This is a genomic window from Flagellimonas onchidii (assembly GCF_004804315.1).
Lineage (GTDB): Bacteria > Bacteroidota > Bacteroidia > Flavobacteriales > Flavobacteriaceae > Flagellimonas > Flagellimonas onchidii.
Window position 1 is genome coordinate 1 of the sequence record NZ_SRXX01000007.1, and the last position, 57,335, is coordinate 57,335.

Below are 57,335 nucleotides of genomic sequence, written 5' to 3' on the forward strand. Positions count from 1 at the left end.
CTTTGCAGACTTTTGAGGATTCCATACTTTTAGCAAAAGAAAAGCTCATCGAATACAATGAGCTTAAAGGTTCTTTTCAAGTGTCAGATTAACCACAACTGTCAGGTTAAGTAGTGGCTAGTACAGTTCAACCTCTTTTTGGTTTCTAAAGATTTTAAGGTTTAGACCTCCCTTCCAGTTATGTTCTTGGTATACTTTCATAAGATCCTTTATGTTGTTGATTTGAACACCTTCTCCTCCAATAATGACATCGCCAACTTCCAATTCAGAGGTGGACAGGACACTTTCTGGATCTATTTTAGTGATAAGCACGCCAGCGGTCTCGCTAAGTCCGGATGCTGATCTTTCTGCAAGGGTCTCTATGTTTTTCAGATGGCCTCCAAGCCAATTCAGCGTAATGCTTTTAGACTTTTTTGAGCCGGATATAGACCAAAGCACCGGCAGATCTGGTGTTTTGGCGAGTTTTCGTAAAGCAGGAATCTTCACCCCAAAACTATCCATAGAAAAATTGGTAAACCCAAGCTTTAAAGCAGGAGAATCTTCTGAAACAGTATAATTGCCATTTTCGGGATCCACAAAAAGAGGATCTCCGTAGAGACTGTGCTCATCAACACCATCTTTTTGTGCGTCGGCAAGTGCCTCTTGATCCGGGAATAGATTGTAGTCTATCTCTTTCCCCCAATCTTGTAACCGGATGTCTTTATGGTCTGTCAGCACAATATTTCTTCGGAATATATCTCCGCTGTTCTTAAACCATACATGGGGGTGAAAGCCATTGTTCACCATAATGTTGTTTTCAACGGTCCTATGAAATCCTTCACGAAGCTTTAATCCTCCGTTCAAACAAAGATTGTTATAGATTTTATAGTTAGAAGAACCATCATCAAGATCAATGTCCCAACCGTGGTCACACCTAAATCTGTTGTTCTTTATTACGGTAGTATTTATAGCATCCCATAGGGGCATATTTGGGTTTTCGGCAGCCATTTGATCCATGACACCTCGGTTGGGGTGCCAGAAACGATCTCTTCCCCAAGAATTGAAAGATCCGTGGTCCCCGGATTCCAAAACGGTGTTAAAGACATCATTATAGGCAATCATATGCCCTCCCCAGGTTCCTTCACTGATATTGATTCCGGCTCGGGGCACATCGTAAATACTGTTATTGCTCACGGTAATATCCATAGCCATCGAAATTTGGACTCCTGCGGTTTGCTTTTCCAACCTTCCCGTGCGATAAATCAAATTGTTATCGACCAAACCACCTTTGGGATAAAGGTCATTCGCAGGTCCTTTAATGGTATCCATTTCTTCAAGAGTCACAAACTCTCCATATTGAAATGCCGGCGAACGTACTGCTGATGAATTACCGACAAAACTAACGGCCGATGCCGCGGTATTATGGATATGATTTCCAACAATTTTAGTGTCTCTATTGTAATCACTCACAAAAATTACATTTCCACCTAAATTGGTGAACTCGCAGTCTTTTATGGTAATATGTTCTGTACCTTCAATAAATAACGCACCCCCTCGATAAATGGTCCAATCACTCCTCAGCAAGGGCTCGTATGATTCCATTATGGTTCTTTGAGCATGTTCAAACGTTATTCCCTCAATTAAAATATCTCTTACAGGATTGTCCATACTTCCTTTTATATCAATCAAATGTTTTAAGTGAACACCTTCAAAAAGCGCATTTTGTATATCGAGATTCTTTTCTGGCCAGTAATAGAGTGTATGGGTGTCATCGTCGAGATACCATTCACCGGGTGAATCAAGTTCTTCGAACACATTTTCCACCATCCGATATCTTTGATGTATTCCGGCACTTGGACGGTTATTTTGATGCCCTCCTTTTAAAATGGCTTCACCATTTTCATCAATTCCGGAGATTTCGTAATGAAAATCACCCCACTCTCCGGCATGCATGGCATGTACTATGGCGCCAATGGGTTTGGACCAGTTTTTTATACGTTCGGGAGCAAAGGCATCCTCAGCATGACCTTGCCAATGACCCCCGTTTTCGTCATAATTGGGGTATCTGGCCAAAACTTGTCTTTTACCATTCACAAATAATTGGTCAAATACTACATCTGATGGAACTTTTGTCATCCACAAAGTATCAGAATGTTTTTCCCAGTTCAATGCCAACTCATGTGAACCCTTTACCACTGCCGAACCGTCTTCCGTTCCTACAATACTCAGCCCATTGAGCTCAGGAGTAATTGATAAAGAGGATTCCAAATAATGATTTCCTTTCATTAGGTGAATGGTTACTTCAGAGTTTTCATTCTCTGCATAAAGCTGTTCTGCCTTTTTTAGAGCATCCTGAATTTTATCAAAGGTCATTTCAGTAGATTCCGATGGGCTATCACCAACATATAGATGAAATTCTTTTGTTTGGCAACTTATTAAAAGGAAGGCCCATAAAACGGTGAGGGTTAAAAAAATTGGTTTCATTTGACTTGGTATTGAAGGCTTATACGTTGATTCATAATCATTTATATGCGATAGCGGCAAAATATGATACCAAATTAGGGGGACGGTCGACATTTGGCAAGAAGTTATTTTGCCCATGCCAGTATTATTCTTGCTAAGCTTTGATTTAGAGGTGAGGAATTATCTAACCCACATATTTCTTTTTACATTTATAAAAATGGATTGGATATGAAATTGGAAAACAAAGTGGCCTACATCACCGGAGGGAGCAAAGGAATTGGCTTTGGAGTTGCAAAATGTTTGTTGCAACAGGGAATGAAGGTGGCTATTAGCGGTAGAAGCCAAGAAAGTATTAAAAAAGCGATTCAGGAATTAGGTTCGAATGAAAACACTATTGGACTTTGTTCCGATGTGACTGTTCTTGAAGATGAGAGAAATGCTGTGGAACAAATCATGGATAAATGGGGTAGGTTGGATTTGGTTCTGGCAAACGCAGGTGTGGGACATTTTGCTCCAATTGATGAAATGGGGGAGCATGAATGGCACCAGATGGTCAATACCAATCTAAATGGTGTTTTTCATACGTTGAAGGCTTCTGTTGATGCATTAAAGGCTTCGGAAGGATACTATATGACCTTGGCCAGCTTGGCAGGAACCAATTTTTTTGCCCAAGGAGCGGGTTATAACGCTACTAAGTTTGGAGTGGTAGGTTTTACCCAAGCGGCAATGTTGGATTTACGCAAATACAACATTAAGGTCACAATCATTATGCCGGGTTCTGTAGCTACACATTTTAATGGTAACGAGCCTTCAGAAAAAGATGCGTGGAAAATTCAATCTGAGGACATTGGGAAACTTGTGGTTGATTTATTGCAAATGCACCCGCGTACCTTACCGAGTAAGATTGAGGTCCGTCCGTCTCGTCCTGATTTAAAGTAATCATACTTGCTTCTCCAAAAAGGGAATTTGTGGATTGTAAATTTCCAGTATCAATTTTTCTAGATACGTTTTGAAGGTGTTTAATGTTTCTTGGTTAATTAAAGGGTTTCCGGAATTAAAGGATAAAAAGCCTTGTCTAAGGTTTTTAAAGGAATAAATGCCTGCCTGTATAGTGTGGGAATCATTACATTGATTATACAAATAGGCGTAGCACAATAATTGAAATGCCTTACTCTTTTCATAATCGGAAATCAAATCGTCCCAGTCAATTACTTTTACGTTTTTGGGTTCGACTTTTCCGGTTTTGTAGTCAACTACCCTTACAACTCCATCAAATTCATCAATTCTATCTAGCGTTCCCTTTAAAACAATAGGGAAATCCAAATCTGGAATATTGAATTCGGTTTCCAATTTTTGTTCCAATCCTAGAATCCTTATTTGATGTTTTTTCAGCAATTTTTTTTCTAACTCGATAAAATTCTTCAAGTATTTGACAATGACATTATAAACGAGCAAAAACCTCCCTTTTTTTATGCTTACTCCGGGTAGAAGTCTCTCAAAATGTTGCTCAACAACGCTTGGAAGAATGGAAATGGCCTCCGAAAGACTGGTTTCGGTCAAAAACATACCAAGCATTGGAGTGTATAATTGCTCTAGGCTATCGTGAACAATGGTTCCAAAGGTGTTGGCGGCTATGGATTCTTCGACTTCGTCATGTTCGTTTATTTTAAGGATGCTTTTTTTATAAAAATCTATCGGATTTCGTACATAGTTGGTCAAAGAGGTAGGGGAATACCCTTTTTTAGCCAAGCTGTCTAACTCTCTTAGTAGTAATGGGGTTTTGGATATTTGGACGGGCTCAGTGGGTGAAATCCTAACTTTTGGGGATGCAATTTCATGTGAAATAAATGGCGATATGTTTTCATCTGTCAATAATTGGGAAATGAGCCTACTTTTTTCACCGCCTTCAAGTACATCAGGTTCGGTATTATAGATAATGTGGACGTTTTTCGCTCTTTGTATAAGACGATAAAAGTGATAGGTATAGATGGCATCTTTTTCTTTATAAGTGGGCAATCCGTACTCCCGTTTTACATCGAAAGGAATAAACGAACTGTTCGATTTTCCAGCGGGCAGAATACCCTCATTTATAGAGGTAAGGATAACAGTTTCAAAGTCGAGGTTTCTACTTTCGAGCATTCCCATAATTTGCAGACCTGTCAAAGGTTCTCCTATAAAATCCAATGTTTCCGTTGAAGCGAGTTGTGTGAAGAAGCTTTTGAGTGATTTTAAATTAGTGATAAAATCTTCATAGGCGACATGCGTATTCAGTTGATTGAATAACGTGTAAAAGCGATAAAGATATTCAAGCTCCAGGTTATTCCCTGTTTTTTGGAAATGCTCTTTTAAATTTTGGATAAGCTCTAGACAGTGGCTTATCCATTGAGAGGGTATAAGGGCATTTTCTGGAAATATTAGTTGTAAATGATGTTCTGGAAGTGATTGTTTAAACAGTAGGGATTGATTGAGATAAATCCAATTGTTTTTCTTGATTTCTCTTGAAAGAGTTGCCAAAAAGGAGAAATTGGGCACACTTGAAATATGTTGGGAATATGGGTTTGCCAAAAAGGTTAAAACATCATTATAAAACCAGCCTTTATTTGATTTGGCGATATGGAGATCCAAAAATGATAGAAAAAACGAGTATAGAATTGTTTTGTTGAGTGGAAGTCCCATGGTAATGTTCGCCTCTCCAATATCGGAAGGAACCGCTTTTAGGATAGGGTCTAGTAGGGATTCGTCAGCAAGAACAACGGCTGTATTGTGGAGTTTTTGGCTTGCCTCAGGAGTAATCTGTTCGAGTAAGCTCCCGACATATTTTGCTTGGGATATGTTTTTTGGAACTCCGGTTACAGTTATGTTTTTTGGATTAAGGAAGCTGCTATGGATACCTGGAAATTCATTTCTTTGGTAATAATGCCAATTCTTTTTGTAATCCCTGATAAAAAGCCCAGCATCATGCAAAGGGTCATCAAGAAAATAAGAGTCAATGTCCCAATACGCTGAACAGTCCGAGGTTTCTAAAAAATGCTGGATAATTTTAGATTCCGCAGTATTTAGAGCATTAAACCCTATAAAAACAATATGTTGGACCTTGTTTTTTTCGGAATAACTGGGTAAGTTTTCTACAGCCGTTTTATATATAAGACCCTGATAGCCTTTTTTTTCTTGAAGTAAGGCATTAGTAAAACGGTTATAAAAAAATTCAAGATTGGTCCATAACTGCAAGTAATTTTGAATTAATGCCGTTTTTTCTTTTTTGAGGGACCAATGAGTTACGTCTTTGATTACAGACAGATAGTTTAAAATATCGTCGGCTGGGATGAGATAGCGGTCTATTTCGTTAAAATCTTGAAGTAAGGTTTGCCCCCATTTTAAAAAGGAGTCAAAGTCATCATGATTTTCCAAATCAGCGTGCTGATAAGTCTTAAAAAGAACTAACAGTAATTCTATGGAAGAAGTCCTAGATAAGCCTGCAATGTCCTCAATGAACTCTTCAATAGATAATATGGGAGGGGCGAATATGTTTCTGGAAAGCTTTTCTGATAGATATTTTTTTAGAAAAGTTCCAGACCGTTTACTGGGAAGAACAAAGGTACATTCTTCAAAAGCGATTTTCTTTTGTTCTAAATCATCCAGTACATATTCCAGAAAGCTTTGGTGCATGCATTAAAAATAAAAAAGGCTCTGCATTTGCAGAGCCTTTTTCTAAAAGAAAACGTTGTTTCCTTATTATTTTACCAAGTTGATTTCAACTCTTCTGTTTTCTTTTCTACCAGCTCTTGTGTTGTTGGTAGCGATAGGCTTGTCTTCACCATAACCGATTGCAGTCAATCTACTAGCAGAAATTCCTTCTTTGATTAAGAAATCTCTAACTGAGTTAGCTCTCTTTTCAGAAAGGGATTGATTCAATTTAGCACTACCTACACTATCGGTGTGACCTTCAACAGTAAATTTAGCTGTTGGGTACTCACCTAGGATTTTGATGATGTCAACAAAAACAGGTACTGATTCAGACTTAAGAGAAGCTTTACCTGTGTCAAACAAGATAGTTTTAGCATAGTCGTTCAATTTCTTTTGAACCTCTATAGTTACTTCAGGACATCCGTTGTTAGCAACAGTACCAGCTACTTGAGGACACTGATCGTCTTTGTCTAGAACGCTGTCACCATCGCTATCTGGCCATGGGCATCCGTTGTTTTCAGCAGGACCAGCTTCGTTAGGACACTGATCATCTTTGTCAGCAACACCGTCACCGTCAGCATCAGGACAACCATTCAAAGCAGCAAGACCAGCTTCGCTAGGACAAGCATCATCTTTATCGGCAATTCCGTCACCGTCAGCATCAGGACAACCGTTCAATTCTTTAGAACCAGCTTCGTTAGGGCAGCTATCTTTACTATCCTCAATTCCATCACCGTCAGCGTCAGGACAACCATTGAAAGCTTCCAATCCAGCAACTTCTGGACAAGCATCGTCTTTATCGTAAATACCATCACCGTCAGTATCAGTTCCACCAAATTTGATGCTAATACCCGCTAAGTGCTGGAAGTGTTGAGCTAAATAATCTTCGAATGCATGCTTGTACTGAGTTTGTAGCGTAAGGCCGATGTTTTCGGAAAACCAAATGTTAAGACCGACACCTCCATTTACTGTACCAGCACCGATTTCATCAACCCAAGTATAACCACCACCAATTTCAACAAATGGATCAAGTGTAGTGTTTTTTACAAAGTTGTACTTGATAGTACCATCTACAGCGTAGTGCGAAAGATCATCAACTGAAAGATCACCGTTGTTTTCGATTCTGTTCAAAGAACCTCTTGCTCCAATTGAGAAGCCATCGCCAATGTATTTAGATACACCAACGTAAGAAACAGATGGCAAGATGTTCCAGTGGTCAGAAACATTGAAGTACTCATCAAATAGAGTAGTACTAGAGGCAATATTGTCAGCATCGTTTGTTGGGTAAAAATCAATTGCGTTTACCCCGAAACTAATTTGCCATGGATTATTCTCGTCTTGCGCTTGTATATTGTTAGCCCCTAAAAATACTAGGGCAACAATCAATAATTTGCTAAGATGTTTCATGCTCAAAATTTTAAGTTTAAGTGTTTATCAGCAGCAAATGTAAGTTGTTAAGACTTATTAACAAAATCAAATTTTCTTTTTTTTTGGTGCATTACGTAGAAGATTTACTGCATTTCAACGATTTTAAGCGCTTTTCCCACCTTGATAAATGCATTAATGGCTTTATCCAAATGATGTTTTTCATGAGCTGCGGACAACTGCACCCTTATTCTTGCTTTGCCCTTAGGAACTACGGGATAGAAGAAACCAATAACATATATGCCTTCCTGCAGTAGCAAATCTGCCATTTGTTGGGAAAGTTTGGCATCATACAACATTACGGGAACAATGGCAGAATCTCCATCAATAATATCAAACCCGGCTTTTTTCATCCCTGCCTTAAAATATGTTGTGTTCTTTTGAAGTTTGTCGCGCAAAGAGGTATCATTTTCCAACATATCAAAAACCTTGATGGATGCTCCTACGATAGCAGGAGCCAAAGAGTTCGAGAACAGATAAGGCCGGGATCTTTGACGTAATATTTCAACAATCTCCTTTTTTCCTGTGGTATATCCGCCCATGGCCCCGCCAAGAGCTTTTCCGAGAGTGCCCGTAATGATATCAATGCGGTCCATCACACCTTTTTCTTCCAAAGTGCCTCTTCCGGTCTCACCGATAAACCCTGCAGAATGACACTCATCAATCATTACCAGCGCTTCGTATTTGTCGGCCAAATCACAGATTTTGTCCAAAGGGGCTAGTAGTCCATCCATTGAGAAGACACCGTCGGTTACAATAATGGTAAATCGAGCGCCATCCTTTTGACTTTGTTTTAATTGGGCCTCAAGGTCGTTCATATCATTGTTTGCATAACGATATCTTTTTGCTTTGCACAAACGAACACCATCTATTATTGAGGCATGATTTAAAGAGTCGGAGATTATGGCATCTTCAGCGGTCAACAAAGGTTCAAAAACTCCTCCATTGGCATCGAAAGCCGCGGCATATAGAATGGTATCCTCTGTGCCATAGAAAGTGGCAATTTTTTGCTCAAGCTCTTTGTGAATATCTTGAGTTCCACAGATGAATCGAACTGAGGACATTCCAAAACCGTGAGAATCCAATGTTTCTTTGGCTGCTTGGATTACATCTGGATGTGATGAAAGGCCCAAATAATTATTGGCGCAAAAATTTACGACTTCTTGCCCGGTTGAAGTTTTTATTACGGCATCCTGCGGAGAGGTGATGATGCGTTCTTTTTTAAACAAACCAGCCTCTTGAATGGACTGTAGTTCGTTGGTTAGGTGTTCCTTGATTTTTCCGTACATAGTTTTCGTTTATAGAAAAAGAGGTTTTATTTCGGGGCCAATGTAGACAATTATAGCGTCTTTTATAACAAAATCCATAGTCTTCAAGAGTTGGGCGTATGTTAAAATTTGCTCTTGGTGCGATGGTGCAGGTTTTCCCGTTTTATAGTCGATAATGGATACCTCGTTATTTGAAACCATCAACCTATCTGGTCTAAAAGAAATGCCTTCAGGGGTTAAAACTTCCTGCTCGTTGAATACCTTATATATATTGGTATAATACTTTTTCAGGCTAGGATGGTTGACCACTGCGCTCACCACTTCTTGAACTTCATCTGAATTATCATCATTTAGGTGTCCTTGTGATTTAAGGTTTTTGATAACATTCGAAACATCATCTGCAACGTGTACAAGACTTAGGGCATAATGAATTAGATTACCTGTTTCAATAGCTGTTCTTGTTTCTTCGTCCCATAATCTGCTGGATTTTGTAGAAATTGTAAAGGGTGTTCCCTTTTTCTGTCTTGTGATATAGGGAATGGTCCGATTTTCAGATGCTGGACTTTCGGCTCGTAAATTTTCGGTCAACTCGCCAAGAGCGTATTTTCCTGAACTACATGGCTCAAGTTTTTGTGCCTGCAAATAATATTGAAACAAATCGGAATAAGAAGAAACTGATTCCAAAGTGCCGGCTTCTTTAGGGTTTTCTGAAACAACATATAGCGCCTTTTCGGCCCTGGTCAGTGCTACATAAAGAACGTTTAGGGCATCCAATTCGGTTTTCTGGGCTTCATCATTAAAAACTGCCGCCGACAATTCATTATAATATTGCATATCCTTGTTCCTGTTGACCAAAAATTCTTCCATATGCAAATCTTTTTCTGCGTCTGTTCTACCAACCCAAGATTTTTTTCGTAAACCCCCGCCGTTAATGGACATGTTGGCAAATGGAAATATGACTATTGGAAATTCAAGCCCCTTAGCCTTGTGAATGGTCATGATTTTTATGGCATTAATACCATCTGGAGCGGTCAACGAGAGGCTTTCTTTTTTTGATTCCCAGTATTTGAGAAAGGAATGAACATCCGGCCCCATTCTTTTTTCTACGTCCAGAACCTCATCCATTAAAAAAGTGATATGGGCTGAAGTCGAAGTGTCCAAATCAAACTTGATAATGGCCTTTTCCAGAATTGTAGATGTGGATTGGTTTTTTAATTCGTTAAGATGGATACCATAGGTTTCGGAAAACAATCCGCTTAGATTGTTGATATATGAATGAATAAAATCATGCAAAAGATTATTATCTGGACTTAAAAAAGAAAGCACTTCGTAAATTGCTTCGTTGTTATTCTCATTTTCAACCAGCTTCAACAATGAAATAAGGAAGACAACGGCGGTATCGTTTTTCAGCAAAAGCGCTTCAGAAGAAACAATTGGGAAATTCTTTTCGGAAAGGAAATTGGCCAAGACGGTTCCCTCATTATTTTTTCGGACCAGAATACTGATGTCAGAATACGAATACCCTTTCGATGTTACTTCGGCTAGAATGTCCAAAACCTGAAAGCAGTGTGCTTCTGTCTTATTTTCAACTGATTGGTCAATAAAATTCAGCTGTACATAGCCTCCGGATTTATCGGTAGTTTTTTGACTGCTTTCCAAGAACAGTTTTTGATAATCCGTATTCTTTAAGAAAGGGGCTATGGTTGTAAAAAACCCGTTGTTGAACTTTACAATCTCGTTATAACTTCTCCAATTCGTATCCAACGTCCTAACTGTAGGCTCAATTACGAAGGGATTCGATTTTAGGGTTAAAAGGTTCAAGAATTGTTCAGCTCTTCCTCCACGCCATCGATAAATCGCCTGCTTCACATCACCGACAAGAAAAAGGGTGCCTCGCTCATTCTTTTCGTTTTCACTTTCCAGTGCATTGCCAATCAGAGGGACGAGATTTTGCCATTGCATTTGGGAAGTATCCTGGAACTCATCAATAAAATAATGACGGTATTTTTCACCTAGACGCTCATAGATGAACGGAACGGGTTGATTCCTGATTTCTTTTGACAATAGTGTGTTTAAATGTGAAATGGGGATGGTATCCTGTTCAATTTCTATGTTTTTGACCTCTTTGGCAATTTCATTCAGCACCGTTAAAGGAACAATATTGGTATAAATGTTCTGGAGATAGCTTCTTCGATAAAGCATTTTTTTGATGTGCAAATAGTGCTCAAGAATACTTTGGGAAAGTTGGGAGGCATCTCTCTTGTCATTTGCTTTCAAAATCTTATTCTCATTAAGGTTTTGTTCAAGTTTGTTACTGTACAATACCTTAATGCTAAATTCTTTTTCGATGATTTTTTTAAAATGATTGGGTAAGGTTTGCCTTGGAAAATCAATGTGCTCAAAACCTTTATCAAGAATTTCTTTTAAAACCTTTTGCGCTTCATCAACAGCATTGTCTTCAACTTTCTTGATATGGGAAGCAATACTGCCTTTGATTTTTTCAAATTCTGAAACTGATTTTGAACGAAGTTTTTCTAAATGAGCGGCATGATTCTCCTGAAAAAGGAGCTTGCCAATTTCCATTAGATCATAGGTTATGTCCCAACTTTTGTTGTCATCTATTTTTGATAAAGAGTAGGCAACCAGTACATCGGTAAGCTCTTTGTCAGAGCCAGCCCTTTCCAACAACGCCCCTACGGCTTGCTCCAATAACAAGTCTGTATCCAATTCTACCTCAAAATTTTGCGCCAATTGAAGATCGCGGGCAAAAGTTTTGATGACTTTATGGTTGAATTTGTCAATGGTTGAGATTTCAAAAAAAGAGTAATTATGCAGAATCCTTTTTAAAACTAGTTTGGAACGTTGTTGTAGCTGTACTGGATTTAATGAAAGCTCTTTGCAGAGATCTCTGAACAACCCTCTTTCATTATGGTGGTTTGATAGGGCAAAAGAAGCAAGATTTTCCAGGATGCGATTTTTCATTTCCGCCACCGCTTTATTGGTAAAGGTGATGGCTAAAATTTGTCTGAACTTTAATTGGGAGTCACTGGACAATAATAATTTAAGATATTCCTTGGTCAAGATATAGGTCTTTCCTGAACCTGCTGATGCACCATAAATTTCAAAACCAGAAGTTTTCAAAAAGTTTTTATGGCAAATTACATATTACAACGCTGAACTTGGCAAGAATTTGAAGGAATTATATATCTTAAAGCTGTATTTTTACAAGACAATTAATAACTAAAAATAAATACGATTATGGCTTTTGAATTACCAAAATTACCCTATGCATATGATGCCTTGGAGCCACATATAGATGCTAGAACCATGGAAATACACCACACCAAGCATCATAATGGATATACCACTAAGTTAAACGGAGCTATCGCTGGAACTGATTTGGAAGGAAAAGAGATTTCGGACATCCTTTCCAATTTGGATATGAACAATGGAGCGGTTAGAAACAATGGAGGAGGGTTTTATAACCATTCCTTATTTTGGGAAGTAATGTCACCAAATGGAGGAGGAACTCCAAGTGGAGATTTGGCGACTGCCATTGAAGATGCTTTTGGTTCGTTTGACGCATTCAAGGAGAAATTCAGTGCTGCTGCCGGAACCAGATTTGGATCCGGATGGGCATGGCTTTGTGTTCATAAAGGAGGGAAGCTTGAGATTTGCTCAACGCCAAACCAAGACAACCCAATAATGCCCGATGTGGGATGTGAGGGACATCCTATTTTGGGATTGGATGTTTGGGAACATGCTTATTATTTAAACTATCAGAACAGAAGACCAGACTATGTTTCTGCGTTTTTTAATGTGATTAATTGGGACAAAGTGGCTGAAAATTACGCAGCTGGCAAATAAGAGTAAGAGTACTCAATAATAAAAGGGCCCGGCATCTTTACATGCTGGGCCCTTTTATTTTATAAAGTATATGTAATAGAAAAGGGCGGGGAAGCCCCCACCCTTTTCGTCCCAAATCTTACCATAAACTTAACCTACTTATGCTATGGCAAAACTAAATTACTGGTATTGTGAGAAATAACAAAGGTTTTTGAGGAAATTTTTGATTTTGGCGATAAAAACTTGAAGAGTTTTTACAGTGGATTTTGGTAATTCGTTGGTGTTCAAACATAAAGAAGGCGGAGTTAACTCCGCCTTCTTTCCCCAAATCTTACCATGAACTTAACCTACTTATGCTATGGTCCTCCAAATGTAAGCCAAGGCGGTACTTGTGCGAAAAGCTTTTAGATGAAACCCCTGTTATTTGGTTGAATTACCAAACTTGTTAGCTGGGAGTACTATTGTTAAAGAAAAGGATTACGATGAAGAGAAGTAGGACTACCTGCAAATAAAAAAGGTGGAATAGCTTCCACCTTTTTTGCCCCAAATCTTACCATGAACTTAACCTACTTATGCTATGGCAATACTAAAGTAGGCGGGACACGTACCCATTGTACAAAAACACGATAATCTACATATTTCATCGACGAAATGCACGTATCGTTTTTACAAAAAATGGGATAAATCAATATGCCCTTTGGTTTTTACCTTCATAAAAGTTGATAAAAGCTCTGTTGACAACCCTATTACCACCTGGTGTTGGATAATTACCAGTAAAATACCAATCTCCAAGATTATGAGGGCATGCAGCGTGTAAGCTTTCAACACTTTGATAAATAATGTCAACCTCTGCTTTAATTCCTTTTGGACTTAGTATTTCGGCGATTTTTTTTGAAATCTGTTCAGCAGTAAAGGGTTTATAAAATTCTTTGACGTAATTGACAACTTCACCGTCGGCCGTATCAGTCTGGGTCAAGCACTTTTCGTAGATTTCCTTTATAAGGTGAGTTGAACCATGATCTTCATGAAGTGCTTGAGTTGCTTTAAAAGCAACGAAATCCTCCAATTTGGCCATATCTATTCCGTAGCAATCGGGATATCTAATTTGTGGGGCTGATGATACCACAATGATTTTTTTAGGTGATAGCCTATCAAGTATTTTTAGAATACTCTTTTTTAAGGTTGTTCCCCTTACAATACTATCATCAATGATGACGAGGTTGTCACCTTTTTTTACAGAACCATATGAAATGTCGTAGACGTGGGCCACTAAATCATCTCTGCTACTGTCCTGAGTAATGAAGGTTCGTAGTTTGGCGTCTTTGATTGCAACTTTTTCAATTCGAGGCCGGACATCCAAAATCTTGTGGAGTTCTTCCCCAGTAATGTTTGGCCCCATCGCTAAGATTTGTTCTTCCTTTAGCTTATTAAGGTAATTTTGGGCCTCCTTGACCATACCAAAGAACGAAGTTTCTGCAGTGTTGGGAATATAAGAGAATACCGTATTGCTCAAATTGCCGTCGATAGCCTTCAAAATTTGAGGGAATGCCAACTTACCCAATTGTTTTCGTTCTTGATAGATTTCCTTGTCACTTCCTCTTGAAAAATAGATGCGCTCAAAAGAACATGCTTTTCTTTCGGTAGGTTCCTTAATTTCTTCAAGATGAACAGTTCCTTTTTTCTTTATAATAATGGCATTGCCAGGATCAAGTTCTTTGATTTCTTCAAAAGGAACATTGAAAACAGTCTGGATGACGGGGCGCTCTGAAGCAATTACCACCACTTCATCATCCTTATAAAAATATGCCGGGCGTATACCTGCGGGATCCCTTACTACAAAAGCATCACCATGACCTAGTAATCCTCCCATGGTGTAACCTCCATCCCAGTTTTTGGAAGATTTTCTAAGAATTTTGGCAACGTTCAAACGTTCAGCAATCAGGGGCGAAGCCTCCCTCTTATTGTAGCCTTCCTTTTTGATCTGTTTGTAGAGCTTGGCCACAGCATCATCCAAAAAGTGGCCTATTTTTTCCATTACGGTAACGGTATCTGCCAATTCCTTTGGATGTTGTCCAAGGTTTATCAAGTTGTCAAAGAGTTCGTGTACATTGGTTAGGTTAAAATTGCCCGCGACAATCAAATTCCGATGCATCCAATTGTTTTGCCTTAAAAACGGGTGTACACTTTCGATACTATTCTTTCCGAATGTACCGTAACGAACGTGCCCCATTAACAATTCCCCAATGTATGGGATATTCTTTTTTTGAAGTGCCACATTGTTTTCGTACTCCGGATTTTCAGCTAGTGCCGTGTTGATACGTTCATTGATCTGGGCAAAAATATCTTGAATAGGCTGCTGTTGGGCGGAACGTACTCTGCTCATGTAGCGTTCTCCTGGATTCATGTCCAGTTTTATACTTGCAAAACCGGCACCATCTTGACCTCGGTTATGCTGCTTCTCCATCATCAGGTACATTTTATTTACCCCATAAAAAGCTGTACCATACTTTTCTTTGTAGTATTCTAGAGGTTTAAGCAAACGGATCATCGATATTCCGCATTCGTGCTTAATCGCATCACTCATAACAAACCAAAATAAAAAAGCCCCGAATTTTTTCAGGGCGTGTGTCTATGTTAACTCTATATTGAATTGTGTCAATTCTTTAAACTGCAATAAGCGGTCCTCCACTTCATGCTTTTCTAACGTCAGCATACGTTCCGTGCCAAATTTTTCAACACAGAACGAAGCCAAATTAGAACCGTGTATAATTGCATTTTTCATGCTCTCGAACGATATGTTCTTGGTTTCTGCCAAATAACCGGCAAACCCACCAGCAAATGTGTCTCCGGCACCTGTTGGGTCAAAAACCTCTTCCAATGGTAAGGCTGGAGCAAAGAAAATCTGTTCTTTATGAAACAATAGTGCTCCATGTTCGCCCTTTTTAATGACCACATATTTTGGTCCCATTTCCTGAATTTTAGCAGCAGCCTTGAGCAAAGAGTATTCGTTTGTCAATTGTCTTGCCTCTTCGTCATTTATGGTTATCACATCAATCCGTTCAATCATCTTCATCAACTCATCCCAAGTGTTGTCCATCCAAAAATTCATAGTGTCCGCTATGATTAATTTTGGTCGTTTTTTCATTTGATTGATTACACTGGTCTGTGTATCAGGATGCAGGTTGCCCAACATAACCACATCGGCATCCTTGAAATCTTCGGGAACAATGGGATTAAACTCTCCTAAGGTATTCAATTCAGTGATTAAGGTATCCCTAGAGTTGAGGTCATTGTGGTACTTGCCTTTCCAATAGAAGGTTTTTCCACCATTTACAATCTCGATTCCGGAAACATCAATATCGCGTTCTTTAAGAAGGTCGATATAACTTTGAGGAAAATCATCACCGACTACTGAGACAACCGCCGATTTTACATTAAACTGTGAAGCTGCCAAGCCAATAAAAGTACCGGCTCCTCCTAAAATCTTATCGCTCTTGCCAAAAGGAGTTTCGATATCATCAAAGGCCACACTTCCAACAATCAACAATTTACCCATTCATTCAAATTTGCTGCAAATATACGCTTTCACAATTCCTTTTGTGGCAAGTATTGTATTTTTAAAATCAAAGCATTAAAAATACGTTGTTTATAAGCTATTTTCGTCCAAAATCAGCAGGAATTTCACCCCAAGCTCCAGTCTCCCATTTTACAATTGGAGTGTTGTATCGGTTTTTTCGTAACCAATCTTCCGCTCTCTCAATAAGTTCAAATAACTGAGCATTTTTTGCATTTTTTTGCAATTTAGTGCCGCACTTCTTTTTTCGAACCCAGCCAATTGCAATTCTTGAATCGGAATAAATGATTCGGTTACTTCTTTTCTGTTTTAAAAAGGCTAATCCATGAACTAGGGCCAAAAACTCACCTACATTGCTGGTTCCCTGTTCAAAAGGACCCTGCTTAAAAAGAACTTTCATTGATTTTGTATCTACGCCTTGATATTCCATTCTTCCTGGGTTTCCACTGGATGCGGCATCCACAGAAATGGAATCGTAATTGGGGTTGCCTATTTTTAAAAGTTCTTCGGGAGAAAGCTCTTTCTTCTTTTTAGACTTGCCTTTGTACTCCTCATAATTACTGTTGAAGGCTTTTTTGGCTTCGCTGAATTCAGAAAACGATTTGTATTGCGCTCCTTTGAAACCTTCGATTTGAGATTTACAGTCTGCCCAGGTTTCATAAATTCCTGGACGCTTTCCCTTCCAAACTACATAAAACTTTTTCTTGGCGGCCATTTTATAAAAGCAATTTTTCTATCTCCTTAGGGAAATACTCGTACTCCAACTGGTGTACCTTTTTGGCGATATCTTCAACACTGTCAGAAGGCTCAATAGCTGTTTTGGCTTGAAAGATAATGGCACCTTCATCGTAGTTTTCATTTACATAATGTATGGTTATCCCCGTTTCTACATCAGAATTGTCCTTTACGGCCTTGTGTACTTTTGCTCCATACATTCCTTTTCCACCATATTTAGGCAACAGTGCAGGGTGTATGTTGATGATTTTATCAGGAAAGGCCAAAATAAGTTGAGAGGGGATTTTCCATAGAAAACCTGCTAGGACGATAAGGTCTGGGTTGAATCCTTTCAGCATGTCAAGGAAGGCTTCAGAACCAGAGAATGCTTCCCTATTAAAGTAAAAAGCCGGGACTCCAAGTCTTTCACACCTTTGCAATACCGCGGCATTTTGCTTATTGGTCAATACAGCAGTCACTTTAATGGTGCCATTTTTTTTAAACTGGGAGATAATATTTTCCGCATTCGAACCACTTCCAGAAGCAAGAATTACAATGCTTTTCATTTAAAATAACAGATTAGATTTGGATTTGGGTTTACAGGGCTAAAGTAAGGTACAGAGGGTTAAGATGCTTAATTTAAAACACATTTTATCGACAAATGGTGTATTTAATCCAAAGTTTTATATTTTTGCCAACGATTAAATTTTTAAAACCGATATAATTATGTCAGACATTGCATCAAGAGTAAAGGCTATCATCGTTGATAAACTAGGTGTTGATGAGAATGAAGTTGTAGCTGAGGCGAGCTTTACCAACGATTTAGGGGCGGATTCCTTGGATACTGTTGAGCTTATCATGGAGTTTGAAAAAGAATTCGATATTCAAATCCCTGATGATCAAGCAGAGAACATTGCAACTGTTGGTCAGGCCATTAGCTATATAGAAGAAGCGAAGTAATATTTATGATATTTTACTAAAGAGTTTAAATTATCCATGTGATGATCATCACATGGATAATTTTTTTTTAATTTAGGTTCTAAAGGGTAAAAAATAGTTCAATGCAGTTAAAGCGAGTAGTAGTTACCGGAATGGGCGCGCTTACACCCATTGGTAACAATTTAGAGGCTTATTGGGAAGGACTTAAGAATGGAAAGAGCGGTTGTGCTCCCATTACTTACTTCGATACCGAAAAGTTCAAGACCAAGTTTGCTTGTGAGTTAAAAGGCTATAACGCCCAGGACTTTTTTGATAGAAAAGAAGCTCGAAAACTTGACCCCTTTGCTCAATACGCCTTGGTTTCTTCGGATGAAGCAATTAAAAATTCAGGACTTGACTTGGAAAAAGTTGATAAGTTCAGGGTTGGTGTTGTTTGGGGCGCTGGGATAGGAGGTCTCGAAACGTTCCAAAATGAAATGATAGGGTATGCCGGAGGTGACGGAACACCAAGGTTTAACCCTTTCTTTATCCCTAAAATGATTGCGGATATCGCTCCGGGCAATATTTCTATAAAACATGGATTTATGGGTCCCAACTATACCACGGTTTCTGCTTGTGCTTCATCTGCGAATGCAATGATTGACGCACTTAACTATATAAGACTGGGACATTGTGATGTTATTGTTACCGGAGGTAGCGAAGCAGCAGTAACAATTGCTGGGATGGGAGGTTTTAATGCTATGCATGCACTTTCTACACGTAACGATAGCCCTGAATCAGCTTCAAGACCTTTTGATGCCACTAGAGATGGTTTTGTTTTAGGAGAAGGAGCTGGAGCTTTGATTCTTGAAGAATATGAACATGCAAAAGCCAGGGGGGCAAAAATCTATGCTGAAGTTTTAGGAGGAGGCCTTTCTAGTGATGCACACCATATGACTGCACCACATCCTGAAGGAATAGGTGTTGTTAAGGTGATGGAAAACTGTTTGCAGAATGCGGGATTGAACCCTGAAGATGTTGACGCCATAAATACGCATGGAACATCCACTCCACTTGGAGATGTTGCAGAACTTAAGGCAATTTCGAAAGTATTTGGATTACATGCGCCCAACATCAATATCAATTCTACGAAATCCATGACTGGGCATTTATTGGGAGCAGCTGGTGCCATTGAAGCAATCGCATCGATTTTGGCGATGGAACACAGTTTGGTGCCTCCAACAATTAACCATAGCGTCGTGGACGAGAACATTGATCAATCACTTAACTTGACGCTAAACAAAGCCCAAGAACGTGAGGTCAATGTGGCAATGAGCAACACCTTTGGTTTTGGCGGACACAATGCTTGTATTTTGTTTCGTAAAATAAAATAGGATAGCTTTGTAAAACATGAAATTCCCCTCGAAAATATTCAATTCCCATCCGAAGACGGATGGGGATTTTTTTTGGGGTATCAAGAAGATTCTTGGTTTCAAACCCAAGGATATTGCCATTTACAAAAAAGCTTTTCTACATCGTTCAATGAATAAAAGGGATTCTGATGGCAATCCCTTGAACTATGAGCGATTGGAATTTCTGGGTGATGCCATGTTGGGGACCATTATATCAAAGCACCTGTACAAGGAAGTCCCAGAAGGAGATGAAGGCTATCTTACCAAAATGCGCTCAAAAGTTGTAAGTAGAAAACACTTGAACGAATTGGGAAAAGACCTGAACCTTCTTCGTTATGTTGAAAGCAGAATTCCTAAATCTCATTTTGGTGAAAACATTCATGGAAACGTGTTTGAGGCTCTTGTGGGAGCTATCTATTTGGACAGAGGGTACCTATATTGTGAAAAATTCATCAACGCCCGGGTAATAAAACCTTACGTGGACATTGAGCAATTGGAGGGTAAGGTAATCAGCTATAAAAGCCTGGTTATAGAGTGGTGCCAGAAACAAAAGAAAACTTTCCATTATGATGTTTACGAAGATACCGGCAATGATGAACTCAAACATTTTGCGGTCAAACTTACGATTGGAGAAAGAATGACGGCAAAAGCCAGGGCAACTTCAAAAAAGAAAGCAGAAGAAAAGGCATCAAAAAGAGCATACTTTGCTTTGCAGAACAAAATTGAAAATCGATAGCATTAAATAAGTGTAAATTCAAACGTTTTCGTTTAGTTTAAGACGGTATTGTTGCTTATCAACTAGGCTAGAATGCGTATTAAGAGTATATTTACGGTTCGCTTTTGAAACATGTTGACAACACACAAGATATCGGCTGACTTTTACGATGATAATTTTCAGCTTATAGCCATTCATAGCGGTCTGGAGGATTATGCAATCGGTTATGCAATAAATTCTAGATGTAGTTTACATCTTAAACGCATGAAAAGTGACCTTCAGTTTAGCCAAAACCTTTCGTTTTCCGTTTTTGAATGGGAAGATGGTTTGCAAGATAATTATTGGACCTTGTTAACCAATAAATGTTCAGTTATGGAGGTTATGCCTTCCAGTGGACTATTTGAAAACAATGTTTCCATCCGAACAGATTATTTGATCAAGGAAAAGAGAGAAGTAGATTATTTTTTGAAAGTTGATGCGGGAAATGGGTTGTCAATTAATCAATATGTTAAATCAATAAATAAGATTCCCAAGGTCGTAACGGCCTATGAGGTTCAAGTACAGACTTTAAAATCAAAAAGAAACCTAATCTTTTAGAAATGCCGACTAGAAAAAAGACCAAAATTGTAGCCACTTTAGGGCCTGCCACAAGTAGCAAGGACACACTTGAGAAACTGATTAAGGCAGGAGTGGATGTTTTCCGTATAAATTTCTCGCATGCATCTCATGATGATGTGGCCAAAAGAATTCAGATTATTCGAGAACTCAATGATGAAATGGAAGTCAACACTTCCATACTTGCCGATCTTCAAGGCCCGAAATTAAGGGTTGGCGTTATGGGAGGGGAAGCTGTTGTAGCCCCCGGAGATGAAATTACATTTGCAACAGGAGAGCCTTTTGAGGGTACGGCGAAGAAGGTTTATATGAACTACGCCAACTTCCCCAAAGATGTAAAACCGGGCGAAAGGATTTTGCTGGATGATGGTAAGTTGATTTTTGAAGTGAAGTCAACCAATGGAAAAGATGAAGTTCTGGCTAAGGTGATACAAGGAGGGCCACTAAAGTCAAAAAAAGGAGTTAACCTTCCAAATACAGCCATTTCATTGCCGGCCTTAACGGAAAAGGATGTTAAGGATGCCATATTCGCCATTGAACAAGAAGTTGATTGGATTGCGCTCTCGTTTGTGAGACATAGCCAAGACCTAATGGATCTTCAGAACCTTATAGGGCAACATTCTGAGCACAAGATTCCGATTATCGCAAAGATTGAAAAACCCGAAGCGGTAGATAACATTGATAAAATTGTTGCCTATTGTGATGGATTAATGGTTGCTAGGGGTGATCTTGGTGTTGAAGTGGCAGCACACGAGGTACCACTGATTCAAAAACAATTGGTACTTAGGGCCAAAAAAGCTAGAATTCCTGTAATCATAGCAACGCAAATGATGGAAACCATGATTACAAGCCTAACCCCAACTAGGGCTGAGGTAAATGATGTTGCTAATTCGGTCATGGACGGAGCCGACGCTGTGATGCTATCCGGAGAAACTTCAGTTGGAAATTATCCAGTCCAAGTAATTGAAAAAATGTCAAGCATTCTTGTTAGTGTGGAGGGGTCTAATCTAATAAGTGTACCACAAACACCGCCTCATATCCGAACCAAGCGATATATCACAAAATCAGTCTGCTATCATGCGGCTATCATGGCCAATGAGATTGAAGCAAAGGCGATTTCCACACTCACCAATAGTGGGTATACGGCCTTTCAGATTTCTGCATGGAGGCCAAGTGCCCATATTTTGGTATTTACTTCCAACAAAAGAATCCTAACACAGCTGAACCTGCTTTGGGGAGTGAAAGCTTTCTTTTATGATAGATATGTTTCTACTGACGAAACTATTGATGATGTAAACCAAATTGCCTGTAAGAAGGGATTTTTGGATGTGGGAGATATGTTGATAAGCCTTGCCGCTATGCCAATTAAGGATAAAGGGATGGTAAATACGCTTAGGGTAACAGAAATAGAGACCTGTAATTTTTAGGCCACCTCTTTTTCAAACGCGATAAAATTGACCAGCTTTCCAGTATTGTCGAAAACAGGAGATCCTTGAATGGCACATTTATAGGTAGAACCATCTTTTCGATAGTTTATCAACACCTCTTTAAAGGGTTTTCGTTGCTTAACGGCTAGAGAAACCCTTTTTTTGGTTTCTTCACTGGTTAGTTCTCCTTGAAACATTCGTGGAGTTTTCCCTAAGACTTCTTCAGCTTTGTAACCGTTCATTTGGGTCATGTTTTGACTGGCAAACGTAATGTTCAAATCAGGGTCTGTGACCACCACAACATTTTCCTTGTCCAAAATTTGATGACGAAGGTTAAACTTGTCCTGCCACTTTTCCTGTTTGGCAAGTTGGTAAAGTTGCTTGACATCATTTAAATTGTCGCAGAATTTGTCAAACTGTTCCGCATAGATGTCCAAGGAGCTTACAGGAAAACCTTTTATTTCGGAATTCTCATAAAAATTACTGACCGCTTCATCGTAATGTTTCAAACTTTTCATGCCCAATACTAAAAAAAGTTCTGTCGGCATTAAAATTTAAGGGCAGTATTAACATTCTTGTTTAGGATTATGCCCTAAATCTTGGTTGTTAGAGGGTGTAAGTATCAACAAAATATGAGGACTAAAAGCACAAAACTGCTCGTTTTAAAGCATTAATCAAGAAGACATAGTCTGATGAGATACGAATACAAAGACCCAAAATTAGGATCTATACTTGGCCTGACAGATGATATAAAAAACGATAACCAACGATTTACCTCCACTGCCAATACCATTAAATTTCTTTGGAATAGGAACCAGGAACCTTTGACCATTATAGTGGATGATTTGGAATTGGAACTCAATCCAAATCAATTGGTAACAGTTACCTATTTACAACATGTTTCATTCTCGAAAACAAAATTGCCCCTTGCGGCGATTCTTTTTAATAGGGAGTTTTATTGTATCTCTGACCATGATAGCGAGGTTTCGTGCAATGGGATTCTTTTCTTTGGAACCCAAGATTTACCCATAATCACTGTTCCAGATGAGCAAATGAACCGATTCAACCTATGGTTTGATGTTTTTGTGGAGGAATTTTCAACTCCTGATAACATCCAAGGAGATATGCTTCAAATGTTATTGAAGCGATTGATTATTATGAGCACACGTCTGGCGAAGGAACAGCTGATAGTAAAATCATTGAAAAACGACCAGGTAGATGTAATTAGAAAATTCAATTATTTGGTGGACATGCACTACAAGACCAAACGAAAGGTTAGTGATTATGCCGAAATGCTTTTCAAATCGCCCAAGACCCTTTCCAATTTGTTTTCTATTTACAATCAGAAGCCACCACAGCAGATTATTTTGGAACGACTTGCTTTGGAAGCGAAGCGCCTAATCCATTTTACTGATAAACAGAATCAAGAAATTGCCTTTGATCTCGGCTTCAACGACCCTGCCCATTTTAGTCGATTCTTCAAAAAAATGACGCAAATGACACCTTCGGAATACCGTGAAAACACGCTGGAAATGGCCTAAAGGAAATTTTGGCAAGCCATCGGGAAATTCCTGCTAACACCTCCCCTTCCTTTCACTGCATCTTTGTACTGTAATTAAAAACAAGATAAAGATGAAAGCTAAGGAAAAATCAATTTTTAATCTCATAGAGATTTTTAGAGCGGTCAAAAGACCGGCACCTCAACCCATCGTATCTGAAACACATTGCGAGCAAAAGCATCATCACGATTTCTATTGTGATGCAGAAAAACCCTTTGTAAAGAATTTTTAATCCATATAACAACACAATAAAATTTTTATAATTATGAGCACATTCAATGTACCTAAAAGAGAAGAAGTAAGCGAAGCCAATCAGGCTATATTCGATAATTTGGAGAAAGCCGTAGGTTTTGTGCCAAATTTGTATGCAACCTATGCGTATTCCGAAAATGCGTTGGGCAACTATTTGACCTTTGCAAACGCAAAAACTTCTTTAAAAGCAAAAGAAAAAGAAGCGGTAAACTTAGCCGTGAGTGAAGTAAATGGTTGTTTGTACTGTTTGTCCGCGCACACTGCTATAGGAAAGATGAATGGATATTCGGATGAACAAATTTTGGAATTAAGAGCAGGAAAAGCATCTTTCGACAACAAGTTGGATGCCTTGGCAAGATTGGCAAAGAATATTACCGAAAACAGAGGTGCTACGGATGAGGCCGTGGTGGAAAATTTCTTCACTGCAGGATGGACCAAGGAAAACCTGATCGACACAATAGTTTTGGTAGGTGACAAGACTATATCCAATTATATCAACAATACCACTGAAATTCCTGTTGATTTTCCCGTGGCACAACCTTTAGATGCTGTTGAAGCATAACAAAAATGATTAACCCAAATAATTTAATTTAAATAGAAATGAGAAAAGTAATTGCAGTTTTAGTATTGACCGTCGGAGTAATTTTTTCAACCAATGCGCAGGATAAAATGATGAAGGATGCTTCGATTAAGACCTTGGCATTGGAACAAACATCAGGTGAGTTTACACAAAAACAAATCACCGTTTCAGAAGGAACATATGTGTTTGATATTACCAATAACGGTGTTGGACATGATGTAGGTTTTGTTTTAGTGAAGAAAGGGAAAGACATCAGCAAGCCCGAAAATCACATTCAAACAGCCTATGTTACAAAACCGGTTAAAACAGGAGCATCGCAAACTTCAAAACCCACAAAGTTGGAAAAAGGAGAGTACGTGTACTTCTGTCCATTGAATCCAACATCAACTGATAATATTTTGGTTGTTAAGTAAGTAAAATAGTTTTGTGAAAAGAGCTCCTTTTGTTAGGGGCTCTTTTTGTTTTACACCAGCTCCGAATCGGCAAAAAGGGAAGGCGCAATACTTCTAGACATATAAATGGGCCAATCATTTTTAAAAAGATAACTCTCTGTAATGGCACTGTCATATAAAAGATAGAGTCCTCCCGAAATTTTTTCAGTTTCTGCTTTCGAGATGTTAATGATGTTTTCACCGACTACCTCTCCTAAATACAACAACAGATCTTTCTTTTGTTTTTGAATTACCCCGAGCAATCTTTTTTGTTTCGGAGAAAGTTCACCCAAGGTTTTGAGTGCCCAACATCCATAAAAATCTTCTTCCCGGTACATGTCCCTTAAGAAATCGAAGATGGCCAACAACTGATTTTTTCCTTTCTTCCTTTTTGAAACATAACCTTTAAGAGAGGTCAAAAAAACTTCATGTCGTTGTGTCAAATAAGCAATACAGATATCTTCTTTTGATTTAAAATGGCTGTAAAGAGTGGCTTTCGCAATACTACACTTATCAATGATTTCGTTAATGCCTGTGGAATTATATCCATTTGAGTAGAAAAGCTCACCAGCAGTACGGATGATTTTTTCGCGAAGTGTAATTTTTTCCATTGATCAAATATAAAAAAGACTGTTTTATCCCGAAGGGTTGTCTTAATACATACTTATAGGTTTAATGATTTTTTAACTGGTAGGAATGTTGTTTTAGTCTAATTTTGCAGATTTAGAAATTGCTATGTTGGATTTATTGACCTCAATGCTTTGGAGTTTGTCTCCATTTGGCGAAGCCAAAGTCGGGATACCGTATGGCATAATGAAAGGCCTTAACAGCTATGTGGTCTTTGTTGTCTGTTTTTTGGCAAATGTTGCAGTATTTCCATTAATGCTATTTTTTCTAGAACATGTTAATCGCTACCTAATAAAATGGCGGTTTTATAAGAAGTCTGCCATATATATTGCCAAAAGAGCCAAAACAGGATCTGGAAAGAAAATTGAAAAATTTGGGTTTTTTGGCCTAATGTTTTTTGTGATGATACCTTTACCGGGTACTGGGGTATATGCCGGTAGTATAGCCTCTTATTTGTTTAGGATTGAAAAAAAGAAGGCATTTTTAGCCAATACCATAGGTATTTTCATCTCATCAGTTTTTGTTTGGACGGTTGCCATTTCCATGAACAAAATATGATTGTTTCTTAAGAAGAGATGTTTGAGGTGTCTTTCAAAAATCGAACTTTAACTGCACCGATACGGACTCATCCTGTTCTTTTGTCTCTTTTTTCTCTGTGTTGAGGTTTGCCAATGAGATACCCAGCAAGCGAACAGAGTTTTCCAAGATGGATTGATACAATAATTCTTTTGCTGTTTCCAAGATTAGTTCCTTGTCAGCTATATAATAGGGGAGTGTCTTGCTCCTGGTCTGTAAGGTAAAATCGCTGTATTTGATTTTTAGAGTAATGGTTTTTCCTGCTATTTTGGATTTTTTGAGCCTTCTTTCGAGTTCGTTGGCGATGTTTTCAAGTTTTTCCAACATAAAGATTTCACTGCTTAAATTTTCGGAAAAAGTACGTTCGGCGCCCACAGATTTTGGGGTACGGTGCGGTTTTACCTCACTATTATGGATTCCGCGAACAACATAATAATAGTATTTTCCACTTTTCCCAAAATGGCCATCCAAAAACTCGATGGATTTTTGTTTTAGATCAATCCCGGTAAAAATGCCCAATTTGTACATTTTCTCGGCAGTGACTTTTCCCACACCATAAAATTTTCGAATATCTAAATTTTCCAAAAACTGAATTACCTCTTCAGGATTGACCGTTTTTTGACCATTGGGCTTGTTGTAATCACTCGCGACTTTTGCAATGAACTTGTTTATTGAAATACCCGCGGAAGCAGTTAAACCCGTAACATCCAATATTTTTTGACGGATTTCCTTGGCGACAAGGGTGGCGGAGGGATTTCCCTTTTTGTTTTCGGTAACATCTAAGTATGCCTCATCCAACGAAAGGGGTTCCACAAGGTCGGTATATTCAAAAAAGATACTTCGTACTTGTTGGGAAACCTCTTTATAACGATCAAATCGAGGTTTTACAAAAATGAGGTCAGGGCAGTTTTTTCTAGCGATATATCCAGCCATGGCGCTTCGTACCCCAAACTTTCGAGCTTCGTAACTCGCTGCAGATACCACTCCCCGTTTTGAACCTCCACCAACAGCAATCGGTTTTCCTTTCAATTCAGGATTATCATGCTGCTCCACGGAAGCATAGAAAGCGTCCATGTCTACATGAATGATTTTTCGTAAAGGAAAATCAAAGTCCATACTCAAATTTAGGGTATATTTAGTTTGATGGAACACTTGGAAATTGAACGAAAGTTTTTGGTCAAATCTGAAGCATACAAGCATGAAGCTAGCTCTCAAATCCGCATTCTTCAAGGATTTTTGAATACACATCCCGACCGTACTGTCAGGGTTCGAATAAAAGGGAATAAAGCGTTTTTGACCGTAAAAGGTAGGAGCAGTGCATCTGGTACCACTCGATTTGAATGGGAGACGGAAATAAACACCGCCGAGGCGGTTAACTTAATTGACCTTTGTGAAGACGTGGTTTTGGAGAAAATTCGATATCATGTGTCAAGGGGGAACCATGTTTTTGAGGTGGATGAATTTTTGGGAGAAAACAAAGGTTTGGTCGTGGCCGAAATAGAACTTCGTCATGAGGATGAGGCATTTGAAAGACCAGAATGGCTGGGAAAGGAAGTTACAGGAGAAATCAAATACTATAATTCCCAATTAAGCAAAAAACCTTTTAAGGAATGGTAAACGAAACCAGATTAAGAAAGATAATAAATATATTGAGTGCTGTTTCGGCAATTACTGCAATTATGTTTGATTTTTTTAATGAAGCATTGTTGTACGCTATCTTCAAGCCCTTGACCACAGTCTTAATTTTGTCGCTTTTGTTTTTTGTTCAAAGAACTAACTTATCAGGGTTTAGGAACATTATGATTTCTGCATTGGTGTTTTGTTTGATAGGAGATATATTTCTATTACGAGAAGAATATTTTGTTTTGGGATTGTGTTCGTTTTTGATTGGGCATGTTTTGTTTACCACAGGCTTTGTTAAACTGGGAGGGTTTCAGTTTCGGTGGACATCCCTTATTGTTTTGATCGGGATAGGAGCTGGCTTGTTTTTTTGGTTACGACCAGGTTTGGGCCCTTTTGAACTGCCTGTTGGCATCTACGTTATCGTAATTGTTCTTATGGCATGGCAAGGAACAAGCTTATTTCTGAAGCAGGGACAAAAAGCTTATGCATTAATTGGCATCGCGGTATTATTATTTATGTTCTCTGATGCTATTATTGCCATAAACAAATTCAAATCTTCAATTGAGCTAGGAGGTTTGCTAATATTAAGCACGTATTGGTTGAGCATTGGATTGATTTCCAACGCTACCTACCTAATTTTGAAGAAAAGAGATTAAAAAGCAGATTTGAACTGTTCCAAAAACCTTACGTCGTTTTCGCTTAATAATCGAATGTCCGGAATTTGGTGCAATAACAATGCAATTCGGTCAATTCCCATTCCAAATGCAAAACCTGAATATACTTCGGGGTCTATATCACAATTTTTAAGCACGTTGGGGTCTATCATTCCGCAGCCCATAATCTCTAACCAGCCAGTCCCTTTGGTCATCCGATAATCTGCTTCAGTTTCCAGTCCCCAATATACATCGACCTCAGCGCTGGGTTCGGTGAAGGGAAAATAGGAGGGACGCAGTCTGATTTTCGACTTACCAAACATTTGCGTAGTGAAATATTGTAAAGTTTGTTTTAGGTCGGCAAAAGAAACATTCTTATCCACATATAGCCCCTCTACTTGATGGAAAAAACAATGAGACCTTGCAGAGATGGCCTCGTTGCGGTATACTCTTCCTGGAGAAATGGTTCGAATAGGAGGTTTGTTTTCTTCCATGTATCGCACTTGAACGGAAGAAGTATGGGTACGCAAAAGAACATCAGGGTCGGTTTGGATAAAAAAGGTATCCTGCATATCCCTGGCCGGGTGATATTCCGGTAAATTCAACGCCGTAAAGTTATGCCAATCATCCTCTATTTCAGGCCCTTCGGAAACATTGAAACCAATTCTGGAAAAAATATCAATGATTTGATTTTTAACAATGGAAATAGGGTGTCTTGCCCCAAGGGTAATAGGTTCACCGGGTCTGGTTAAATCTCCGAACTTTCCTTCAACATCAGCTTGGTTTTCAAGTGAAGTTTTAAGTGTGTTCACCTTCTCTGTCGCAGCATTCTTGAGTTGGTTGATAACTTGACCAAATTCTTTTTTTTGCTCATTGGGAACATTTTTGAATTCAGCAAAAAAAGTGTTCAAAAGCCCTTTCTTTCCCAAATACTTAATTCGAAAAGCTTCAATTTCAGCCGTTGAGGTTGAGACGAATTTTTCAACTTCTGCCAAGTGTTCTTTAATGTTCTCTATCATGGTCAGTTACGATATTGGCCGACAAATTTAGCAAATTGTCTTTGAATATGTATGCAATCAAGAAATGGACAGCCACTCCTCCAAAAAAATGCCACAGCCAATGTGTTCCCATTGGGAAATATGTTTGATTTAAATCGATGCTTCTAAAGTAAATTGCAATTCCAAAAGTTGTAAACGCAAGGAGTACCCAAATTGTATTTTTCCCCTTGGTCTGTATCAGATACCAAACTATGGGAACCAAAATTGTGAACGCTGTTATGACATATCCCAGCGAGATTCGTATTTCATTGGGAATGGGAAGAATACGCAACAAAAAAGAAGTGCCAAATATATGGGGCCGGAATCGTTGGGAAATTTTAAAAAGACGTCAAAGACGGCTGCTAGAAACAATTAGGTTGTTTTTACATCTTCGACATTTTCAATTATCCAATCCAAACAAGGCTGAAAATCTTCGAAAATACTTTCTCTAGGAACCAGATCAGGTATAATGTCAATTCTTTCCATCATGTATTTAGGTTGATCTAGGAGCCCTACCAGTAAAACCTTAATGTCCTTTTTATTTAAATCTTGAAGAATGTCTTCCATGGCATATAGGCCGGATTGGTCCATATATTGCATACGATCCAATCGAAGGACCACCGTAGATGCGGTATCAGGAATCTGTTCTGCCAATTGCTGAAAATCGCTTGTAGAGCCAAAAAACAAAGGTCCTTTGATGTGCTTGATAAAAACCTCTTCTTTAAGCTTGGCGGGGAAATCTTTTTCATCTGCCCAAGGCTGTTCTTTCAGTGGTTTGACATTGGATCTTGTAGCGGTAAGGTCTCCGATTTTTTTCATGAACATCAAAGATGCAATCACTAAACCGATACCCACGGCATAAACAAGGTTCCAAATAGAAGATAGCACCAAAACAGTCAGCATAATGATGACTTCAGAACTTAATTTTAATGGCCCCAACTTTATATCTTTTGGAAGATAAGGAATGGCTTTTAGGCCTTTATAGTCCATAACCCCAATACCTACCGTGACCAAAATACCAGCCAAAACTGCTGCTGGAATCTGTGAAGCAACTGGCCCCAATGCCAAAAGAATCACCAACAAAAGCAACCCGGCAATCATACCCGACAAGCGGGTTTTACCTCCAGAATTAATATTTACTACGGTTCTAATAGTAGCACCAGCTCCTGGAATTCCACCAAAAACTGCAGCAATACTGTTTCCAATACCTTGACCTACCAGCTCCTTGTTTGGTTTGTGCTTGGTCTGTGTCATATTATCTGCTACAACCGAGGTTAGCAAAGAATCAATGGCTCCTAGAAGAGAAAGGGTTAGTGCCGTAAATATATATGGAGTCAGAGCTGATAGTTTAAACTCCGTGAAAATTCCAAGTTGCGGAATAGGGAGTCCTTCAGGGATTTTTTCAATGGGGCGATAATCCCATCCAAGGCCATAAGCAAGCCCAGATACCACAATCAAGGCAACAAGCGTGCTGGGAACAGCGGTGGTAATCCGTTTGAAACCATAAATGATTATGATTGTGGCCAAAGCGAGACCTAATTCAAGCCAATTGATACTTTGAAGTGCACGAGGAAGAACCTTTATGGTTCCCAAAACCCCGGATGCATCTTTTGCTGCCAGAGTCTTGGCTTCTTTTTGCATTTCTTCGGGAGTAATTCCATTGGCCCTACGAATGGTTTCTTCAAAATCTTCGAGCACCAAAATACCCTCTCCAGCTTCTTCTTTCAAGATATTCTCTAGAATCTCTTCTTCGGCGGCAGCTTTATACTGGCTTACATATTCCGCATCTTCTTTAGGGTAATAACCTACAGCGGGCAAAATTTGTGTGACCAAAATAATGACACCGATAGCCGTCATAAATCCGGAGACCACGGGATAGGGAATATATTTAATATATTTTCCCAAACCAATCAGGCCAAGTCCAATCTGCATTAACCCCGCCAAGAGGAATACCGCCAAAATTATTGGTAGTGCTTTGGATACATCACCATCGTTAACCGCCAAAATTCCGGCAATAATTACCATACTTACAGCCGTCATAGGTGCAGTTGGCCCTGAAATCTGTGTATTGGTCCCTCCAAAAAGCGCGGCAAAAAAACTAATGAAAATTGCACCATACAGCCCGGCACTAGGACCTAGGCCTGAGCTTACACCAAATGCAAGAGCTAAAGGCAATGCAACGATACCTGCGGTGATTCCACCGAACAAATCTCCTCTAAAATGTTTGAACATGACGACGGTTTATGTGGTTTATTTATTGTAGCACAGGTAAGATACTAATTTTAGGAAATTAAAAAAGGCCAATGAAATGTTAAACACTGGCCTTAATTAACTGATATGTTGTATTTCGAGGTCTACATATAGCTTACTTTTCCGTTGGAAATATCATACATGCCCCCAACAATCAAGATTTCGCCGTTGTCCTCCATTTCCTTAAGCACAGGGCTTTGGGTTCTAATGTTATCAATGGTCATTTGAACATTTTTTTCCGCTACTGTATTTACAAAACCAATATTGCCTGAATTTCTTTGTGAAGCATCGGCAGGTTCAGGTACAGCGTCAACGGCGGGCTTTATTTTGCTTAACAATTCTGTTAGGTTGCCCATTTTTGCATCGTCACAAGCACCTTTTACTGCACCGCATGCCGTATGTCCTAAAACCACAATAATCTTGGTCCCTGCTAATTTGCAGGCAAATTCCATACTACCAAGAATGTCTTCGTTAACAATATTACCAGCAACCCGAGCACTGAATATATCACCTACCCCTTGATCAAAAATTAATTCTGCTGAAACTCTTGAGTCAATACAGCTAAGGATAGTTGCAAAAGGGTATTGACCAGATGCGGTTTGAGCAACTTGTTGCAACAAGTCCCTATCAGCGGAATCTTTTTCAACAAATCTTTTATTGCCTTCCTTTAAAAGTTCAAGAGCATTTTGTGGTGATATTGCAGCCTGTGTTTCTTTGGTATGTGCATTCATCATTGTTTCTAGTTTAAAGAGTTATTAAGTTTTGCTTTGCGTTTTCCTGCTAATAGGAAAGGCACATTAAATTTACCAATTACATTTTTAATTTTGATATTGGCATTGGCTGCATCATCTAAATCCATGAACAATAAATCTACATTAGTTCTGGTAAGATAGGCTGACATATTTTGAATTGCATTGTCTTGGGGTTCAAAGACGTATTCTACCATGTGTTTATCAATAGGTGTTTCTTGAGTTGCCTCATTTTTACCATGTTTGATTTTGAAGGATTTTAAAGGTTGTGAACTTTGTTTCATCAATTGCTCCAACAGCCCCACTTTCATCAAGTTCTGAGAACCGTTTAGCGTTCCTAGGGAAAGCTCTTTGCCACTCCCGATAACTTGCTCATGTGACGAAATTAGAACTAATCCATCGAAGGTTGACATTACATGCTTTGTAATATTATCACCTAATAACTTGAAAGGAGTTGATTTACGTTGGCCAAGAACAACGATATCTGGGCGAAATTCTTGAATTTTTCTATTTATTTCTTCTTTAACATTTCCTACCTTGAAAAAGGTGTCAACACCGATTCCGTATTCTGAAGTAACCGGTTTTACCAGCTGATTTATTTCGTTTTTGGTGGATGTATAAGTGTCATTAATAGATCTAACAGCCGATAGCTGATTATCCTGTTTCACAACACCTAAAGGCTGTTTAACATGCAGCAACGCAATCTCTCCACCAATCATTTTGGCCAAACTGGCCGTATTCTTCAATATTACTTCAGTTGTTTTCCTTAAGTCGGAAAGTACCAGTATTCTATAATTTTTATTTTCCATGATTTTATTTTTTTAACTTAAACTTAGTTTTGATTTTGGGCGAGTTCTAAAGAACTCAATAAAGCTTGATGGATTTTCTTCCACGCCACGTTTTGAGACCAATTGAATATCTATATTCCGTTGCTTTGCCTTTAAGGCAAAATCTTCTAGAATTTCAATGATATCATTATCAAGAAATCTTGTGTTTAAAAGATTTAGTTCCAGATAAGTGTCGTTAGGAAGGCTATCCAACTCTTTTAGAATAGCACCCTTGTTAAAAAAGGTTACTTCCTCGGCCAAGGTCATTTTAATTCTGTGCTTGCCATTGCTTTTATCTTCAATATGAAGAAAATGGGAGTTTTGATAGCTTTTTAGCAAAATCACTACAATTCCTACCATGAGCCCCAATCCGATGCCTATCAATAAATCGGTAAAAACGATACCGAAAACCGTAACGGTAAAAGGAATAAACTGTTTCCAACCCAAATCGTACATTTTTTTGAAAAGAGCTGGTTTGGCCAGTTTGTATCCAACAATGAATAAAATGGAGGCCAATACGGATAATGGAATCATATTGAGTAGCCTTGGTATCAAAATGACGGAAATCAATAGTAAGAAACCATGTATAATAGCTGATGCCTTTGTCCTCCCGCCAGACTGGATATTAGCAGAGCTACGCACAATAACTTGGGTAACGGGCAATCCTCCCAAAAGACCGGAGATGCTATTACCCACCCCTTGGGCCAAAAGTTCTTTGTTCGTAGGAGTAGTTCTTTTATGTGGGTCTAACTTGTCCGTGGCCTCCACACAAAGAAGGGTTTCCAAACTTGCCACTAGGGCTATGGTAAAAGCAGTAATCCATACCTCAGAATTGCCGATTACAGCAAAATTTGGAAAGCTTAACAAGTTACCCAAAGACTCAATACTTTCTGGAATGGGTACACTTACCAAAAGTTTCTGGTCTATTCCCCATGTCGAACCGTCTTTGGTGAAAACAAAATACAGTATTCCAACTACTACCGCCACCAAAGGGCCTTGTATCAACTGAAATATTTTCGATTTTTTACTCAAAACCTTATCCCATAAAATAAGGATGGCAAGAGCAATCACAGCAATTAAGGTAGCTCCTGGACTTATGAAGTTCAGGGCATTGAAGATACCGCTAACAGTACTTTCTCCATCTGTTTGAAAAAAGGAAAAGTTTGAGTTATACCCAAAGAAATGGGGGATTTGTTTTAGAATAATGATAATCCCGATACCCGTAAGCATTCCCTTAATCACAGAAGATGGGAAATAATATGCGATAACACCGGCTTTTAGAATACCGAATAGGATTTGGATAAGACCACCCAATACAACAGCGACCAAAAAATTTTCGAAGCCACCCAAAGTTCCAATGGCAGTTAGGACTATGGCTGCCAAACCTGCAGCTGGTCCGCTGACCCCAATATGGGATCCACTAAGGGAACCAACGATGATTCCGCCAATAATACCAGCAATAAGCCCTGAGAACAAAGGTGCTCCACTGGCAAGGGCAATGCCTAAACATAGAGGGAGTGCCACAAAAAATACAACGATACTTGCAGGCAAGTCGTTTTTAACATACTTGAACATAAAAATAAATACATTGTGCCCCAACGTCGTTTTTAGGTTGGAGACGATTAGAAATTGATTGATAAATAAAGAGGGTTAAACCAATTTCTTGGGAGGAGGTAGGATAATCTCTACTTTAAAATCCGTATTAAAAAGTAGATACTCGGTGCTTTCAACTTCGGTAAGTTGAAAAAACAATCCATTGTTCGTGTCAAAAGGCCCCGTAAACAGATTCTTTTCGCCGAATTTTTTTTCAGAGTCCTTTTCTTTTTTTTCTTCCTCGTTAGTATCCAAAAGAACAGCAACCGGACAATCCTTGTCCAATAATGGAATAACGGATGGAGCCAATATGGAGAATATCAGCATAAGGCAAATTAAAGGATGTGCAATGGTTTTAAGCATTTGGCCACTTTGCGACAAAAATAAGGTGAAACAACAACTTTTTCGTTAAAGAAACTTTAAAAGTCCTTTAACAATTTTAAATCTTTTTTAGGAAGCCATCCTGTTTGGCCATCGGCGATTTTTATTTTTTGCCAATCATTGAAGGTTTCCAAGATATTTACTTTGGTTCCTTCATGTAGTGTAAAAACAGCTTTACTATTTTTATTGGGTTCAGAAGTAACCTTGACTTCTTGGCTAAATATTATGCCGGGGTTGTCATTTTTAAAATCTTGATACTGCAAATAGGCCAATAGGACACTCAAAATACCAGCAACAAGGAAAAGCATACTTGAAATAAAAGCAATTCGCTTTTGGGACGCAAAACGCAAGAAAAAATAGGCCAGATATCCTAAAACAAATAGTACTATTAACACAATTGCCAAATACGACCATTGGTCAAACGACATTATATCCATTAAACTTTCATATAGCTTTGCTATCTCAGTCTTGGGCATTTCTTCAACAGCATCTAGCCTCATGTTTTGCGCGTAACCCAGGTTGTTCAATATTTCGCGATCATTTGGTTTTAATAACAGCGCTTTTTCGTAATTATAAATACTTGGACCGATGGCATTCAATTTATAATGACAGTTTCCAATATTAAAATAGAGTTCAGCGGAATGTTCTCCGTTTTCCAAGATGCTTTCATACTTTTCTATGGCCTTACTATATTCACCATTGTTGTAATCTTCCGTAGCTTGGTCAAAAAGGGAAGCATTGTTTTGCCCTAGTCCAATGAAGGCCGAGAAAAAACAAATTAAGGGGATTAACTTTGTTATGCTCATAATTGCTTGTCCAATTTAGAGATTACATCACTTGCCTTTTCATAATCCTTTTGCATCTGTACATCCGAAAATGGACTGTACCTTGCCATTTCACAATTTGTAAGAAGGTCTATAAAGCCCTCTGTGTCTTCTTGCGCTACATTCTTTTCAGATAAAATGGATGTTATTTTTTCCTTGCTAAACTCTGATGTCTCAATTTTTAGCTTGGCTTTCAGATAATTATGAAGCCCTTTCTCTAAGGCAACATAAAATGCCTCTTTATGACCAAGTTCCTTTTTGGCGGTAGAAAGGTATTTTCTTGCAAGTTTGTTGGCACGTTTTATTTTATTCCCAACCACATCACTTGCTATGGCCTCTCTTTTCTTAAATGAGAAAACTGCAATTGGAATTAATAGTAACGGAGCAAACAACCATAAGTAAAATGAACTCGAACCAAAGAAATAGTTGGCGCCTATCTTGGTGAGATTAGGCTTGATTTTTATAAAATGGAACTGTTTACTTGTAGGAACCACAAATTGCTTGTTGGATCTGGTGGCAGCGGTTTCTTGATTTGAAGAACCTTCGGGCCCCTCCAAAACCTCGATGTTGATTTCTTCAGAATTGAGGGTTACATATTTTTTGGTTTTTGGATTGAAGTAACTGAACGAAATACTTGGGATAGGGTATTTGCCACGATAGGCTGGCACTACAGTGTAATTATTGGCGACTGAACCTTCCATTCCAGAAATTAAAGTCCGTACTTTTTCATCATATTCAGGCTCGTAGACTTCAAGAGCACTGGGGAGTTCGGGCTCCGGAAGTTGAAATAATTTTAGGTTTCCTTTTCCTTTTATTTCTACCTTGGCCTGTAACGATTCGGAAGCGTTCAATTGTGTTTTGCTAGCAGATACGGAAAACTCAAAATCACCTACAGCACCTCCAAAATTGGAAGGTTTGCCCGCTTCGGGCAAGGCTTTTACATTTAGCGTACGTCTTCCAGCAGAAACTGTCTTGCTTGCTTGCTTGTATATGCGCCCCCCAAAAAAGTCTCGTCGATTCGTAGGAACATCAACAAAAATTTCCAATGAAAGAGGTTCTATTTCCAGTTTACCTGCTTTTTGGGGATAGAGCACTACCCTCTTTAAAACAACAAAACGATAAGGTTTTCCTTGATAGGTGCCATTTTGGGCCGTGTGCTTTGTGACCGGTATATCCTGACTCCAAAAATTATTGTACTTAGGATTATCAAGCGGGCGATAATTGGTCACGCTAATGTTCGGACTTACATAGAGTTTATAGATGACCGTTACAGCCTCGTTAAGATAGGGATTGGATTTGGATACCTCGGCGACCAGATGCAAATTCTCATCAGCCACATCGTCAACCGTTTTTGCATCGTTTGGCTTATCCACCGCAGCAGTGACCTCGACTGACTTTGGTAAAGTTTTATAGGTTTCACCATCAATTTCTATGATAGCTTGTTTGATGGAGAACTTGCCCCTAGCCGTGGGCACAAGAATATAAGAATAGGATTTTGAATAGGTTCGTTTTCCATTGATCCAAGAGGAACTTATAGATTGTGATGGTCCCATGACCACTTTAAACCCTACGAAGGGAGGCGGATTAAAATTGTCTCCATCCTTGTTCATGGTAAACTCCACACGAAGCCTTTCGTTTATACCCAGCTTTTGCTTGCTCAGTTTCATTTCGAACGAGACCTCTTCTTTTTGTTCTTCTTGTGCATGGGAAAAGTTCCCTGCCAAAAGGAATATGTGAAAGAATATTAAAAATTTGCTCCACAACCTATCCATCACCAATCTTTCTCGTTTTTGATTTTTTTGCCCCTTACTTTTCTTGCTTCCATCTTTTCCTGTACTTTCTTCTCTTCATTTTGCATTGCCTCTAACAGATTTTGAATCTGCTGTTTTGAAAGCTGGTTGGGTCTTGGTTGCTGTTTTGGCTCTTCAGGTTCGTCGCCCTCACCTGGTTTTTTCTCTTGTTCTTTCTTTTTATCTCCGTCTCCTTCTTGGTTTTCCTCAGGTTTATTCTCTCCATTATCTCCTTCATCACCCTTGTCCTTATTTTCATCTTCATTTTGTTCTCCTTCATCCTGCTTGTCATTATCACCTTCGTTGTTCTGGTCTTGGTTTTGGTCTTTCTGATCTTGTTGGTCCTGGTTGTCCTTATTGTCTTGGTTTTGATCGTTCTGCTCGTTTTGTTGTTTTTCGAGCATTTTTTTGGCCAAGGCTAGATTGTAGCGTGTCTCATCATCTGAAGGATTGTTTCTAAGTGCTTCTTTATAGGCATCAACAGCCTGTTGGTATTCCTTCTTTTTCATAAACACATTGCCCATATTATGGTAAGCCTTGTGTTTATTTGGTTTTTCGGCAGCTTTTTCACCAGCTTGCTTGAACCTCCCAAAAGCTTCACCATAACTTTCCCTGTTGTAATAAGCTGTTCCTAAATTAAAGGGGGCAACAGTATTTTCATCACTTTTGGATATGGCTCTTCGATAATCTGATTCGGCAGTGGGGAAATCATTCGCAGTCAGTTCTTTGTTGGCTTCCCAAGTTAGGTTTGTGGAGGTTTTCAATGCTTTTTGTGCCTCTTTGGCCGCATCTTCATCTTGGGCGGACAGTATTCCACCAACAAGTACTAACAAGGTAAACGTCAATCTTATCTTATGCATCATCATGTTCATTAAAAAGATTTAGTTTTTTTAACCATTTTGTTTTTCTATCCAGAAAGAAGATGTCCAAAAATAAAAAGAAAAGACCTATGCCCAAGAACCACTGAAATTGGTCTTTGTATTCGGCAAATTGTTTGGCCTCAAATTCTTTTTTGTCCATTTGGTCTAACAGTTCCTTGATATATTCCACAGCCGCTTCGGTATTTGAACCGTCAATGTACTCGCCATTGCCTTCACTGGCAATTTCGGAAAGTACAGCTTCGTTGAGCCGTGTTATCACTACTTCACCTTGATTGTCCTTTTTCAAGCTTTCAACTACGCCGTTTCTTTTAATGGGTATTGGAGCTCCTTTTGGTTTCCCCACACCTATTGTAAATACTCGAATGCCATTTTGTTTGGCGTATTCAACAGCATCTATGGTGGAACCTTCTGAATGGTCCTCACCATCTGAAACTATGAACAGAACCCTGTTGGTCTGCTCGTCATCATCAAAATAGGTGCTGGCTAGATCAATGGCCGCATTTATTGCCGTTCCCTGTGAAGATAGCATGTTGGTATTCATGCCCTGCAAAAACATTTTGGCCGCACCATAGTCGGTAGTGATGGGTAATTGAGGATAAGCTTGACCGGCATAGGCTATAATTCCGATGCGGTCGCTAGCCAACTGGTTGATGATTTCCGAGACCAATCTTTTTGCTTTTTCCAAGCGATTTGGTGCAATGTCCTCGGCCAACATACTTTTGGAAACATCTATTGCGAATACAATATCAACCCCTTCGCGCTTAACGGTCTCCAGTTTTGTTCCGATTTTGGGATTGACCAGTGCTAAAATGAGAAAGGTTAGTCCCAACAACAGAAAAATCAACTTTAATGCGGGCTTGAAGATGGATTTATTGGGCGCCAATCTTCGCAACAACTTGGCATCAGCAAATTGTCGTTGCGTCTTTTTCTTCCAAACTTGAAGAAAGAAGAAAGCCAGGGCCATTACTGGAATGATGGGCAAAAGATAGAAATATGCTTTTTCGTCAAGTTGAATCATTGTGCTAAATAAAACTTTTAAAAATAGAGTTGCGTAATCCCCATTCTAACAATAGCAAAACTCCGGCCAAGAATATAAGGGGTCTAAACTTTTCCTCGTATTTATAATATTTGAATTCTTCTATTTCGGTTTTTTCAAGTTTATTGATTTCATCATAGATTTCCTCCAATTTTTCATTATCGGTGGCCCTAAAGTATTCTCCCCCGGTTACTTTCGCAATCTCTTTAAGTAATTCTTCATCAATTTCCACCTGGCGCATACCGTATCGAAAAGAACCATCTCTGTTATAGGCAATTGGAGACAAGGCATTTCCATTGGTTCCCAATCCAATAGTATAGGTTTTTATGCCAAACTCAACAGCTAGGTCAGCTGCAGTTTTTGGTTCGATAAAACCGGAATTGTTTACACCATCTGTCAAAAGAATAATGACCTTGCTAATAGCTTTGCTCTCCTTTAACCTGTTTACAGAGGTGGCCAGACCCATACCTATTGCCGTTCCATCTTCAAGTTCCCCATATGACATCTCCCTAAGGGCATTCAAAACGATTGATTTATCACTGGTAATAGGGGTTTTAGTATAACTTTCCCCAGCATAGCCAACCAAGCCGATACGGTCATTAGGTCGCTGTTTGATGAAGTCACCTGCAACATCCTTAAGCGCCGAAAGTCTATTGGGCTTTAGGTCACGCGCGAGCATACTTGAGGAAACATCAATGGCCATTACAATATCAATTCCCTTAGTGGTCTTGGTTCTAGTAGAGATGTCCTCCGTTTGTGGTCGGGCTAAAGCTGTAATAATTGCTGCCAAAGCCAATAAGCGCAAAATAAATAGCAATGGCTTTAGCTTGGAAGCTAGGCTTTGAATGGTAAAACCTTTTATGCTTGATATTTTCAAGGAAGCAACTTCTTCTTTTCGTTTGAAAAAATACCATAGCAAAGCCAAAGGAAGCAGTAAGAGCAACCAAAAGAACTGTGGATTTGCGAATTCTATATTTTCAAACATTCTATACCTGTGTTTTTACGTCCAACGTACTTAAAATCTTTGCGACGATTTCCTCAGCATATTCATCGCCGTCCTCCCAAGTCATAACCACTTGCTGAACAAACCCCTTGCCTCCGAATAGAAGAATATTGTATTTCAGTCTTTTGGATTCATCGGATATTGGACTCTTAAAGTTTCCTGACCCGTAGATTTTAAGTCCAGCTACACCTGATTTTGTATTGAATTCTTCTTGCTTGGTAATAATATTTCTAATGCCTACTTGTTCAAAAATACCAAGAGCAGCGCCCACCGTACCCTCAAAATCGGGATCTCCTGGATTCTTGAAGGTTACAGAAGTACTGCTGATGGAAAAATGCTGAATGTAACTACCGTATGCAAAAGTTTGAATGTCCTGTATACTGTCCAAGATTTGTTGGGGCAAATTAGTCTCTTGTCTTAGAAGAACATCGGGGGTTTCTAAATCTACAGGAGGGAAACCATAGGAGCTTGTCACCCATTCTCCTTCTAACAGTTCTTTTGTAGGATGGCCAAAAACAGTGTCCTTAACTTCCTTAAAGCCATAATAGGCAACGGAGAATGCACCTAGTCCAAATATAAAACCTATAAATAGACCAACTGCCCAATAGATTTTTTTGCGTTGTTTTTTCTTGGCGAGTTCTTCAAGATATTCCTCGGTCAGCAATAACTCCTCCTCTGTTGGCTCTGGAAGTGCGTCATGGGTTTTCACCACAATTTGCTCAACCATTTTTCTATCTTGCTCAGCCGTGGAACTTAGGGGTTTGGATTTAGCGAATTTGACCAAATCTGCTGTTTCCAATATTTTCTGAAATTGAGTAATGGTCTCCTCTTGAAGGTTAAGCTCTCCAGCATCTTTGAGCATTTCGAGCTTTGCGATCAATTGTCCCGTCGTGCTTTCCAAGGCAGAAACGTGCACGTCTTCTTCTAGGTAAGACCTAACAATATCGGTAAGTTCTGAATAATATTTTTTGTATTCGTCTTGGATGAGGTATCTGGAGTTCTCTAATTTTTTCAGTTCCAACAACGCGCGATCATAGGGTGGGAGCAGGGCCTCTTTCTCTTCTTCTGTCAATGGTTTTTTTCTTAGGAAAAACCAATACACCAATCCTCCTATAATTGAAAGTACAATGAGAATGATAAGAATCCACTTCCAGATTTTTGCATAGCTTTTCTCTACCTGGATCAGTGGTTTTATATCGAACATTTTCTGCTTGGTGGTATCAACAACCACATCGGCTACTTTGACCTGGAAAGAATCGGTAAAGAAAGGTTGCTCGTTTATAGCAATACGTTGAGATGGAATCGTATAGGTACCACTATCAAATTGGGTAAGCGCATATACCTTTTGAAGGATGACCCTATTTTTGTTCTTAACGGTATCCTGCATTATGGCCTCAACGGTTTCCAAGGGTGAAAATGTTTGTCCTTCGGGGAAATGAACAATGTCCAAGGAATCTGCTTCAACCGTTATGGTATATTGAATCTGCTCACCAATTTTGATTGATGTGGTATCAATCTTGGAAGACACCTTCGCTTCATTTTGGGAAAATGATACAAAAGGAAGTATCAACAACAATACAGTACAAGCAAAAAGATGTTTCTCTTTGCTATTTCGCACTTCTAACTTCTTCCTTCCAACTTTTTCCATCACCCCCTTCGTTTAAAATAGCCTAATAACTTTTTTACATAGCTTTCATCTACCCTGCAATTGATTACTCCCGAACCAGATTTGGTAAACGATTCTTGAAAATACCCCACTTTTTCCTGATGAAACTTTCCATACGCATTGCGTACTTTTTTGGAGCGTGTATTTACCAGTTGCAGCAATCCAGTTTCCGCATCCAGCATTTGAACCATGCCCAAGTTTGGGATGGATTCCTCTCGCTCATCAAAAACCCTAATTCCGGTGACATCATGTTTATTGCCTACAATACGCAGCGTATTATCGTAGTCATCTGCTATAAAATCGGACAATACAAACACGATGGCTTTTTTCTTCATCACATTGGTCAAGAATTTTAGTGCTTCGGCAATGTTGGTCTCACTGCTTTTTGGAGAAAATTCCAAAAGCTCCCTAATAATCCGTAGCACATGGCTTTTCCCTTTTTTCGGAGGAATAAAAAGTTCGACCTCGTCCGAGAACAAAATCAATCCGACTTTATCATTGTTCTGCAAGGCAGAAAAAGCCAAAGTTGCCGAAATTTCGGTAATGACCTCCTTTTTAAACTGATTTGCGGTTCCGAAAAGCTCTGATCCACTCACATCGACCATGAGCATCATGGTAAGTTCGCGTTCCTCCTCGAATACTTTTACATAAGGTTCGTTATATCGCGCGGTAACATTCCAATCAATGTTTCGCACATCATCACCAAATTGATATTGTCTGACTTCACTAAAAGTCATACCCCTACCTTTAAAGGTAGAGTGATATTCCCCACCAAAAATATGGTCGGAAAGACGCCTTGTCTTTATCTCAATTTTACGAACCTTCTTAAGTAGCTCTTTTGTATCCATTTGGTCCAAGGAATATTATATTCTTGTTATAGTTTTTAGCTGGTTAGCCTTAACAAGAAATGTTGAACCCTAAGGTACTTCTACCTCGTTTACAATCTTATTGATAATTTCCTCTGAAGTAATATTCTCAGCTTCAGCTTCATAAGTTATTCCAATACGATGCCTTAGCACATCGTGAACTACAGCTCTTACATCTTCCGGAACAACATAGCCTCTTCTTTTTATAAAGGCATAGCATTTTGAGGCATTGGCCAAATTGATACTTCCCCGTGGAGATGCACCAAAGCTGATAAGGGGTTTAAGGTTTTCAAGATTGTATTTTTCTGGATATCGGGTAGCAAACACCAAATTCAAAATATATTTTTCAATTTTTTCATCCATGTACACATCTTGAACGGCTTCTTGACCACTCAAAATCTGCTTTAAGGTTACAACCGGTTTAATGGGTTCATTCGATTTTCCAAGATTTTGTCGAATAATGAGTTGTTCTTCATTCAATTTTGGATAGTCGATGACGGTTTTCAACATAAAACGGTCTACTTGGGCTTCCGGTAAAGGATAGGTTCCTTCTTGCTCTACTGGGTTTTGGGTAGCCATAACCAAGAAAGGAGCATCCAACCTAAAAGTTTCATCACCAATGGTAACCTGTTTTTCCTGCATTGCTTCTAGCAAGGCTGATTGTACTTTGGCCGGGGCTCTATTTATTTCATCCGCCAACACAAAGTTTGCGAAAATGGGCCCTTTTTTAATAGAAAAATCATTTTCCTTAATGTTGTAGATCAAGGTTCCTACAACATCAGCAGGCAAAAGATCTGGGGTAAATTGAATTCGGCTAAAATCACCTTTTACGGCTTTGGCCAAAGTGTTTATAGCTAATGTCTTTGCTAGCCCGGGAACACCCTCTAACAAGATGTGTCCTTTTCCCAAAAGACCAATCAAGAGGCGTTCTACCATATGTTTCTGGCCAACAATAGCCTTGTTCATTTCATGTGTAAGGAGGTCAATAAAAGCACTTTCTTTAGCAATTTTCTCATTCACAGCACTAATATCAATAGTAGTGTTTTCTTCCATAGAAACTTTAATTGTAACGCGTTAATGGTAGTGTTTTTCTAAGGAGTGCAAAATGAAAATTAATTTAAAATCCACCTGTTAATTAATGGTTAAAAAAAACGCTGAACCCCTAGTTTTATGAAGGATTTAAGGGTTTAATTTTATAATTTCAGCCTTCATACCACTTACAAAACAAACATGGAAGGATTCGGATAGGGTAATCTTTCATGGAAAAGAAACGATGAAAAACACAAAAACTGTATTTATTACCGGGGCAACTAGCGGTATAGGAAAATCCACGGCAGAGCTGTTGGCTGTGCATGGATTTAATCTGATTCTTTGTGGAAGAAGACAAAACAGACTGGTTGTTCTTAAGGAAAATTTAGCAAAGACCGCTAATGTGCATACCCTGAGTTTTGATGTGAGGGATAAAGAAGAGGTTCGTAAGGCGGTTGAAGGACTTCCCAGGGAGTTTTCGCAAATCGATGTTTTAATCAACAATGCTGGAAATGCGCATGGCTTGGATTTTATAGATCAAGGAAGTATTGACGATTGGGATGCCATGTTGGATATAAACGTAAAGGGTTTGTTATATGTGTCCAATGCCATATTGCCTCAAATGGTTGAACGAAAGGAGGGGCACATTATCAATATTGGCTCTACAGCTGGTAAAGAAGTTTACCCAAAGGGTAATGTCTATTGTGCAAGCAAGCATGCTGTTGACGCTATTAATCAAGGTATGCGAATTGACTTAAATGAACATGGAATTCGTGTAGGAGCCATAAACCCGGGATTAGTGGAAACTGAATTCAGTGATGTACGTTTTAAGGGAGATTCCAATAAAGCCGATAAAGTATATCAAGGATATCAACCACTTAAACCTGAAGATATTGCAGAAATCATCCACTTTGCCATTACCAGACCAAATCATGTAAATATTGCGGACCTAGTTGTAATGCCAACGGCCCAAGCTAGTAGTACCATTGTAAAAAAGGATTAGGGTTAGTGGTTTCGAGATAAAAGTTAATATACTAATAAATGGGTGGTTTTGAAAATTTGGAAGTATGGATTCTCTCGAGAGAGATTTGCAATGAGATATGGGGATTTATTGAGTCAACACCTTTAAATAAAGATTTCGGTCTTAAAAATCAAATGAATACTTCTTCAGGTTCCGTTATGGACAATATAGCCGAAGGGTATGAGCGAAATGGGAATAGAGAATTTATTCAATTTCTGAGTATTGCTAAAGCTTCTTGTGGAGAGCTACGGTCTCAGTTGTATAGATGTTCGGATAGAAAACATATTTCCCAAAAACAGTTTGATGAAATCTTGCCAAAAACTATCATCTTAAGTAAGAAAATAGGTGCTTTAATGTCATATTTGAAGAAATCCGAAAGAAAAGGTTCAAAATTTGAATGAAAATGCAAAGCACCCGTAACTCATTTCACTTAACTCGAATCTTCCTGCTATGATCAACAAACGTTTATTGGTCAAGAACCTTTTAGCGCATAATGACGAAAATAGCTTTTATGATAAAAAGCGCTTTATATCCATTGGGGAAAAAGAAGGAAAGGCTAAATTTTTAAAACATGTTTGTGCTTTGGCCAATAGCAACCCCAAGAATAACTCCTTTATAGTCATCGGTGTTGAGGATTCTGATAATGAAATTGTTGGAGTCGACTTTTTTGATGACAGTAAAATTCAAAACCTTGTTAATGCATATTTAGATAATCCCCCGATAATCTCTTATGAAAACATTCCTTTTCCTCATTTACCTGAAGGAAAAGTAGTGGGATTGGTTACAATTCGGTCCAACGGAAAGGTTTGTGCGCTTCGTAAGAATATTTGGAAGTACTACGGGGGTGCTGTCTTTTTTAGGGAAGGAAGCATTAGCTTGCCCAAAGCATTCGATATAGAGCTTCAGGATATCAATTCGGAAGCCGTTGCTACCATAGAGCAACATGCTCGCAATAATATTGAACTTACCTTGGATGCCGTAATCAATTTTATCAATACCCGTCATGCAGATTTGACGAGTGACTATAAAGTATTTAAAGAGCAATTTGTGGTCTGTTGGGCAGGAAATAAAAAGGTAGTAAACAACAAAACATATTATTCCAGAGTCGATATTGAACTGATCAATGAGCAAGTAAAGTTGTTTTATTCCGCGTTGGATGAAATTACCATTACGTATGGTGAAGATTCTTTCAATACAGTCGAATTTGTTCAACTTGGATTGGGCTCTGAGCAAAAGTATTATCCCTTGGAAAAAATGGTGATCACTTTTTCAGAGAATGGAAGCTATTCCATTAATAGTGAGCTGATTTTTGAACCACCAGAATATGACAAGAAAACCTTGCATCATGTACTGAATTCCAATAACTCCCTGCTTCAGAAATTGGAAAAACAAGTAACCTTGAATAAATCTGAATTAGAAGACTTGACCCATCTTCCCGCTACCTATCTCATTTGTTATTTAAATGGTTTTGATGAGGCAAGGGAACAAATGGAACGCGCAAGGCCATTACTCAAATCCGAAGACAAAAATGTTTACAGATCTTTGAAAGAGTCGCTAAGAATTCTTCGAAAGGTAAGATACAATTAAGGGCGATTGTACTTATTGGATTTCTAGATCAGATTTTGAAGGAAGTGCTACAATAGCTCCATAATTAGTTGTTGTGATTGCACCCGCCTTGTTGGCGACACCTACCATTTTTGACAGCAACTCAAAATCGTCCAAAATTTGATTAAAATTGTCCAAATTGGCTATTTGATATAAAAGACAACCAATGAACGCATCTCCCGCCCCTGTGGTATCAACTGGTTTAACTGAAATACTGGGCACTAATGATCTAGTGGTTCCCATGCTCAACAGAGTGCCTTCCTTGCCAAGGGTCACAGTAATTATTCTTGCTCCAACATTATGCAGAAAATCACAAGCTTCGTGAACGTCATTTTTTCCAGATAATATCTGAGCCTCTTCCAAACTAAATTTACATAAGTGCGATTTTTCAATGAAGGGCATGCATTTTTTAACAAACTGCTGTTCGTTTTCTTTCCAAAGGTCTTGCCTAAAATTGGGGTCAAAACTGATGAACATTTCTTTTGTTAGTCCATCGAACAAGTATTTCCCATAGGATTTTTCCAAATCCCCTCCCAAAAGTGCTGTCGCAGCTCCTAAATGCAATAGATTTCCTTTAAAACTCTTGCGAAGTGTTGGGTCGTAAGCCAATTCTTTATCTGCTCCTCGACTAAAAACAAAATCCCGTTCACCATCTTCTGCCAAAGAAACAAAAGCCAATGTGGTAAAAGTATCAGAGGTTTGTGCCATAGAAACGTCGACACGCTCGTTTTTGAGTACATCGAGCAAGAAGTTTCCAAAAGAGTCCTTTCCGACACTTCCAACAAAGAGGCTTTTTCCGCCAAGTTTGGCTATCGCACAAGCTACATTTGCCGGAGCTCCTCCAGCTTTTTTCGTAAAAACTGTTGCTTTCGATAAATCACTTCCTTGTTTTTCAGCTACAAAATCTATCAATAACTCTCCTACGCAGAATACTTTTTTCATTTTCTTTCTTGGAATGGCACAATGTACACAGAAATTTATACCATCACCAAACCGAAACGCATTTAATGGATTTCAAAGCCGAAGCATTTTAAACTTTACATTAATTTATAGTGCTTCATATCTTTTGTGCGTATCATTGCCAAAAATTTGAGCATGCGAACATTGGTTGTGGGAGATATACACTCAGGATTGAGGGCATTGGAGCAGCTCATGGAAAGAGCAAATGTTAACTCAACCGACCATCTTATTTTTTTGGGAGATTATGTAGATAGTTGGAGTACCGCCGTGGAGACTGTTGACTTTTTGATCAATTTGAAAAAAACCCATAACTGTACTTTTATAAGAGGTAATCATGATGAGTTGTGCAGGAACTGGTTGTTGACAAAGGAAGAGAACCCACAATGGCTTGCCCATGGTGGTACGGCAACACGAGATTCCTATATCAATGTCAAAAGAGAAAATTGGAATGACCATCTTGATTTTTATGCGGGATTGGAGAATTATTTTTTGGACAGCGACAACAGGCTTTACCTTCATGCCGGCTACACCAACTTAAAAGGTGTTGATTTTGAATATTTTGACCAGTTGTTTTATTGGGACCGTACCCTTTGGGAATTAGCAAGGGCCTTAGACCCTCAATTGAAACCAGCAGACCCAAATTTTCCTCTTCGGTTAACACATTACAAAGAAATCTTTATTGGGCACACCCCGATTTCAAAAACAACAACAGCCGTTCCCCAAAAAGGAGCAAACGTTTGGAATGTCGATACTGGTGCTGCGTTCAAAGGGCAGTTGACGATGATGGATGTTGAAACAAAAGAATTTTGGCAAAGTGACCCTGTTCACACATTTTATCCAGGAGAAAGGGGTAGAAATTAAAACTTTCCAGATTTGTGTTTTAGTTGCCATTTAGCGAGTTCTTCCCATTGTCCCATGTAGGCCATTTTGGCTTGCATTGGCCAAGAAGCTGGGTCATGAATGCGATATCTTTTGCCTGCTGAAGTCAATACTTCTTGACATTTTATGGTTGAAGTTTCTGAAAGGGCTTTCCAAGTCTTGATGCCGTGATCATGGAACAATCCCTGAATCTTTGGGCCTATTCCTTCCACCAAAGTAAGGTCATTCTCTTTTATTCTTTTTCCGAAAGCGGCTTTTGCGGCTGCAGCACTGAACCCATTATCTGCTAATGCCGGGGCTGCTTCCGTTTTCGACGGAACATCCACAGTGAATTTCTCTTTTTGAAGAGCTACCAATTGATTTTTGAGTGATTCGTTCTCATTTTGAAGAAGCTCCATTTCTTTGGGACTTGTACGTTTTGCCTTGCCCCAATAGGAGCCAATAATGCCCCCAAACAATCCTACTACGATTACAAGGGCCCAATACCAAATGTTTAAGTGATCAAAATCCATTGGCGAGTTGTTTTAGCTGAGTAGCTACAAAGTATTAAAAAAACACTAAAAAAATGATTTTAACCGTAAGAATATGAGCTGCTTAGGGTAAAATGTTTTTTAGCCCTGGAAAGAAGATGAACTAGTAATGAATAAAAAGGAGCCAGTTATACAATTTTTCTTACCAGTGATACCATTCCCCGTTTAGAATAAATGAATAATACAGAAATTTGGGATATATATTAGGTAAGGAACCCTATTTCTCCCAACAAAGTTCTGGCATTGAAGTAGGGTTTAATTTTAACATTTGAGTTAGTTAAGTTGGTTTATAAAACCGCCTATTTCATCTTGGTCGTAAAATAGGCGGCTTTTCTTTTTATAGGTCAAACTTTATTCCTTGTGCCAAAGGAAGTTCAGTTGTATAGTTTATTGTGTTGGTCTGCCTCCGCATATAAACTTTCCAAGCATCAGAGCCACTTTCACGTCCACCTCCGGTTTCTTTTTCGCCACCAAAGGCTCCGCCAATTTCTGCTCCTGAAGTCCCAATATTTACGTTGGCAATACCACAATCGCTACCAGAAGCTGATAAAAAGCGTTCGGCTTCTCTAAGGTTGTTGGTCATTATGGCAGAGGACAAGCCTTGAACCACCCCATTTTGTTGGGCAATGGCACTTTCCACATCGCCGGAATACTTCAATAAATATAAAATGGGAGCAAAAGTCTCCTCTTGGACAATTTTGAAAGAGTTTTCTGCTTCAACAATGGCTGGCTTTACATAGCATCCACTTTCATAACCCTCGCCAGTTAGCACGCCACCTTCAACCAAAATGTTTCCGCCTTCTTTTTTGGCCTCTTCAAGTGCATTGGCGTACATATTTGCGGCATCCGTATCGATTAGTGGTCCAACATGGTTGTTTTCATCAAGTGGGTTGCCAATACGCAGTTGTTTGTAGGCGTCCGTAATAGCATCCTTTACTTGGTCATATATTGATTCATGAATTATTAGCCTACGGGTAGATGTACAGCGTTGCCCGGCCGTACCTACAGCTCCGAAGACAGCACCGATTACTGTCATTTTAATATCTGCGTCCGGAGTTACTATAATGGCATTGTTGCCTCCAAGTTCCAAAAGTGATTTTCCCAATCTGGCAGCTACCGCTTGTGCCACAATTTTTCCCATACGGATGGAGCCTGTAGCAGAGACCAGAGGAATTCTTTTATCGTTGGTCAAATACTCGCCAACTCTGTAATCTCCATTGATAAGACAAGAAATCCCTTCAGGTAGATTGTTGTTCTTTAAGATTTCCGCTATTATGTTTTGACAGGCCACTCCACACATTGGAGTTTTTTCCGAAGGTTTCCAAACACAAACATCTCCACATATCCACGCCAAAGCGGTATTCCAGGCCCATACAGCGACCGGAAAGTTGAATGCGGATATGATCCCGACTATACCAAGAGGATGATATTGCTCATACATTCTATGCCCCGGTCTTTCGGAGTGCATGGTCAAACCGTGTAGCTGTCTGGAAAGGCCAACTGCAAAATCACAGATGTCTATCATTTCCTGAACTTCGCCCAATCCTTCTTGATATGATTTTCCCATTTCATAGGAAACCAATTTTCCAAGAGGTTCTTTAAGTTCACGTAGTCTTTCGCCGAATTGTCGAACAATTTCTCCCCTTTGCGGAGCTGGCATCAAACGCCATTCCGAGAAGGCCGAAGATGCTGAATCCATCACTTTTTCGTAATCCGCTTCGGTAGTAGTGCTGACTTTTCCGATAAGAGCACCATCCACAGGAGAAAACGATTCGATAGTTTCCCCAGAACCAAAGTTTTCCGAACCGGTTGAGGTACCGTGGTTTATCTCCGTTAGCCCAAGTTGTTTTAGGGCTTCTGCCATTCCAAAGGCTTTTGCAACTTTTGACATTTATAACTTTTTAAGTATGAATTGTTATATTTTTCAAAAATACTAATAAAGAAAGAGAGTGTAACTACTTTTTTACAGCAAATGATTGAGCATTAAAAGCAAAATTCCAATAAGGGCAGGAAGCGCTTGTACCACAAATATTTTTTTGGAAGCAGTAAGGGCGCCATAAATTCCGGCCACGGTAACACATCCCAAAAAAAACAGGGCAGTATAGAACTGCCATTCCTGATTTTGAATAAGTAAGGACCATACTAATCCTGCCGCCAAAAACCCATTGTACAAACCTTGATTAGCAGCCAGCGCTTTTGTCGGCTCAAACAAGTGTTCGGGAAAAGAGCGAAATACTTTCTTTGCCTTGGTGGTCCAGGCAAACATCTCTAACCATAAAAAATACAGATGTAAAATTGCAACAAGCAGTATAAAAATTTTTGCAGCTATAAGCATAATCAATCTTTTGCTATAAAACGTTCGTCAACAGGCATTACTGTGCCACAATTATCACAGGTACGCAATTCTTCGGAACCATAAAAATGTTCAAAATGTCCCAGAAAATCTTTCTCGATATCATGAAGAGTAAAATAGGCTTCGTATAATTTATGATTGCAGTTGTCACAGAACCAGAGTAGACCATCATCAACGTTCATGTCAGCCCTTTTCCGCTCAACAACCAAACCAATGGACCCTTTATGGCGAACTGGGGAATGAGGGACTTTAGCAGGATGCAAATACATATCACCGGGCCCCAGCTGCATAGTTTTCTTTTGACCATCTTCCTGAATATGCACCTCTATATTCCCTTCCAGTTGATAAAACAACTCTTCAGTTTCATTATAATGGTAATCCTTTCGGGCATTAGGCCCGGCTACGATCATAACAATATAATCCCCCGCATCTTTATACAGGTTTCTGTTGCCCACAGGAGGTTTTAGGGTATCACGGTTTTCCTCAATCCATTTATTGAGATTAAAAGGTGGGTGTATCGCCATTCTACTATGATTTTGTGAAAGGTATAAAAAACCTTCAATGCAGCATAGGCTTTAACAAAAAAGGCCTGCAATTTGCAGGCCTTCTTTCACTAATATTAAAACTAAGATATTAATCGTTCGATTCCACCTTCATGAATATCTGGGTGAAATACGGCCGTCCCTCCTTATCCAATTGTACGCTCAGTGCTGTATGTGTAAATGGTTTTTCAAGGGTTTTTTTATGCGATTCGCTATTGAGCCATCCATCTACAACCAATTCTGCTGATGTATAATATCGAGCAACATTTTCACCGACTTCAACTGCGTCGATTTCTGAAGCAATGTTGGAAGCTCTGGTATCAAAATTATCATGACTTAATTTGTTTTTAGAAATCATGTAAGCGTTGTGATCTTTTGCATATTTATAGGAGGAAGAACTTGAAATCAATGCTTTTGCACCAATGAAGGTGCGGTGTTTATTGACTTTTTCAAGGACTTCATGCTCCATTTCCGAAGCATCAATAACAATTTTTTGATTTCCATAAGACCCGGTAAGGTCTATTTCTTCTTCTACAGTGGGGGATTCACTGCACATGCTTAGCACTATGACGGAGGCCACAGCTAAAAAAGCGTAACATATTTTTTTCATTTTCGGGGTGTTGATTGGGACTTGTTCTCTAATCCCACTTGTTCTCAAAGGCTAATCTATAAGGTGCTTGTCCATAAGCCATAGATTATCCATAGGATGATGAATTTAACCGATGAGAAGTAAAAATATTATTGTAGGCCTACAAGTGTTTGGAATACAGGTTCATTCATCGAAGAAAATGCACATTTTATACAAGGAAGAAAAGGAATATTGAATACAACAAGGTCTCCGAACTCAGATTTCAATATTATGGTCAGGCCTTATAGTTTTCTTTTCTTTCTTTAGGACCATTGAAAAAACAAAAGCGCCTATTTCCTTTACCGGTTCATAAAAGATGGATTCTTTCTTGGTTTCTTCATTTATAAAATTGAAGGAGGACGTAAGACGTTCAAAAAAAACAAGTAATGCCCCGATAATGATGGCTACCTTTAAAACACCGAAGACTCCCCCTGCAAGCTTGTTTAAAAACCCTAACATGGCAAAATCAGCTATTTTAGTCAGGAATTTTCCAGCAAAATGCACAGTTAAAACAATGGCAAAAAAGGTAATGAGAAAAGCGGTGATGTTCACATAAGATGCGCTCCAGTCCATTCGCTCTGTAATATAATCCCCAGCAATGTAAGAAAAGTGAATAGCGCCATATATCCCTGCGATCAGTGCTATCAGCGAGGCAATTTCAACAAAAAGCCCATTTTTGAGTCCTTTGAATAACCCCCAAACCAAAAGAATACCGATAACAATATCCAAAAAGCTCATAATGCTGTTTTTGACAAATATAGGATATTGATTTGTACCTTTGAGATACCTAAACGCGCATATGTCCAGGGACGAAAAACTCAAAGAACGATGGCAATTTTTGGTCGAAAAACTATCAACACAATTTTCTGATGGAGACCCTTTGGATTTGGACGGAATCATTTATTTGGTGGGTGTTCAGGAACTGGGAAAATTACATGTGAATTTTAAAAAGGATGAAAAGGTCAATTTAATGCATATAGCTATTTGCAGGTTATTGGAACCCTATGGGTATTATGATTTTGACTTTTTTGATGAAGATGGATGGCCCCACTACAAAATAAAAGAACAGCTTCCACCTTTAAAGGCTGGTGAACAGGCGGTTTTGATGAAAGAAGCTTTGGTCAATTACTTTATGGAAAAGGAATATATAGATTAATGGAACTACAAAAGCCTTATTACGCGGTTATTTTCACCAATACTCGGACCAAAGGAAATAATGGATACAACCAAATGGCCATTGACATGGAGGAACTGGCCCGGAAGCAGCCAGGGTTTATCGATTTTGAAAGCGCAAGAGATGATATCGGAATTTCCATTAGCTATTGGGAAAGTTTGGAAGCCATTGCCAATTGGAAGGCCAATATAGACCACAAAGTAGCACAACAGAATGGAATCAAAAAATGGTATTCTTGGTATAAGGTTAGGGTTTGTCGAGTAGAACGGGAATATGAGTTCACCAAGCGAAATTAATGGAAACTTAATTTAAGACCCTTCCCCAAGCAAGTACTTTTGTTTATCTTTTCATTTTGCTGTTTTTCAAATCAATGTGTATGAAGGAGCATTTTAGATTTTCCAACCTAGATAGAAAAAAGACGCTAGATCGAGTTTCGAAAATCGACTTTGATATAGTGGTCATTGGAGGAGGCATAACTGGCGGAGGAATTGCTTTGGATGCCGCCTCAAGAGGTATGAAAGTACTGCTCTTGGAAAAAGGTGATTTTGCTTCGGGAACGAGTAGTAAATCCACCAAATTGATTCATGGTGGGTTGCGTTATTTGAAACAGTTCGATTTTTGGCTGGTGAAAGAAGTAGGCTCGGAGCGGGCTATTGTACACAAATTGGCACCCCATTTGGTTTTACCCGAGAAAATGTTGTTGCCTTTGATTGAAGGGGGGTCTTATGGCAAGTGGTTGACTTCAATTGGGTTAAAGGTTTATGATATTCTGGCTCAAGTAACAGGCGATGACAAACGGCAAATGTTGGAGAAAAAAGAGGCGCTCAAATTGGAACCGCTTTTACCTAAGAAGATTTTGAACGGGGCAGGCTATTATGCTGAATATCGCACCGATGACGCTCGACTTACCATAGAAAATATTAAGACCAGTCTTCAATTTGGTGCGGAGGCACTAAACTATATCAAGGTTGTCGATTTTATTTATAATGAAGAAAAAGTAGCTGGTGTTAAAGTGAAGGATGAGGTTTCAGGAGATGAATTCCAGATAAAATCGAAATATGTGATCAGTGCAGCAGGACCATGGGTAGATGAGCTTCGAAGCATAAACAAATCCAAAAAAGGAAAACGATTACATCTGACCAAAGGGGTACATTTGGTGTTTCCAAAGGAAAAACTACCCGTAAAACAGTCTGTATATTTTGATATTCCAGATGGCAGAATGATGTTCGCTATCCCCAGAGGTAGGGTCACTTATGTCGGCACTACGGATACCAATTATGATTCGGACAAGGACAATATTCAAGTGGATTTGGCCGATGCCATCTATTTGATTTCTGCTGTAAACAATATGTTTCCTTCCATTAATCTCGAAATGGAAGATATTATTTCGTCTTGGGCGGGATTGCGTCCTTTGATTCATGAAGAAGGTAGGTCTGCGTCGGAGTTGTCAAGAAAGGATGAGATTTTCACTTCCGATTCTGGTTTGGTCAGCATAGCTGGTGGTAAACTCACAGGATACCGAAAAATGGCTGAGCGGGTGGTCAATCGTATTACTAAAAAAATGGAAGAGGATTATGGGGTTGAAGTTGAACCGTGCGTAACCGATAAGATTCCACTTTGTGGAAGTGACTTTAAAAAGTACAAGCAGGTAAAAAAATACATAGCCCAAGTGTTTGAACGTATTCAAGCAGATGGGTTTACGGAGCATGATGCGTGGTACTTGGTGACAACCTATGGCAAACAGACCGATAGCATCTTGGAGGACTATTCCTCCGAGAAAAATGAGGATGTTTATGCCAGCATGATATTAGCTGAGACACGATTCACTATTGCAAACGAAATGGCAGCTAGCCCCTTGGACTTCTTTATAAGAAGAACGGGGCGCCTGTACTTCGATATTGATAGTGTTCGTAAATACATGGACCCCGTTTTAGCTGAATTCAAAAAAGCGTATGGATACGACAAAAAGCAAATACAATCCTTTAAGGAAAAACTGTTAGTCGAGTTGGATTCACATTCCAATTTTTCATTGGAACGTGCTTAAGATTTTAAACCTGCCATTTCTTGCGCCCATTCAATAATAAGATTAATGGTTCCCTCATCCCACTTTCCTGGTTTTCCTTCGAAAGAATTTTTTGGGCTTTCGTGAATGGTATTCCAATGGTCTAAGCCAGGATATTCGTAAAGGATATGGTCTTTGTGTCCATTTCTTTTTAGAACGTCAATAATCATTTTATTGTCATACGAGGACATGATCCAATCGTTGGTACCCCGCAAAATTCGAACAGGAACTTTTAGTTTTTCCCATTGCCCAGCAAGGTCAAAGTCTTGCAGTTGTTGATAATAGGCTACAGGTCTACCATACATATGTGCTGCGGAGTGGTAATTGTACGCTTCTAAAGCAGGATAAGCATCAACTATTTCCTGATACGTCTTTTTTTCAATGAGCATACCATAATATAAAGGGATGTAGTATTTGTTCATCTTTTCTACAATTTCAGATTCTGTATTGCCTCTAAATTGCAGAAGCCTGCGTTCTATTTCCAGCATATGCTCGTACCATGTTTTAAAGAAAGTGCCATCGGAAATGACTCCGGCCAAATCAAATTCATTAGCAAAAAGTGGAGCTAGGGCGCTTCCCATGCTTGAACCGTAAACTATGATTCTGGAAGAATCCACGTAAGGTTTGGTCTTTAGTTTTTTGATGGCGGTTCGAAAACCTTCAATGTCAGTTTTGAAGTCGGATTGACTGCAATCTCCTTCACTATCGCCAACCCCAGGTTTTTCGATGCGCATGACCACCATACCCGATTTTTCAACCAAATCTTTAATGGTTTGTACCCAATTTCCCCTTCTTTCAGGGTAGGTTTCAATACTGGAGCAACTGAGTCCCCCGATCAATACAATGGCGGGTTGTTTGCCGGCCTTTTTTGGTTTGGTGATAATGATGCGTTGGGTGATACCATATGGACTAGTGATTTCTTCGTAATAGGTATCCAGTCCGGGGTGGTTTTCTTTTTCCAACGGATTGAACTGCGTGGTATTTTCAATCAATTCCCCATTTCTAATGGCCTTAATTTTTGTGGGTTTGTTTGCCCGAAGACCATAAGAAACTTCACTCCAAATTTCTCCATCTGAAATTGGGATTCCATCAACCTCAATAATAACATCATTAACCAAGAAACCTGCTTTTCCCAGAGGAGAATTAGCTTTTACCTCTATGATTTTAGAGCCTGGGAGCCCTCCTTCCGGACCTTTGATACTGGCTTCCCAGGAACTTCTCCTTCCTAAAATTTGGGAGCTAAGGGAAAAAGTTGAAAATAGGAAAAGGATACCTAATATATATAGTTCGTTTTTTGATTTCATGCTG

At 39.1% G+C, this 57,335-nt stretch carries 55 protein-coding genes; 21 read left to right on the forward strand and 34 right to left on the reverse strand.

Annotation, left to right across the window (positions count from 1 at the left end):
* Positions 1 to 117: 117 nt before the first annotated feature.
* Positions 118 to 2,463: a PDZ domain-containing protein gene (locus E4661_RS08795; protein ID WP_136466468.1), complete on the reverse strand. Its 2,346-nt coding sequence runs from the start codon at positions 2,461 to 2,463 to the stop codon at positions 118 to 120.
* Between the two features lie 207 nt (positions 2,464 to 2,670).
* On the opposite strand from E4661_RS08795, the gene E4661_RS08800 reads away from it, so the two are divergent.
* Entirely contained in the window at positions 2,671 to 3,381 is a 711-nt protein-coding gene (locus E4661_RS08800) for an SDR family oxidoreductase (RefSeq protein WP_136466469.1), read from the forward strand.
* Here the strand turns inward: E4661_RS08800 and E4661_RS08805 are convergent, their stop codons facing one another.
* From E4661_RS08805 to E4661_RS08820, 4 genes are all read right to left on the reverse strand, one after another.
* The gene (locus E4661_RS08805; protein WP_136466470.1) at positions 3,382 to 6,108 is read right to left on the reverse strand and encodes a PD-(D/E)XK nuclease family protein; all 2,727 of its coding nucleotides are present in this window, start codon (positions 6,106 to 6,108) and stop codon (positions 3,382 to 3,384) included. It abuts the gene before it with no gap.
* Positions 6,109 to 6,174: 66 nt separating this feature from the next.
* Complete coding sequence (locus E4661_RS08810) at positions 6,175 to 7,533, reverse strand: OmpA family protein (RefSeq protein ID WP_136466471.1); 1,359 nt, start codon at positions 7,531 to 7,533, stop codon at positions 6,175 to 6,177.
* Between the two features lie 104 nt (positions 7,534 to 7,637).
* Positions 7,638 to 8,840, reverse strand: coding sequence for a glycine C-acetyltransferase (gene kbl / locus E4661_RS08815; RefSeq protein ID WP_136466472.1), 1,203 nt, complete (start codon positions 8,838 to 8,840; stop codon positions 7,638 to 7,640).
* A gap of 9 nt (positions 8,841 to 8,849) precedes the next feature.
* The gene (locus E4661_RS08820) at positions 8,850 to 11,960 is read right to left on the reverse strand and encodes a UvrD-helicase domain-containing protein (RefSeq protein WP_136466473.1); all 3,111 of its coding nucleotides are present in this window, start codon (positions 11,958 to 11,960) and stop codon (positions 8,850 to 8,852) included.
* Positions 11,961 to 12,077: 117 nt separating this feature from the next.
* Between E4661_RS08820 and E4661_RS08825 the strand changes: the two genes are divergently transcribed.
* Positions 12,078 to 12,686, forward strand: coding sequence for a superoxide dismutase (locus E4661_RS08825; protein WP_136466474.1), 609 nt, complete (start codon positions 12,078 to 12,080; stop codon positions 12,684 to 12,686).
* Between the two features lie 664 nt (positions 12,687 to 13,350).
* On the opposite strand, the gene E4661_RS08830 is transcribed toward E4661_RS08825, so the two are convergent.
* From E4661_RS08830 to purN, 4 genes are all read right to left on the reverse strand, one after another.
* The gene (locus tag E4661_RS08830) at positions 13,351 to 15,249 is read right to left on the reverse strand and encodes an amidophosphoribosyltransferase (protein WP_136466475.1); all 1,899 of its coding nucleotides are present in this window, start codon (positions 15,247 to 15,249) and stop codon (positions 13,351 to 13,353) included.
* A gap of 45 nt (positions 15,250 to 15,294) precedes the next feature.
* Positions 15,295 to 16,221, reverse strand: coding sequence for a PfkB family carbohydrate kinase (locus E4661_RS08835; RefSeq protein ID WP_136466476.1), 927 nt, complete (start codon positions 16,219 to 16,221; stop codon positions 15,295 to 15,297).
* 97 nt (positions 16,222 to 16,318) lie between these two features.
* On the reverse strand, positions 16,319 to 16,954 hold the full coding sequence (locus E4661_RS08840; protein WP_136466477.1) for a ribonuclease H1 domain-containing protein: 636 nt from the start codon (positions 16,952 to 16,954) through the stop codon (positions 16,319 to 16,321).
* Position 16,955: 1 nt separating this feature from the next.
* Positions 16,956 to 17,519, reverse strand: coding sequence for a phosphoribosylglycinamide formyltransferase (gene purN, locus E4661_RS08845; RefSeq protein WP_136466478.1), 564 nt, complete (start codon positions 17,517 to 17,519; stop codon positions 16,956 to 16,958).
* 160 nt (positions 17,520 to 17,679) lie between these two features.
* Between purN and E4661_RS08850 the strand changes: the two genes are divergently transcribed.
* The 5 genes from E4661_RS08850 to pyk all read left to right on the forward strand — a co-directional run bounded on the left by E4661_RS08850 (position 17,680) and on the right by pyk (position 22,040).
* Positions 17,680 to 17,913 carry an acyl carrier protein gene (locus E4661_RS08850; protein ID WP_009778413.1) on the forward strand — a complete coding sequence of 78 codons (234 nt, stop codon included), beginning with the start codon at positions 17,680 to 17,682 and terminating at the stop codon, positions 17,911 to 17,913.
* Positions 17,914 to 18,014: 101 nt separating this feature from the next.
* Positions 18,015 to 19,265 carry a beta-ketoacyl-ACP synthase II gene (fabF, locus tag E4661_RS08855; protein WP_136466479.1) on the forward strand — a complete coding sequence of 417 codons (1,251 nt, stop codon included), beginning with the start codon at positions 18,015 to 18,017 and terminating at the stop codon, positions 19,263 to 19,265.
* Between the two features lie 16 nt (positions 19,266 to 19,281).
* Positions 19,282 to 20,019, forward strand: a complete 738-nt coding sequence (gene rnc, locus E4661_RS08860; protein WP_136466480.1) for a ribonuclease III — start codon at positions 19,282 to 19,284, stop codon at positions 20,017 to 20,019.
* Positions 20,020 to 20,130: 111 nt separating this feature from the next.
* Entirely contained in the window at positions 20,131 to 20,595 is a 465-nt protein-coding gene (locus E4661_RS08865; RefSeq protein ID WP_136466481.1) for an IPExxxVDY family protein, read from the forward strand.
* 2 nt (positions 20,596 to 20,597) lie between these two features.
* On the forward strand, positions 20,598 to 22,040 hold the full coding sequence (pyk, locus tag E4661_RS08870; RefSeq protein WP_136466482.1) for a pyruvate kinase: 1,443 nt from the start codon (positions 20,598 to 20,600) through the stop codon (positions 22,038 to 22,040).
* Here the strand turns inward: pyk and E4661_RS08875 are convergent.
* Positions 22,037 to 22,588, reverse strand: coding sequence for a PAS domain-containing protein (locus tag E4661_RS08875; protein WP_136466483.1), 552 nt, complete (start codon positions 22,586 to 22,588; stop codon positions 22,037 to 22,039). The two genes, pyk and E4661_RS08875, sit on opposite strands and share 4 nt — an antisense overlap.
* A gap of 144 nt (positions 22,589 to 22,732) precedes the next feature.
* On the opposite strand from E4661_RS08875, the gene E4661_RS08880 reads away from it, so the two are divergent.
* The 4 genes from E4661_RS08880 (at position 22,733) to E4661_RS08890 (ending at position 24,844) form a co-directional block, all read left to right on the forward strand.
* Complete coding sequence (locus E4661_RS08880) at positions 22,733 to 23,581, forward strand: helix-turn-helix domain-containing protein (protein WP_136466484.1); 849 nt, start codon at positions 22,733 to 22,735, stop codon at positions 23,579 to 23,581.
* 91 nt (positions 23,582 to 23,672) lie between these two features.
* Positions 23,673 to 23,831 (forward strand): hypothetical protein, encoded by a 159-nt coding sequence (locus E4661_RS19060; RefSeq protein ID WP_168796351.1) that lies wholly within the window; start codon positions 23,673 to 23,675, stop codon positions 23,829 to 23,831.
* Positions 23,832 to 23,864: 33 nt separating this feature from the next.
* Positions 23,865 to 24,413, forward strand: coding sequence for a carboxymuconolactone decarboxylase family protein (locus tag E4661_RS08885; RefSeq protein WP_136466485.1), 549 nt, complete (start codon positions 23,865 to 23,867; stop codon positions 24,411 to 24,413).
* 38 nt (positions 24,414 to 24,451) lie between these two features.
* Entirely contained in the window at positions 24,452 to 24,844 is a 393-nt protein-coding gene (locus tag E4661_RS08890) for a plastocyanin/azurin family copper-binding protein (RefSeq protein WP_136466486.1), read from the forward strand.
* Between the two features lie 50 nt (positions 24,845 to 24,894).
* Here the strand turns inward: E4661_RS08890 and E4661_RS08895 are convergent, their stop codons facing one another.
* Complete coding sequence (locus E4661_RS08895) at positions 24,895 to 25,473, reverse strand: TetR/AcrR family transcriptional regulator (RefSeq protein ID WP_136466487.1); 579 nt, start codon at positions 25,471 to 25,473, stop codon at positions 24,895 to 24,897.
* Between the two features lie 124 nt (positions 25,474 to 25,597).
* Between E4661_RS08895 and E4661_RS08900 the strand changes: the two genes are divergently transcribed.
* The gene (locus tag E4661_RS08900) at positions 25,598 to 26,047 is read left to right on the forward strand and encodes a COG2426 family protein (protein ID WP_240751442.1); all 450 of its coding nucleotides are present in this window, start codon (positions 25,598 to 25,600) and stop codon (positions 26,045 to 26,047) included.
* Between the two features lie 33 nt (positions 26,048 to 26,080).
* Here the strand turns inward: E4661_RS08900 and dinB are convergent, their stop codons facing one another.
* Entirely contained in the window at positions 26,081 to 27,181 is a 1,101-nt protein-coding gene (gene dinB, locus E4661_RS08905; protein WP_136466488.1) for a DNA polymerase IV, read from the reverse strand.
* 27 nt (positions 27,182 to 27,208) lie between these two features.
* On the opposite strand from dinB, the gene E4661_RS08910 reads away from it, so the two are divergent.
* Entirely contained in the window at positions 27,209 to 27,682 is a 474-nt protein-coding gene (locus E4661_RS08910) for a CYTH domain-containing protein (RefSeq protein ID WP_136466489.1), read from the forward strand.
* On the forward strand, positions 27,676 to 28,344 hold the full coding sequence (locus E4661_RS08915; RefSeq protein ID WP_136466490.1) for a lysoplasmalogenase: 669 nt from the start codon (positions 27,676 to 27,678) through the stop codon (positions 28,342 to 28,344). Before E4661_RS08910 ends, E4661_RS08915 begins: the two co-directional genes overlap by 7 nt.
* Here the strand turns inward: E4661_RS08915 and pheS are convergent.
* The 14 genes from pheS to E4661_RS08990 form a co-directional block, all read right to left on the reverse strand.
* Positions 28,341 to 29,360 (reverse strand): phenylalanine--tRNA ligase subunit alpha, encoded by a 1,020-nt coding sequence (gene pheS, locus E4661_RS08920; RefSeq protein WP_136466491.1) that lies wholly within the window; start codon positions 29,358 to 29,360, stop codon positions 28,341 to 28,343. The genes E4661_RS08915 and pheS overlap by 4 nt on opposite strands.
* A 390-nt stretch (positions 29,361 to 29,750) precedes the next feature.
* A complete protein-coding gene (locus E4661_RS08930) occupies positions 29,751 to 31,610 on the reverse strand; it encodes a SulP family inorganic anion transporter (protein WP_136466492.1) in 1,860 nt (619 codons plus the stop codon).
* Positions 31,611 to 31,732: 122 nt separating this feature from the next.
* Positions 31,733 to 32,359, reverse strand: coding sequence for a carbonic anhydrase family protein (locus E4661_RS08935; RefSeq protein ID WP_136466785.1), 627 nt, complete (start codon positions 32,357 to 32,359; stop codon positions 31,733 to 31,735).
* Between the two features lie 8 nt (positions 32,360 to 32,367).
* The gene (locus tag E4661_RS08940; protein ID WP_136466493.1) at positions 32,368 to 33,186 is read right to left on the reverse strand and encodes a universal stress protein; all 819 of its coding nucleotides are present in this window, start codon (positions 33,184 to 33,186) and stop codon (positions 32,368 to 32,370) included.
* Positions 33,187 to 33,198: 12 nt separating this feature from the next.
* The gene (locus tag E4661_RS08945) at positions 33,199 to 34,779 is read right to left on the reverse strand and encodes a SulP family inorganic anion transporter (protein ID WP_136466494.1); all 1,581 of its coding nucleotides are present in this window, start codon (positions 34,777 to 34,779) and stop codon (positions 33,199 to 33,201) included.
* A gap of 75 nt (positions 34,780 to 34,854) precedes the next feature.
* On the reverse strand, positions 34,855 to 35,160 hold the full coding sequence (locus E4661_RS08950; protein ID WP_136466495.1) for a hypothetical protein: 306 nt from the start codon (positions 35,158 to 35,160) through the stop codon (positions 34,855 to 34,857).
* Positions 35,161 to 35,216: 56 nt separating this feature from the next.
* Complete coding sequence (locus E4661_RS08955; protein ID WP_136466496.1) at positions 35,217 to 35,984, reverse strand: SH3 domain-containing protein; 768 nt, start codon at positions 35,982 to 35,984, stop codon at positions 35,217 to 35,219.
* A complete protein-coding gene (locus E4661_RS08960; RefSeq protein WP_136466789.1) occupies positions 35,981 to 37,774 on the reverse strand; it encodes a BatD family protein in 1,794 nt (597 codons plus the stop codon). The genes E4661_RS08955 and E4661_RS08960 overlap by 4 nt, the downstream gene beginning before the upstream one ends.
* Positions 37,774 to 38,664, reverse strand: a complete 891-nt coding sequence (locus E4661_RS08965; protein ID WP_240751443.1) for a tetratricopeptide repeat protein — start codon at positions 38,662 to 38,664, stop codon at positions 37,774 to 37,776. The genes E4661_RS08960 and E4661_RS08965 overlap by 1 nt, the downstream gene beginning before the upstream one ends.
* Positions 38,645 to 39,691: a VWA domain-containing protein gene (locus tag E4661_RS08970; protein WP_136466497.1), complete on the reverse strand. Its 1,047-nt coding sequence runs from the start codon at positions 39,689 to 39,691 to the stop codon at positions 38,645 to 38,647. Before E4661_RS08970 ends, E4661_RS08965 begins: the two co-directional genes overlap by 20 nt.
* A 4-nt stretch (positions 39,692 to 39,695) precedes the next feature.
* The gene (locus E4661_RS08975; RefSeq protein WP_136466498.1) at positions 39,696 to 40,694 is read right to left on the reverse strand and encodes a vWA domain-containing protein; all 999 of its coding nucleotides are present in this window, start codon (positions 40,692 to 40,694) and stop codon (positions 39,696 to 39,698) included.
* A gap of 1 nt (position 40,695) precedes the next feature.
* The gene (locus E4661_RS08980) at positions 40,696 to 42,360 is read right to left on the reverse strand and encodes a BatD family protein (protein WP_136466499.1); all 1,665 of its coding nucleotides are present in this window, start codon (positions 42,358 to 42,360) and stop codon (positions 40,696 to 40,698) included.
* Positions 42,360 to 43,226, reverse strand: a complete 867-nt coding sequence (locus E4661_RS08985) for a DUF58 domain-containing protein (protein ID WP_136466500.1) — start codon at positions 43,224 to 43,226, stop codon at positions 42,360 to 42,362. The genes E4661_RS08980 and E4661_RS08985 overlap by 1 nt, the downstream gene beginning before the upstream one ends.
* A gap of 69 nt (positions 43,227 to 43,295) precedes the next feature.
* Entirely contained in the window at positions 43,296 to 44,297 is a 1,002-nt protein-coding gene (locus E4661_RS08990) for an AAA family ATPase (RefSeq protein WP_136466501.1), read from the reverse strand.
* A 220-nt stretch (positions 44,298 to 44,517) separates the two neighbouring features.
* Here E4661_RS08990 and E4661_RS08995 point away from each other — a divergent pair, with 220 nt between their 5' ends.
* From E4661_RS08995 to E4661_RS09005, 3 genes are read left to right on the forward strand one after another with little or no spacing between them, the layout of a single operon-like run.
* A complete protein-coding gene (locus E4661_RS08995; RefSeq protein WP_136466502.1) occupies positions 44,518 to 45,276 on the forward strand; it encodes an SDR family NAD(P)-dependent oxidoreductase in 759 nt (252 codons plus the stop codon).
* A gap of 38 nt (positions 45,277 to 45,314) precedes the next feature.
* Positions 45,315 to 45,695 (forward strand): four helix bundle protein, encoded by a 381-nt coding sequence (locus E4661_RS09000; protein WP_136466503.1) that lies wholly within the window; start codon positions 45,315 to 45,317, stop codon positions 45,693 to 45,695.
* Positions 45,696 to 45,744: 49 nt separating this feature from the next.
* Complete coding sequence (locus tag E4661_RS09005) at positions 45,745 to 46,881, forward strand: ATP-binding protein (protein WP_136466504.1); 1,137 nt, start codon at positions 45,745 to 45,747, stop codon at positions 46,879 to 46,881.
* A gap of 12 nt (positions 46,882 to 46,893) precedes the next feature.
* On the opposite strand, the gene E4661_RS09010 is transcribed toward E4661_RS09005, so the two are convergent.
* Positions 46,894 to 47,841: a carbohydrate kinase family protein gene (locus tag E4661_RS09010; RefSeq protein ID WP_136466505.1), complete on the reverse strand. Its 948-nt coding sequence runs from the start codon at positions 47,839 to 47,841 to the stop codon at positions 46,894 to 46,896.
* 153 nt (positions 47,842 to 47,994) lie between these two features.
* On the opposite strand from E4661_RS09010, the gene E4661_RS09015 reads away from it, so the two are divergent.
* Entirely contained in the window at positions 47,995 to 48,720 is a 726-nt protein-coding gene (locus tag E4661_RS09015; RefSeq protein ID WP_136466506.1) for a metallophosphoesterase, read from the forward strand.
* Here E4661_RS09015 and E4661_RS09020 read toward each other — a convergent pair.
* The 6 genes from E4661_RS09020 to E4661_RS09045 all read right to left on the reverse strand — a co-directional run bounded on the left by E4661_RS09020 (position 48,717) and on the right by E4661_RS09045 (position 53,529).
* The gene (locus E4661_RS09020) at positions 48,717 to 49,250 is read right to left on the reverse strand and encodes a hypothetical protein (RefSeq protein WP_136466507.1); all 534 of its coding nucleotides are present in this window, start codon (positions 49,248 to 49,250) and stop codon (positions 48,717 to 48,719) included. The two genes, E4661_RS09015 and E4661_RS09020, sit on opposite strands and share 4 nt — an antisense overlap.
* A 355-nt stretch (positions 49,251 to 49,605) precedes the next feature.
* Positions 49,606 to 51,159 carry an L-piperidine-6-carboxylate dehydrogenase gene (amaB, locus tag E4661_RS09025; protein ID WP_136466508.1) on the reverse strand — a complete coding sequence of 518 codons (1,554 nt, stop codon included), beginning with the start codon at positions 51,157 to 51,159 and terminating at the stop codon, positions 49,606 to 49,608.
* A 72-nt stretch (positions 51,160 to 51,231) separates the two neighbouring features.
* Complete coding sequence (locus tag E4661_RS09030; RefSeq protein ID WP_136466509.1) at positions 51,232 to 51,603, reverse strand: DUF1304 domain-containing protein; 372 nt, start codon at positions 51,601 to 51,603, stop codon at positions 51,232 to 51,234.
* Positions 51,604 to 51,605: 2 nt separating this feature from the next.
* Positions 51,606 to 52,145 carry a 3-hydroxyanthranilate 3,4-dioxygenase gene (locus E4661_RS09035; protein ID WP_136466510.1) on the reverse strand — a complete coding sequence of 180 codons (540 nt, stop codon included), beginning with the start codon at positions 52,143 to 52,145 and terminating at the stop codon, positions 51,606 to 51,608.
* A gap of 109 nt (positions 52,146 to 52,254) precedes the next feature.
* A complete protein-coding gene (locus E4661_RS09040) occupies positions 52,255 to 52,773 on the reverse strand; it encodes a CAP domain-containing protein (protein WP_136466511.1) in 519 nt (172 codons plus the stop codon).
* Between the two features lie 234 nt (positions 52,774 to 53,007).
* On the reverse strand, positions 53,008 to 53,529 hold the full coding sequence (locus tag E4661_RS09045) for a CvpA family protein (RefSeq protein ID WP_136466512.1): 522 nt from the start codon (positions 53,527 to 53,529) through the stop codon (positions 53,008 to 53,010).
* Positions 53,530 to 53,590: 61 nt separating this feature from the next.
* Between E4661_RS09045 and E4661_RS09050 the strand changes: the two genes are divergently transcribed.
* The 3 genes from E4661_RS09050 to E4661_RS09060 all read left to right on the forward strand — a co-directional run bounded on the left by E4661_RS09050 (position 53,591) and on the right by E4661_RS09060 (position 56,009).
* The gene (locus E4661_RS09050) at positions 53,591 to 53,947 is read left to right on the forward strand and encodes a hypothetical protein (protein WP_136466513.1); all 357 of its coding nucleotides are present in this window, start codon (positions 53,591 to 53,593) and stop codon (positions 53,945 to 53,947) included.
* The gene (locus E4661_RS09055) at positions 53,947 to 54,261 is read left to right on the forward strand and encodes an antibiotic biosynthesis monooxygenase family protein (protein ID WP_136466514.1); all 315 of its coding nucleotides are present in this window, start codon (positions 53,947 to 53,949) and stop codon (positions 54,259 to 54,261) included. Before E4661_RS09050 ends, E4661_RS09055 begins: the two co-directional genes overlap by 1 nt.
* 80 nt (positions 54,262 to 54,341) lie before the next feature.
* Positions 54,342 to 56,009 carry a glycerol-3-phosphate dehydrogenase/oxidase gene (locus E4661_RS09060; protein WP_136466515.1) on the forward strand — a complete coding sequence of 556 codons (1,668 nt, stop codon included), beginning with the start codon at positions 54,342 to 54,344 and terminating at the stop codon, positions 56,007 to 56,009.
* Here E4661_RS09060 and E4661_RS09065 read toward each other — a convergent pair.
* A complete protein-coding gene (locus E4661_RS09065) occupies positions 56,006 to 57,331 on the reverse strand; it encodes a serine aminopeptidase domain-containing protein (RefSeq protein ID WP_136466516.1) in 1,326 nt (441 codons plus the stop codon). The two genes, E4661_RS09060 and E4661_RS09065, sit on opposite strands and share 4 nt — an antisense overlap.
* Positions 57,332 to 57,335: the final 4 nt, after the last annotated feature.

What these genes read in the sequence shown, in the direction of transcription:
- E4661_RS08795 (WP_136466468.1), bottom strand. Translation starts at nt 2,463, where the DNA reads ATGAAACCAATTTTTTTAACCCTCACCGTTTTATGGGCCTTCCTTTTA.
- E4661_RS08800 (WP_136466469.1), top strand. Translation starts at nt 2,671, where the DNA reads ATGAAATTGGAAAACAAAGTGGCCTACATCACCGGAGGGAGCAAAGGA.
- E4661_RS08805 (WP_136466470.1), bottom strand. Translation starts at nt 6,108, where the DNA reads ATGCACCAAAGCTTTCTGGAATATGTACTGGATGATTTAGAACAAAAG.
- E4661_RS08810 (WP_136466471.1), bottom strand. Translation starts at nt 7,533, where the DNA reads ATGAAACATCTTAGCAAATTATTGATTGTTGCCCTAGTATTTTTAGGG.
- kbl (WP_136466472.1), bottom strand. Translation starts at nt 8,840, where the DNA reads ATGTACGGAAAAATCAAGGAACACCTAACCAACGAACTACAGTCCATT.
- E4661_RS08825 (WP_136466474.1), top strand. Translation starts at nt 12,078, where the DNA reads ATGGCTTTTGAATTACCAAAATTACCCTATGCATATGATGCCTTGGAG.
- E4661_RS08830 (WP_136466475.1), bottom strand. Translation starts at nt 15,249, where the DNA reads ATGAGTGATGCGATTAAGCACGAATGCGGAATATCGATGATCCGTTTG.
- E4661_RS08835 (WP_136466476.1), bottom strand. Translation starts at nt 16,221, where the DNA reads ATGGGTAAATTGTTGATTGTTGGAAGTGTGGCCTTTGATGATATCGAA.
- E4661_RS08840 (WP_136466477.1), bottom strand. Translation starts at nt 16,954, where the DNA reads ATGGCCGCCAAGAAAAAGTTTTATGTAGTTTGGAAGGGAAAGCGTCCA.
- purN (WP_136466478.1), bottom strand. Translation starts at nt 17,519, where the DNA reads ATGAAAAGCATTGTAATTCTTGCTTCTGGAAGTGGTTCGAATGCGGAA.
- E4661_RS08850 (WP_009778413.1), top strand. Translation starts at nt 17,680, where the DNA reads ATGTCAGACATTGCATCAAGAGTAAAGGCTATCATCGTTGATAAACTA.
- fabF (WP_136466479.1), top strand. Translation starts at nt 18,015, where the DNA reads ATGCAGTTAAAGCGAGTAGTAGTTACCGGAATGGGCGCGCTTACACCC.
- rnc (WP_136466480.1), top strand. Translation starts at nt 19,282, where the DNA reads ATGAAATTCCCCTCGAAAATATTCAATTCCCATCCGAAGACGGATGGG.
- E4661_RS08865 (WP_136466481.1), top strand. Translation starts at nt 20,131, where the DNA reads ATGTTGACAACACACAAGATATCGGCTGACTTTTACGATGATAATTTT.
- pyk (WP_136466482.1), top strand. Translation starts at nt 20,598, where the DNA reads ATGCCGACTAGAAAAAAGACCAAAATTGTAGCCACTTTAGGGCCTGCC.
- E4661_RS08875 (WP_136466483.1), bottom strand. Translation starts at nt 22,588, where the DNA reads ATGCCGACAGAACTTTTTTTAGTATTGGGCATGAAAAGTTTGAAACAT.
- E4661_RS08880 (WP_136466484.1), top strand. Translation starts at nt 22,733, where the DNA reads ATGAGATACGAATACAAAGACCCAAAATTAGGATCTATACTTGGCCTG.
- E4661_RS19060 (WP_168796351.1), top strand. Translation starts at nt 23,673, where the DNA reads ATGAAAGCTAAGGAAAAATCAATTTTTAATCTCATAGAGATTTTTAGA.
- E4661_RS08885 (WP_136466485.1), top strand. Translation starts at nt 23,865, where the DNA reads ATGAGCACATTCAATGTACCTAAAAGAGAAGAAGTAAGCGAAGCCAAT.
- E4661_RS08890 (WP_136466486.1), top strand. Translation starts at nt 24,452, where the DNA reads ATGAGAAAAGTAATTGCAGTTTTAGTATTGACCGTCGGAGTAATTTTT.
- E4661_RS08895 (WP_136466487.1), bottom strand. Translation starts at nt 25,473, where the DNA reads ATGGAAAAAATTACACTTCGCGAAAAAATCATCCGTACTGCTGGTGAG.
- E4661_RS08900 (WP_240751442.1), top strand. Translation starts at nt 25,598, where the DNA reads ATGTTGGATTTATTGACCTCAATGCTTTGGAGTTTGTCTCCATTTGGC.
- dinB (WP_136466488.1), bottom strand. Translation starts at nt 27,181, where the DNA reads ATGGACTTTGATTTTCCTTTACGAAAAATCATTCATGTAGACATGGAC.
- E4661_RS08910 (WP_136466489.1), top strand. Translation starts at nt 27,209, where the DNA reads ATGGAACACTTGGAAATTGAACGAAAGTTTTTGGTCAAATCTGAAGCA.
- E4661_RS08915 (WP_136466490.1), top strand. Translation starts at nt 27,676, where the DNA reads ATGGTAAACGAAACCAGATTAAGAAAGATAATAAATATATTGAGTGCT.
- pheS (WP_136466491.1), bottom strand. Translation starts at nt 29,360, where the DNA reads ATGATAGAGAACATTAAAGAACACTTGGCAGAAGTTGAAAAATTCGTC.
- E4661_RS08930 (WP_136466492.1), bottom strand. Translation starts at nt 31,610, where the DNA reads ATGTTCAAACATTTTAGAGGAGATTTGTTCGGTGGAATCACCGCAGGT.
- E4661_RS08935 (WP_136466785.1), bottom strand. Translation starts at nt 32,359, where the DNA reads ATGAATGCACATACCAAAGAAACACAGGCTGCAATATCACCACAAAAT.
- E4661_RS08940 (WP_136466493.1), bottom strand. Translation starts at nt 33,186, where the DNA reads ATGGAAAATAAAAATTATAGAATACTGGTACTTTCCGACTTAAGGAAA.
- E4661_RS08945 (WP_136466494.1), bottom strand. Translation starts at nt 34,779, where the DNA reads ATGTTCAAGTATGTTAAAAACGACTTGCCTGCAAGTATCGTTGTATTT.
- E4661_RS08950 (WP_136466495.1), bottom strand. Translation starts at nt 35,160, where the DNA reads ATGCTTAAAACCATTGCACATCCTTTAATTTGCCTTATGCTGATATTC.
- E4661_RS08955 (WP_136466496.1), bottom strand. Translation starts at nt 35,984, where the DNA reads ATGAGCATAACAAAGTTAATCCCCTTAATTTGTTTTTTCTCGGCCTTC.
- E4661_RS08960 (WP_136466789.1), bottom strand. Translation starts at nt 37,774, where the DNA reads ATGGATAGGTTGTGGAGCAAATTTTTAATATTCTTTCACATATTCCTT.
- E4661_RS08965 (WP_240751443.1), bottom strand. Translation starts at nt 38,664, where the DNA reads ATGAACATGATGATGCATAAGATAAGATTGACGTTTACCTTGTTAGTA.
- E4661_RS08970 (WP_136466497.1), bottom strand. Translation starts at nt 39,691, where the DNA reads ATGATTCAACTTGACGAAAAAGCATATTTCTATCTTTTGCCCATCATT.
- E4661_RS08975 (WP_136466498.1), bottom strand. Translation starts at nt 40,694, where the DNA reads ATGTTTGAAAATATAGAATTCGCAAATCCACAGTTCTTTTGGTTGCTC.
- E4661_RS08980 (WP_136466499.1), bottom strand. Translation starts at nt 42,360, where the DNA reads ATGGAAAAAGTTGGAAGGAAGAAGTTAGAAGTGCGAAATAGCAAAGAG.
- E4661_RS08985 (WP_136466500.1), bottom strand. Translation starts at nt 43,226, where the DNA reads ATGGATACAAAAGAGCTACTTAAGAAGGTTCGTAAAATTGAGATAAAG.
- E4661_RS08990 (WP_136466501.1), bottom strand. Translation starts at nt 44,297, where the DNA reads ATGGAAGAAAACACTACTATTGATATTAGTGCTGTGAATGAGAAAATT.
- E4661_RS08995 (WP_136466502.1), top strand. Translation starts at nt 44,518, where the DNA reads ATGAAAAACACAAAAACTGTATTTATTACCGGGGCAACTAGCGGTATA.
- E4661_RS09000 (WP_136466503.1), top strand. Translation starts at nt 45,315, where the DNA reads ATGGGTGGTTTTGAAAATTTGGAAGTATGGATTCTCTCGAGAGAGATT.
- E4661_RS09005 (WP_136466504.1), top strand. Translation starts at nt 45,745, where the DNA reads ATGATCAACAAACGTTTATTGGTCAAGAACCTTTTAGCGCATAATGAC.
- E4661_RS09010 (WP_136466505.1), bottom strand. Translation starts at nt 47,841, where the DNA reads ATGAAAAAAGTATTCTGCGTAGGAGAGTTATTGATAGATTTTGTAGCT.
- E4661_RS09015 (WP_136466506.1), top strand. Translation starts at nt 47,995, where the DNA reads ATGCGAACATTGGTTGTGGGAGATATACACTCAGGATTGAGGGCATTG.
- E4661_RS09020 (WP_136466507.1), bottom strand. Translation starts at nt 49,250, where the DNA reads ATGGATTTTGATCACTTAAACATTTGGTATTGGGCCCTTGTAATCGTA.
- amaB (WP_136466508.1), bottom strand. Translation starts at nt 51,159, where the DNA reads ATGTCAAAAGTTGCAAAAGCCTTTGGAATGGCAGAAGCCCTAAAACAA.
- E4661_RS09030 (WP_136466509.1), bottom strand. Translation starts at nt 51,603, where the DNA reads ATGCTTATAGCTGCAAAAATTTTTATACTGCTTGTTGCAATTTTACAT.
- E4661_RS09035 (WP_136466510.1), bottom strand. Translation starts at nt 52,145, where the DNA reads ATGGCGATACACCCACCTTTTAATCTCAATAAATGGATTGAGGAAAAC.
- E4661_RS09040 (WP_136466511.1), bottom strand. Translation starts at nt 52,773, where the DNA reads ATGAAAAAAATATGTTACGCTTTTTTAGCTGTGGCCTCCGTCATAGTG.
- E4661_RS09045 (WP_136466512.1), bottom strand. Translation starts at nt 53,529, where the DNA reads ATGAGCTTTTTGGATATTGTTATCGGTATTCTTTTGGTTTGGGGGTTA.
- E4661_RS09050 (WP_136466513.1), top strand. Translation starts at nt 53,591, where the DNA reads ATGTCCAGGGACGAAAAACTCAAAGAACGATGGCAATTTTTGGTCGAA.
- E4661_RS09055 (WP_136466514.1), top strand. Translation starts at nt 53,947, where the DNA reads ATGGAACTACAAAAGCCTTATTACGCGGTTATTTTCACCAATACTCGG.
- E4661_RS09060 (WP_136466515.1), top strand. Translation starts at nt 54,342, where the DNA reads ATGAAGGAGCATTTTAGATTTTCCAACCTAGATAGAAAAAAGACGCTA.
- E4661_RS09065 (WP_136466516.1), bottom strand. Translation starts at nt 57,331, where the DNA reads ATGAAATCAAAAAACGAACTATATATATTAGGTATCCTTTTCCTATTT.